Here is a 57,671-nt window from a genome sequence, read left to right as displayed (position 1 = left end):
AAGTCCCAATAAGAGCCGACCTCCTTGGGATCTAACAGCTTGGTGTTGTAAGCCATGTCGGAGCGCACCACGCCTTCGAAAACAAAAATGTATTTGCCCTCGGGATCGGCGTAGTGGTGTTGTTTTCGGAACCAGTTCGACGCGTCTTTGACCTCGGGCAAGATCATCAGCGGCGGGACCGGCTCCAAAACTTTGCCCGGATAGAGAACGTCCATCGGCGTGCCCGTTGCGCCCAAATAAACGTCGGCCACCTGCTTGCCGGCCCTCCTCTCGGTCATGATCCGTGAGATCAGCTCGCCGCCTCGTCCGGAGACCGAGACGACCTTGATCGCGGGATAACGCTTAGAGAATTCGGCGAAGACATTTTCGAAGGGACCGCGGGTGTGGTAGATCGCGATCTGCCCGTCCTTCTTGGCCGCCTCTCCGACGATCGCGTCCCATTCCGCTTGCCACGCCGCTTTGGACTCGGCGGCGTGGCCCGACGTCAGCCAAAGGCAAAAGACAAATCCCAGGGCTGCCGTGCTTGAAAGCTTCATGAAAGAATTACGTCGAGAGTCGCGGTCATAGTAAGGTCTCACGCATTCGATTTTTCCGGCGCCAGCATGTTGGCATCGCGGAATAGGATCCAACGCCCATCGACTTCCTTGCGCAGGATCGTGAGCGTGTGCCCCGACCGGCGCATGATTGACCCGCCGTGGAGCGGCGTCATCGTCACCACTAGATAATTTGCCAGATGCGCGAAGTTGCCTGCGATCTGGAGCTCTTCGATTTTTGCGGTCGATTCGATGCGGACACGCTCCACGGCGGTTCGGAACGCCGCCGCAAACGCCTCCTTGCCGCGCATGGGCGGCTGACCCACTACGTAAAAGGTGACGTCATCCGCCATTAACTCGAGAAGTCTCGATAAATTCCCGGCCGCGGCGGCCTCCTGCCATTCGGCGACTAACTCGCGAATCGATTGTTCATCGTTCTGCATGCCTTAATGAAACTGAACGTCGACCCTCGGTCAAGACCTGCTTCGCTTGCCGCACGGTCATGTTCCAGATTTTTGCGGTACATAGGGCGGAAATAATCCGTTTGACCTCAGAGACCGAAAGACGTAAGGGATGCATCATCGTGGAGGAATAGCATGGCACTACTACTCAAAGCGGAAGAGATGAAAGGGCTGATTTCGATCGAGGAGGCGATCAGCGCCGTCGAGAATGGGTTTCGCGATCAGGCACGGCATCCGCAATTCAGCCTGCCGCGCCAGCGTATGATGGCGGGCGATCGGCGCATCAACATCCACTCGGGCGGCTCAGTCGATCTGCGCGTCGCCGGGACGTTCATCCACTACGAACGTCATCGCTATACCAAAGAGGATCAGACCTACGCCGCCGTTGGTAAGCGCGTGTACATGGCTTACGACAGCGAGACCGCGGCGCTTCTCACGATCATCGTCGGTTGCATACCTCTCTACGATTTCGACGACAACGATATCGCTACCGAGACGGCCATCACCAGCGCGGTGGGAACGAAATATTTGGCGCGCGAAGATTGCCGGGTCTTGGGCCTCTATGGCACGGGTCGCCAAGCCCGGCGTCATTTAAAAGTCATGTGCACACTTCGGCCGATCCAAAAGGTCAAAGTGTTCAGCCGAAGCCGGGAGAACCGCAAGACCTTTTGCGATCTCATGCGTCCGCACGTCGATGCTGAACTCGTGCCGGTTGACGATCCACGCGATGTTGCGGTCGGTTCCGACTTGATCGTCTGCGCCACGGGGAGCAACGTACCGGTGCTGTACGGCGATTGGCTCGATGAAGGCCAGCACGTAACGTCGATCGTTGGCAGCAACAAGGAGCTTTTGCAGGAAGGACTCGTCAGTAGTCCGAGACGGGAGTTGGACGACAAAGTTCTTACTCGCGCCGACGTCATAATCGCGACCTTGCGGCAGCAAGGCATTCACGACGAGCAGGGAGATTTTGTCGAGCCGATCGGCAAAGGATTGCTTCAGTGGGAAGATATCAACGATCTAAGCTCTCTTCTGGCTCAAAAGGCCGCCGGCCGCTCAAACGCAAAGCAGATCACGCTCTTCAAACAAAACAGCGATCAGGGAGTCGGCTTCATGGCTCTGGCCCGATTGGCGCATGACAAAGCACGCGAAGCCGGGATCGGCAGCGAAATCTAGAGCGGAATTACGCTTTCCCCCTACATTAAGCCGGGCGTCGAAATTCAGTGCCCGTCGATATGGGAACCGGAAGAGGAGATCGCACGTGCAAGTCGCGCTGGGGGAACGGAATCTCCACGCTGTTCTGCTGGAACTTTCGCACAATCGCGCAATGGATATCCGATTCGACCTCTAGATGCCGCCGCGGATGACCGATCCAAACCCGAAGCCGCATGTTCCATGCCGAGTCCCCGAATCCTCTATGCAGCACATCGGGAGCGGGATGCTTCAGGACCTCCGGATGTTCTGCGGCCACCTCCTTTAGAGAGCGGATAACGGTTTCCAGGTCGGATCGGTACGAGACGCCCAGGTCGATGTCCAGCCTGATCTTCTGGTCGCCATAAGACCAGTTCTCCAGCTTCGCAGAAACAAACTCCGAATTCGGCACGATCAACGCGACGTTGTTCAAGGTGTTAATCGTCGTCGAGCGCATCTTGATTTCGACCACATCTCCTTCCTGCTCGCCGACCATGACCCTGTCCCCGACCTTGATCGGCCGCTCGAGAAGAAGAATAAGACCGGCGACGAAGTTGGAAGTGATGTTCTGCAATCCAAAGCCGATGCCGACGGATAAAAAGCCGAGAATGATCGCCAGGCCGGTGAGATCGATGCCGATGAACTGAAAGGCGACTACGGCGCCGACGATCATGATGAGATAGTGGCTGATGCGGATCAGAGTATACTGGATGCCCTCATCGATCCTCATGTGAGAAAAAAGTTGCGCCTTCAGCAGCCGTTGCAGCAAACGCGAAGTCACGCCAAACACCGCGATAACGACGACAAACATGAGGATCGAAGCGGGCGTGATCGCTGTTTTGTTGACCTCGAAAAGCCTCAAATTAATGAAGTATTCAACCCATCCAATAACGTCGGATAGCGCCATGGGCTCGTCCCCCTTTCCTAAGTCTCATTTGAATTCTACTCCGACGCGCGGAAAAACCTATGGCGGGTCAGATGGCCTGAGAAAAAGCGGCTTTGTCACGTTTGCTCAATTGCGCAAATCCGCAACTATCGCGGCGGCATGCCGGTCCCTGTGTTCCTCAAACAAAAAGCGGCGGAAAAGGAAACGTTTTGGCGGGTTATATCCAATCGGCGCCTTGACCCTTAACATTGGCGACGGCGCAAGGCACTCGGACCGTAAACGTCGATCCTTCGCCGGGCTTGCTCTCGACATCGACGGTGCCGCCGAGCATCTCGGTGAATTTTTTCACGATGTAAAGGCCGATGCCGACGCCTCCGTACGGTCTCGTCTCGGAGCTGTCCACCTGGCGGAACTTGTCGAAGATGACCTGCACATGCGACTCCGCAATGCCGATACCGGTATCGGCCACCTTGAATTCTATAAATGCCGGATACCCATTGCCCCCTGCGTGCTGTCCGTTTCCCATCATTCTCGCCGATACCGCCACCTCGCCCTCGCGGGTGAACTTGAGTGCATTATTGATGAGATTTTGCAGGACGTGTCTCAGCTTTGCCACGTCTAACTGGACCACCGGCAAATCCGCCGCGTAGATCCAATTCAGACGGATTCGCGTTTCCACCGAAACTTCATAGCTTGACTTGAGATCGTCGAGAAACGCCGCCAGGTTCAACTCCTGGGACTCCGCCTTGATCTCGCGGGTCTCGACCGAAGTAGCGAACAAAATACTGTCGATCATGGTCAATTGGTCCTTGGCCCGATCGCCGATTTTGTCCAAGGCTTTGGTTTGCTCTTCGCTGACGGCGCCCAATATTCCTTCTTTCATCAGTCCGGTATAGCCGATGACCACATTCAACGGAGTTCTCAGCTCATGCGACATGACGCTCAAAAATTCGTCCTTGACCTTGTTTGATTTCTCCATCGCGACCGCCTGGCTTCGGGTCTGCTCGAAGAGCTGCGAATTATTGATCGCGATGGCCGCCTGTCCGACGAGCGTGTTGAGAAATTCGATTTCGTCGTCGCTGAAATCGTGCTCTTTTTTCGTATAAAAGGAAATGACCCCGAAGATCTCGTCTTTCACGATCAAAGGAACTCCCAGATAGGAAACCAAACCCTGCCGGCGAAAAAAATCGGGGTCCTGGACGCGCGAGTCGGTTTGAATATTCCGCACCATCCAAGGCACCCTATTTTTGAAGATCACGTTCGGCAATCCGCGGCCGCCTTTCCATTGCTCTTCCTTCCATTCCTCTTCGTCGAGGTTCAGGCAGGCAATCGGCTCCAGGAGACCGCTCGCTTCATTGAATAAACGGACGGTGGCCGCGGCATAGGGTAGGAAGACGCCGATTTTTTCCAACAACACTCTCAAGACGTTAGGCAGATCCAGGGTCGAGGTCGCGGCCAGATTGATTTCATGTAACGCCGCCAAACGGGCCTCGGCGGCGGTGCGCTCGGCGACCCGCTGCTGCAACTCCACCGAGGTGCGGCGCATCCTGCCGATCACCATGGCTAGGCCGCCCACTCCCAAAAGTCCCATCGTGCCGAGAAGGACAAAGGTGCTTTGGAGGCCCGAGCGGGTCTCGGCGATGGCGCTGTCCAAGGGGCGAATAATCTCCTGGACTCCTCTTACGTCGCCGACCTGCCAATCGATCTTGGGGCTCTCGGGATGAGTGTTGTGGCAGGAGACGCACCCGGCGCGCAGTTGGACCGCGGTGGCATAGCGCAAGGACGCTCTGCCCTGGAAATCTTCAAAACGAAAATAAGGTTGGCCGGGATTTTTTCTCAGCTCCAGAAGAGCGTCGCGCTCGAAACCATCTCTCGGACCGCCGTCTTTCCTGAACGGAAAAGGATAATCGCTGTAGAGGCGGATCTGCATCCCGGGGCTGATCGCGCCCATGTGCTTGCCGAACTCGATCGTGAATGTCGCCGGAATCGGGATTGCGCCTTGTTTGCCGGCGTAGTCGTGGGTGGCCTCGATGCCGCGCGACCTGACCCTATCCACGACCTCGGAGCCATAGAAGGTGCGCAGCTCGGTGAGAGATCCGGAATAGAGCACGGTTCCCTGTAACGCTCCGGACTCGACTAGAGTTGCCGACAGGCGGGACAAATGCCACAGCGTCGCCGCCCCTGCGGCGCAAAACATGACGGTCAGCAGGAGAATCGTGTGCTCGTAAATCAGGTAGGCGACCGCGGCACGCGCCTGTCCGAGAGCGCGTCGCATGACTCGACTGATTCGAACGAGAGCGTTAACTTCCATCAAACTCTGAGGCCTCCCTCAAGAATCCCCCGCCGGGACCGGACGCTCGGCGCTTTCTTTTTCTCGCGCAGCCGAAGATTCATCCGCGCGAAAGTCCTGACGGTCGGGCGCCTGCCCGGCCTGGCCGCCGGTGGGCAACCTTATCGCAAACGTCGATCCTTTGCCCTCTTCGCTCGTCACGCGGATGTCTCCGCCGAGCAGCTCGGTAAACTTCTTGACGATGTGAAGGCCGAGGCCCACTCCGCCGGAAGACTTGGACCGGGCGCTGCGGACTTGAGAGAACATCTCGAAGATGCGCGGCAGCTCCTCTTTCGGAATGCCGATCCCGGTGTCCGTGACTTCGAACTCGACCCGCCCCTGTTCGACCAGATAGCGCGCCGAAACGCCGACGCTGCCCTGCTCGGTATATTTGACCGCGTTGCCGATGACGTTCAGCAGGATGTGTCTCAGCTTCTCGCGGTCGGTTTTTATAACGGGAAAGTTCTTGGGCCAATCCCAATCCAGACGTATCTGCTTCTTCAACGGAATGGAGTAGGCGGATTTTAGATCCTCGAGAAAATCGGACAAATTGACTTCCGCGATCTCCACCGCCGCGGCGCCGGCCTCGATCTTGGTCGCCTCCAAAAGCAGTTCGATCATGCTCAGCAGCTCTTTCGAATTGACGCTCATTTTTTCCAGCGCGTTGTCCTGCTCGGCGTTGATCTCGCCCAGCATCTTGCTTTGCAGGATCGCCGCATAACCCATGATGACGTTCACCGGCGTCCTCAGCTCGTGCGACACGAAGCCCAGAAACTCGTTCTTGACCTTGTTCGCCTGCCTGAGCTCGGCCGCCTGGGTCTGGGTCTGCTCCAGAAGCCGGGCGTTTTCCAACGCGATGGCGGCGCCGTTGGTCATCTGCTGCAACAGATCTATTTCCTCCTGGAGAAACTCTCTCGGCCGGTAGGTCAACGCCCGGAGAACGCCCAGGACTTCTCCGCTGCGGGAAAAAAACGGCACGGCAAGATAGCCGTGGATGCCGATGCGGCGCGTCGTCCGGCCGATCGGAGGATTTTTTACTTTCGTCAAGTCCGCTATCGCGAGCGGTCTGCGGTTTGCGACGATCCATCCCGATGCGCCTCTGCCGCTGCCGGTGCTGCCGAGCCGCATCTTCTCTTCGTCGACGCCGGAGACGCCGAGGATGCGCGGCACGCCGTTGTCGATGATGCGCACGTCGGCGATGTCCACTTTGAAGAACTCGCACACTTTGTCGGTGAGCTTTTTAAGCAAGCTTCCCACGTCCTGAGACGCGATGTCCTGGCTTAGCTCCTTGAGCAGCGCCTGGATCGCTTCCTTTCGACTTAAATCCTTGTTCGCTTTCTCGAGCTCGACCGCCTGTCTTTTGCTCTGCTCGTGAAGCTGAGAGTTATGGATCGCCACCGCCGCCTGGCCCGCCAGGGAGGACAAGAACTCTACCTCCTCGGCGGTGAATTCGTGCCGCTCGCGTGTCAGAAAGGCCAAAACCCCCAGCGCCTCGCCTTTGACGATCAGGGGGACTCCGAGATAGGAGACCACGCCGTTCCGGCGGTAGAACTCCGGATTCTCGGTCCGGGGATCGGTGGGCACGTCGAGGACGGAAACCGGACTCTGATTTTCAATCGCCGCTTTGATAATCGGCGGCGCGTCCTTGTTCTTCCGCCGCTTCCAGTCGGCTTCATCGATGTTCCAGCAAGCCGTCCGCTCCAGTTCTCCGGTCTCGCGGTTCCTGAGCCAGACGAGAAGCACGGCGTAAGGAAGCAGGATCTGGATTTTCTCCATCAAGACCCCCAATACCGCGCGTAAATCCAGACTCGAGGTGACGGCGAGGTTGATCTCGCGCAGCGCCGTGCTCTGCCGCAGCAGCCGCTTGAGCTCGCTTTGCGCCAGCTTCGTCTCGGCGTCGCGACGTTGCAGGCCTTCGGCCATTTGATTGAACCCTCGGGCAAGTTTTTGCAGCTCGCCGTCGCCGTTCGAAACGGCAACCCGCGCGTCGAGATCACCGGTGCCGAGCTTTTCAGTCGCTTCCATCAATCTCTTCAATTGCCCGACGATCAGCCAGTTACCGCCCCACCAAGCGCCGGCCAGGGTCAACAGCAAAACGATCATGAGCCAAACCAGACTGTGCGCCATGTTATGCTCGTCCGGCGCAGAGGCCGCGTAGAAGATCAGTCCCAAGGCCGGGATCACGGCCAAAAGAACCAGCAGGATCAAGCGGACGCGGAGCCCCGAGAAGGAAAATCTATTCATTCGTCCACCATCACGCGGATTTCAGCCTTTTGGATTCCTCCGGGCGTTCCGCAGCCGAAGACGAGACCGTGCAAGGAATCGTCACAGTAAAGATCGATCCCTTTCCTTCCTCGGTCTCGACCTCGACCGCGCCGCCGAGGAGTTCGGTAAAGTTCTTGACGATATAAAGTCCCAGGCCGACGCCGCCGTAGCGCCGGGTCTCGGAGCTGTCCGCCTGGCGAAATTTTTCGAAAATAATGGACAGCGCTTGCGCCGGAATCCCGCGCCCGGTGTCCGCAACCCGCAACTCCAGCCACCGCCTCCCCGTAGCCAGCAGGCGGTCGGCAGCAGGCAGAATCTCAGCTTCGTGCCCGCTGCTTACTGCTTTCCGCATACCGCCTTCTGTTATCTTCGCCGAGACGGTCACACAGCCCTGGTCGGTGAACTTGATGGCGTTGTGGATCAAGTTCTCCAGAATCTGCTTCAGCTTTTTGCCGTCGCTCTGGATCGCGGGCAAGTCCCGTGGATAGTCCCAGATCAGAGTCAGGGGCTTGGTCAAATTGGCGCTGTGGTCCGATTTGAGACCGTCGAGAAGATCTTTCAACTTGACTTCTTCGCGCTCGAGAGCGACGGTAGCCGCCTGAATCTGGGTCGCCTGCAATATGCTGTTGACCATGTCGAGCTGAGAGCGCACGCGGCTCATCAGCTTCTCCAGAATTTGACTCTGCTCCGGATTCACCGCGCCGACCATCTGGTCCTTGATCATCGCGGTATAACCCATGACGACGTTCAGCGGCGTTCGGAGCTCGTGCGACATCACGCTCAAGAATTCGTCCTTGACTTTGTTGGCGCGCTGGAGCTCTTCGGTCTTGAATTGCAGCTCGTCGACTTTCTGCGTCAACTGCTCGTAGAGCCCGGTGTTTTCTATCGCCACGGCAATCTGGTCCGCCATAGCCTCGAGCAGTTGGACCTCGCCGGAGCTCAAACGCCGGGAGTCGATGCCGGTGCAGGCGAGCGTGCCCAAGCTTCTGAGCTTGCCGCGAATCGGAAAGACGGCAAAGAAATGATAGCCCAACTGGTACGACGCTTTCGTGCGGCTGAGACTTTGATACAACGGATCGGTAAGGACGTCCTCGAAGATCAACGGCTGGCCCGATTCGGCCACTTTGCCGACGATGCCTTGTCCGACCTTAAATGCTCGGACCGAAACGAAAAGTTTCGGGTCCATCTCGTAGTAGGCGCGCATGACCAGCTCGTCCGAGCGCCCGTTGTAAACGTGGATTTGCGTCGCGTCGAAGCCTAATATTTCGGTAATTTTCTCGATCGCCGCGCGCACGACCCGGTCGAGGTCCAGCGATTGGCTCGCCGCGGCGGCCACCGCATGCAACGCCGAGAGCATGCGGTTGGTTTCTTGCATTTCCTTTTCCCGAGTACGCGCCTCCTCGTAAAGCTGGGACTTGTGGATCGCTATGGCCGCCTGCCCCGCCAGCGTCATCAGGAACTCGACCTCCTCGCCGGTGAATTCGTGCTCCTCTTTGGTGTAGAAACCGAGCACCCCCAGGACCTCGTCCTTGACCCGCAAGGGAACTCCCACGTATGAGGTCAGGCTGTGCTTGCGGTAAAACGCGGCGTCGAGCACGCGCGCGTCCGCCTGGGCGTTGCGGATAATCAGCGGCGCCCGCTTTTCGAAAACGACGTTGGCGATGCCCCGTCCGCCTTTCCACTGCGCTTTCTTCCATTCTTCTTCGTCCAGGTTTCGGCAGGCGACGGGTTCCAAGAAGCCGCTTTCCTTGTTATGCAATCGCACCGTCGCCGCGGCGTACGGGAGGACGAGATCGATTTTTTCCATCAGCACGTCCAGGATCGTGCGCAGATCCAGACTCGTGGTGATGGCCTGGTCGATTTCTCTCAGCGCCCGGATGCGCTCCAGACTCCGCTCGGTTTCGTTGAAGAGACGCGCGTTCTCCAGCGCCACGCCGATCACGTTGCCGATCGCCTTCAAAAGCTCCACTTCTCGCGGCTGGAACGGAAGCGGCCGGCTCGTCGAGACGTTCACGATGCCGACCGTTTTTCCTCCCACCTTTAACGGAACCCATACGAAGGAGCGGTTTCCTTCGCGGCGGGTCTGTTCCTTGAGCTGAAAGCCTTCGGGATCGTTGATGACCAGCGGCTCCCCCGATTTGAAAACGCGGTCGCTCTTGCCGCCCGGCGTGCGCCCATGCAGCAGCGTTTGGAGATAATTTTCCGAAACGCCGCGGTGGGCGGCGAGCGTTAGGTTGCCGGTGACGGGATCTTTTAGCCGTATATATCCTTGCTCCCTCCCGGTGACCTCGAGCACCCGGTCCAACGCGATCCGCAGAAGCTCGTCGAGCTGAAGCGACTCGCTCATCGCCATGGCAACCGCGGAGAGCACCGCTTGCTCGTGAGCGCGCTGTTTGGTTTCTTCGAAAAGCCGGGCGTTCTCCAGCGCGACCCCGAGCGTATTGCCGATCGAGGCCAACAGCGGAAGGTGGGCCAGGGGAAAGGTCGGTCTGGTTTTGGTGCTGATGGTGAGAACGCCGATGACTTTGTCCTTCGACGTGATCGGCACCCACGCCGCCGCGGTGACTCTTTCGCCCGAGAATTTTCCCACGTGATCGGCGGGAATATTTTCCAGCACCAGCGGTTGTCGCGTCGCGATGATCTGCTCGGTCTTGCCGCCCGGACGAACTCGGCCCTGGAACCTCGTGAGAAACAATTCGGACATGCCGCGATGCGCCTTGAGGAGAAGCCTGGGCGGGTGGCCATCGAGAAACTGGATGTAACCCACTTCCATTTCCGTTACTTCGAGGACCGCGTCGAGACCCTTGAGGAGAATCTGATCGAGATCGAAAGAGCCGCTGACCGCGGCCGTCACCGCATGCAGCGCGGCCAGCTCGCGCGCCCGGCGTCCGGTTTCTTCGAAGAGCCGGGCATTTTCGATCGCGACGCCGATGACGCTGCCAACCGCCTGAAGAAGATCGACCTCGCGTTGCCTAAATGGTATGGGCCGGCCCGCGGAAACCCCGAGCACGCCGACGACTTTTTGCCGCGCCTTGATCGGGATCCAGGCGACCGAGCGGCTTTGGGGCAACAGAGACTGCGTGTTACGGAGCTCCGCCCGATCGTTGACGACGAGCGGCTGGCCGGAAGCAAAAATCTGCTCGCTGATTCGATGCGGCATGTTGCGACGCAGCTCCGCTATTTCCTCTTCGGAGAAGCCGCGGTGGGCCGACAGCTTGACGTCGCCGGTGACCGAATCTTTGAGCCTGATCGTTCCCCGCTCGCGGCCGGTGACCTCCAGAACCTTGTCGAGCGCGATCTCCAGCAGCTCGTCGCGGTGCAGCGATTGACTGACGGCCTGGGCGATCATGTTGAGCGCCTGTTGTTCTCGGGCGAGAGCGGAAAGATCGGAATTCCTTTCGGCGATTCTTTCGGCGAGCGCAGCAGTTTTTTTCTTGGACTTCACAATCTTTTCCAGCGCGACGCTTTGCTAAAACGACACCGGCCCGAACTCCCGGGCGTGACCGCTCGCCGTCGATTTGTCTCCCGGAGGATATGTTTTCGACGAATGCTCCGAGCACGGGATCGTCACGGTAAAGACCGACCCCTTCCCCACCGCGGTCTCGACTTTGATCGCGCCGCCGAGAAGCTCGGCGAAGTTCTTGGCGATGTAGAGTCCCAGACCGATCCCGCCGTGGAGGCGCGTCTCCGAGCTATCCGCCTGGCGAAATTTTTCGAAAATAATGGGCAGCGCTTCGGCCGGAATCCCGCGGCCGGTGTCCTCGACCCGCAACTCCACAGCCTTGTCGCCTTCCTTTACTCTGGCAGAGACGGTGACGCGGCCTTCGTCGGTGAACTTGATGGCGTTATCCACCAGGTTCGCCAGAATCTGCTTCAACTTCTTGCCGTCGCTCTGGATCGCAGGCAAATCCGGGGAATAGTCCCAGATGAGCTTGACCGGCTTGTCCAGGGCAGCCCTGTAAGCCAATTGAAGCTCGTTTAAAAGATTGGCCACGCTCACCTCTTCTTGATCGATCGTGACATTGTGCGCCTGGATCTGGGTCGCCTGCAGGATGCCGTTGACCATATCCAGTTGGGAGCGCATCCGGCTCATCAACTTATCCAGGACATGGCTCTGCTCCGGACTCACCTCGCCGAGCAGCTTGTCTTTGATCATCGCTGCATAGCCCATCACCACGTTCAGCGGCGTTCTCAGCTCATGCGACATCACGCTCAAGAATTCGTCCTTCACCTTGTTGGAGCTCGCCAAGTCGACCGCCAATTGCGCCATCTCCTCGTAGATCTGGGAATTATGGATCGCGACGGCCGCCTGGCCGGCGAGCGTCATGAGAAACTCGACTTCCTCGCCGGTAAAATCGTGCTCCTCTTTGGTGTAGAAGCCGAGCACGCCTAGAGTGTCTTCTTTGACGGTCAATGGAACCCCGACGTATGAAATCAGGCTATGCTTGCGGTAAAATTCACCGTCCACGACTCGAGCGTCGGCCAGGGTGTCCCGGATGATGAGCGGCGCCTTGCCCTCGAACACGACGTTGCTGATGCCCCGCCCGCCTCTCCACTGAGCTTCTTTCCATTCGTTTTCGTCCAGGTTTCGGCAGGCGACGGGCTCGAGCAGGCCGCTCGCCTTATTGAAAAGCCTCACGGTAACGACGGCATAAGGCAGAACGAGATCGATCTTCTCCATCAGCACGGCGAGGACCGTCCGGAGATCCAGACTCGAAGAAATGGCATGATCGATATCCCTGAGCGCCCGCAAGCGCTCCAAATTGCGCTCCGCGTCCTCTTCCGCGCGCTTGCGCTCGGTGATGTCCTCGGCGATGCCCGCGACGCGATAGTTCCTGCCCGAGTCGTTTCTTACCGGAAAGGCACGGTCGCGAATCCAACGGATCGATCCGTCGGGCCGCACGATCCGGTACTCCTCGTCGTAGCTTCCCGTGACCTGCTTCGTTCGTACGGCGGCGAGCACCCGCTCGAGATCTTCCGGGTGGATCGCGCCAAGCCAGGACTGGGCCATCGGGCCGAGCGCTTCGGCGCTGCGCCCCCATATTTCACCGTAGGCGGGACTGACGTAGAGCCACGCGTTAGTCAGCGTATCGGTTATCCAAAAAACCTGCTTGATGTTCTCAGCCATCTGGCGAAATCGGAGCTCGCTTTCTCTCTGCGCCCTCTCCGCTTGCTGGCGCTGGCTCACGTCTCGAAAAGTCACGACGGCGCCGCGCAATTCCCCGCCTTCGATGATGGGTGTGCTCACGTAATCCACGGGGAAGCCCGTGCCGTCCTTACTCCGGAACACTTCCTCGCTTGCCTGGTGGACGGTCGCGTCCTTCAACACGGCGCATACGGGGCATTCTTCACCGGCGCATGGCGTCTCATCCGCTCGCGCATGGCGCAGAACGTCGTGCATGCTCCGGCCGTTCAGATCCGTCATCTGATAGCCGAGCATCTTCTCCGCCGCCGGATTCACGAAAATAGCTTTGCCGTCGGCGTCGACGCCGAAGATGCCTTCGCCGGCCGAGTTCAAAATGAGTTTGGTGCGGGCGATCGCCGCCTCGTTCAGACGCCAGGCGATCACGCTTCCGACGGAAGCCCAGAGCACGAAGAAAGCGTGGATGCCGGCCCACGTCCAGGGAGATTCGATCGCCGCGGGATGATTGTAGACTTCCGTGGGCCACAGGACGCCCACCACGCCGTGATGCACCGCGACGTACAAGATCGATAGTCCGAAGGGGAACCAATCCTGGTAGAGCGCGAGAAAGGTGAGCATGACAAAGAAGTGGAAATGAAGCTCGATGTAGCCGCCAAAAAGATGCACGAGAATGGCGGAGGAACTGATCAGTCCCAAGCCCACGAGCGCGGCGCGCAAGGCGCGACTGGCTTTGAGCCTGCTGCCCAAGAACGCAAACCCGCCGACCAGCAATCCTTCGGAAACCGCGTGGAGCAGGGTGTCTTCATGGTAAATCGCGCTCAGGCTCACTTCCCAGTTTTCGCTCAATATCAGCCCCAGAAGAGCGATGATGACCGCATGGAACCACGTGAGCCCGACGAGAAAGCGGTGCCGGTTGCGCCAGACCTCGTCGGGCAGGGAGCCGCCCGAGGGCAGGAGCGACCAGAGGCGACCCGCGATGTTGCCGAGCGTTAACTGTACGAGTTTTTGCCGCATAGATTTAGCGCGCCGGCGGTCGAAACGACGAAGCCGCAACCGCCTTAGTGAATCTGGGACACATGGCCGGTCAATTCGATATTTTCGCTCTTTGAACTCGCCGACGACGGCAAGATCGGGCACGGTACCTTGAGTGTAAAAATCGATCCTTTTCCTTCCTCCGTCTCGACTTCGATATGACCGCCCAGCAATTCGGTGAAGTGCTTGGCGATATAAAGTCCCAGGCCGACGCCGCCATAACGCCGGGTCTCCGAGCTGTCGGCCTGGCGGAACTTGTCGAAGATAACGGGGAGCTTGTCCTTGGCTATTCCCACCCCGGTATCGGTCACCTTCACTTCCAGCCACGGCGGCTCCAAGAACAACCAGCCGTTGGCAGGTTCGGGAAGCGGCGCCTCGCGCCGACTGTTTTCCGGATTCTGCTTCCGGCCCTCGCTCAGGCGCGCGGTGACGGTGACGCCGCCGGTCTCGGTGAATTTGGTCGCATTGTCGATGAGTTTCTGCAGTACGACCCGCGCTTTGTCGCGATCCAAAAACACCTGAGGCAAGCCGGGAGCGTAATCCCAGTCGAGCGCAATCGGCTTGAGCAGAGAGATGTCGTAGATTCTCTTGAGCTCGTCGAGCAGATCGCTCAAGCCGAACTCGCTGTTTTGCACCCGGACCTCTTTGGCCTCAATGCTGGTGGCGTAGAGAATGCTTGTGATCATGTTCAAAAGATCGCTCGAGCGGCTGATGACTTTCTCCAACGCCCGCTTCTGCTCCAGATTGACGACCCCCAGCATCTCGTCCTTGATCATCGCCGCGTAGCCCATGACCACGTTCAGCGGCGTCCTCAGCTCATGCGACATGACGCTCAAGAATTCGTCTTTGACTTTGTTCGCCTGCATCAGCTCTTCGACCTTCTGTCGGAGCTGCTCGTAAAGCTGGCCGTTTTCGATCGCCACGGCGACTTGGTCCGCGACCGCCTCGAGGAGTTGGATTTCGCCCGGAGTCAATTTTCGCGGGTCTATGCCGGTGCATGCCAGAGTGCCCAAGTTTCTCAGCTTGCCCTTGATCGGGAAGACCGCGAAAAGATGATAGCCGGCACAGCCCGAGGTCTTGCTGCGGCTGAGCTTTTGGTATGTGGGATCGGTCTGAACGTCTTCAAAGATCATAGATCGGCCCGATTCCGCCACCTCGCCGACAATGCCTTGGCCCCTCTGGAAGGACTGGACCGGGACGAAACGATTCGGATCGCTCTCGAAACTGGCTCTTAACGCCAGCTCGTCCGTGCGCTCGTTGTAGATATGAATATGGGTGGCGTCGAAGCCGAAAATGTCGGTGATCTTCCCGATGGCCGATTGAAAGACCCGATCCAGATCCAGCGATTGGCTCGCCGTCGCCGCCACCGCATGGAGCGCCGAAAGCATCCGGTTGGTTTCCTCCAGTTGCTTTTCTCTAAGGCGGGCATTCTCGTAGAGCTGCGAATTGTGAATGGCGATCGCCGCCTGACCCGCCAGGGTGGCGAGAAAATCGACTTCCTCGCCGGTGAAGTCGTGCTCCTCCTTGGTGTAAAACCCAAGCACCCCAAGCGCCTCCTCTTTCACGATCAACGGAACGCCGACATAGGAGGTGAGCCTGTGCTTGCGGTAAAACTCGGCGTCGAGCACGCGCGGGTCGGCCTGCGCGTTCGGGATGATCAAAGGGGTCTTGGTCTCGAACACGACATTGGCGATGCCGCGGCCCGGTTTCCATTGCTCGAGCTTCCATTCGTTTTCGTCCAGATTCCGGCAGGCGACCGGCTCCAACATGCCGTTCTCTTTGTTAAACAGCCTGATGGTAGCCGTCGCGTAGGGAAGGGAGAGATCGATCTTCTCGAGCAAAACATCGAGGACGTTGCGCAGGTCCAGGGTCGAGGAAATGGCTTGGTCGATCTCTCGGAGCGCGCGGATGCGCTCGAGGTTGCGCTCGGTCTCCTGAAACAGCCGGGCGTTCTCCAGCGCCACGCCGAGGGCGTTGGCGATCGAGACCAGGAGCGGGAGCTGGGCCTGGGGAAAATGGCGTTTGGTCTTGGTGCTGACGGCGAGAACCGCGATCACTTTGTCTTTCGCCACGATCGGCACCCACGCGGCGGCGGTGATGTTCTCGCCCTGAAATTTTCCGTGATCGGGAGCGATATCTTCCAGCACCAGGGGCTGTTTCGTCGCGATAATCTGCTGCGTCTTGCCGCCCGGACGAATTTCATCGCGAGTCTTCGCGATGAAGGTCTGGGACATCCCGCGATGCGCTCTAAGGACGAGCTTCGGAGGGTTTCCATCAAGAAACTGGATGTATCCCCCTTCCATGCCGGTCGCTTCGAGGACCGCATCGAGACCCTTGAGAAGAATCTGTTCGATATCGAAAGAGCCGCTGACCGCCGCGGTCACGCCATAGAGAGCCGCCTGCTCGCGCGCCCGGCGCTCGGTCTCCTCGAAGAGGCGGGCATTGGTGAGTGCGATCGCGGTGCCGTTGGCCAACTGCTGGACGAGATCGACTTCGGACTGGCTGAACTCGCGCGGTTTATAAGTGAGCGCCCTGAGAATGCCGATGACCTCGCCGCTCCGCGCGAACAGCGGCACGGCGAGATAGCCGCGGATACCGATCTCACGCGTCGTATCGCCGGCCGGAATAGTCGTGTCTTTCGAGGTATCCGAAATAACCGCGGCGCGCCGATTTTTGACGATCCATCCGGCTCGTCCCCTCAGTCCGCCCAATTTGTACAGAGGCTTGGAATCTGCACCCGACAAGCCGACCGGCGGCAGAATCCCGCCCTGCTCGATCAGCCGGATGTCCGAGATATCGACCTTGAAGTATTCGCGGACTTTGTCCGTGACCTTTTGAAAAAAAGATTTGATGTCGAGAGAGGTGATGTCCTGGCTCAATTCCTTCAGGAGTTTTTGAATCTCCTCCTGCCGCTGGGATTCCTGGTAAAGCCAGCCGTTTTCAACCGCGACTCCGATCACGTTTCCGATGGCCTGCAAGAGATCCACCTCACGCGAGGTGAAAAAACCCGATTGAGCCGTAGAGACGTTGAGGATCCCCACGACTTTCCCATGCGCCTTCAGTGGAATCCAGGCGATGGAGCTGTTGCCTTCATCACGGGTTTCCTCCCTGAGAAGCGCTTTTTCGGGAGCGTTGATGATGACCGGTTCTCCCGTTTCAAAAACCTGATCGCTTTTACCGCCCGGAGTCCGGCGTTGCAGAAGCGTGACGTATTTATCGGAGATGCCCCGGTGGGCTGCTAACTTGACGTCGCCGGTGAGTGGATCCTTCAGCCTGATGTAACCCTTTTCACGCCCTGTGACCTCCAACACCTTGTCCAACGCTAAATGGAGCATTTCGTCGATGTGAAGTGATTGGCTGGTCGCCGTCGCGATCGCGCTAAGAGCTGCCTGCTCTTGCGCCCGCTGCACGGTCTCTTCGAAGAGGCGCGCATTCTCGATCGCAATGGCCACCCCGTTGGCCAACTGCTGGAGAAAATCGACCTGTTCCGGCCTAAAGTCTCGGGGCAAATAAGTCAGCGCTCTGAGAACGCCGATGACCTCCGCGCTCCTCGACAAGAGAGGCACCGCGAGAAAACCCCTGAGGCCGAGATGCCGGATAGAATCGCCGCTGGGAAGGTTCGTCTCTACGTTGATATCCGGAATGATGAGAGGAGTTCGATGCTCTAAAATCCATTTCATCCGCCCTCTCATCTTACCGGATCCCACGAGAAGCTCGGACCATTGCCCCGACCGGCCGATGTACTTCGCGGCCCCTGCCTCGATAATCCGGAAATCGGCGATGTCGACTTTAAACATCTCCCGAACCTTATCTGCGATCTTCGTGAGCGAGCGGTCGAGACCGAGAACCGTAACGTCCTGGCTCACCTCCTTCAGAAGCTTTTGGATATCGTGATGCTGCTGCGACTCTTTATAGAGCCAGGCGTTTTCCAGGGCTACTCCAATAACATTCCCGATCGATTGGAGCAGCTCCACTTCCTGAGTCGAGAAAGGGACCAGCCGCGCCGAGGCGACGTTGAGAATCCCGATCACTTCGCCGCGCGCCTTCACAGGAATCCAAGCCACGACATTTTGCCCCTCGCGGCGCGTCTCTCCTTTGAGCGGTATCGCCGTGGGATCGTTGATGATCACGGGCTTCCCGGTTGTAAAGACCTGATCGGTCTTGCCTCCCGGAGTCCTTTGGTGAATGAGAACGTTAGCGTACTCCTCGGAGATCCCCTTGTGGGCCGCCAGCGTGACCTCGCCAGTAACCAGATCTTTAAGTCGGATGTAACCCCGCTCGCGGCCGGTAACTTCCAGCACTTTTTCGATGGCGATGTTTAGGATCTGTTGCACGTCGAGCGACTGGCTCACAGCCGTGGCGATCGTGTTCAAAGCCGCTTTTTCCTGCGCCTGGCGCTTGGTCTCTTCAAAGAGACGGGCGCTCTCGAGGGCGCCGGTGGCGATATTCGCGTAGGTTTGCAGCAATTCCACTCGCTCGGAAGTAAAAAAACCGTTTTGGCTGCTGTAGAGAATCAGGTGGCCGAACGGCGTGGCGCCGCGCATAAGAGGAAATGCGGCGACCTCGCGATAGCCATGGTCAAGAGCCGGCTTGCGCCACGGCTCAAATCCAGGATCGGTGGCAACGTCCATGACAACCGGCCGGCCGGTCCGGATGGCGCGTCCGGCGGGTCCTTGTCCAAGCGGGGAATCGTCCCAGCGGATTTCGACGTGCCTCAGATACTCCGCTACGTCTCCCGCCCAATAAAGCGGGCGTACTCGGCCGTCGGATTCGGCGCTGCCGATCCAAGCCAAACGTATGCCGAAAGAGGTCACGACGGTTGTCAAAATATCTTGAGCCAGCGTGTCGATATCGACCCGCGCAACCAGCTTCTGCGACGCGCCGATGAGCAAGCTCAGCGACTTGACCAATGCCTCCTGCTGTTCCGCGCGCCGCTTGGTTTCCTCGAGCAGCTCGCGATTCTCCATGGCCACGCCCATTTGACGGGCGATCGCCATGAGGTTGTCCATCTTATCCGCGCTGAAGTGCCCGGCCTTGCCACTGGCAAGATGGACGACTCCGCGCAGCTCGCCGGATACTTTCAGGGGCAGAAAAGCGCACGAGCGAAATCCCGCCTCTATTTGCTTCTTACCCTTCAGCCGCGAATCTTTTGAAATATCCGCCGCGATGATCGGCTCGCCCGACGTGAAGGCGGCGCGGACGGCCGAGCCTTCGTCGAGATCCTGCGTCGACTGCAAGTAAGCGGAAGAAAACCCGACGTGAGCCGGAGAACGAAGAGATTTTGTTTCTTTGTCGAGAATACGAATGAGCGCGGCGTCGGCGCCCGTTGCCTCTTTGAGCCGCTCCACGATTTGTTGAAGCAAGCGGGTGGGATCCGCAGACGCCAAAGGCGCCAGAGCCGCATAGAGGGCCGAAAGGTCCCGCGTTCTTTCGGTAATTTTTCTCTCTAAGCCTTGATAAGATTCTTGTAAGGCTTCGGCCATGCGGTCGGAGAGACCCACGTCAATTACTCCTCGGCTGTCCGTTGCGCCGCTGATCGGCTCGATGAAGCGCCATTGGACTTGCTTTTGAAACGACGATTGCTTGCTGAGTGAACCTATTTTCCCGGAGCGCTATTCGAAAGCCGCCAGTAAGCCCTCTTTTTCCTCCGCCCATTTCTTCAACTGGCTCTCTCGCAGCCGCCACTGACCGCCGACTTTCAACGCCGGGACATCTTTCTTTTGGATCATCCTGAGAATAGTCCGTTTAGACACCTGCAGGATCGTTGCAGCCTCGGCCAGGGTCAGGAATTTGAGTTCGGTCTGCTCACCGTTCATGTTTTCGCACCTCCACGAAGCTGGACATCGGAGCAAGCCATATGCCAGGACGGGTCAGCCTTCTAACCGGCTATTTTTAAAGGCGTCTACTCAGGTCAGGACAAGATGGGCGTGGAATCCGAGGACAATCCACGACAAAAGCGTTGACAAAACTTGCTATCCGAGCCCCCGATAGGACAGGAAGGGCAGAACCTTAGACACGAGTGGCGGATGAGGCCAAAAGGCCGATACCGAGGGAAAAAATGTGCCCATTTAGGCGGAAAAAACCGCCGGGATCGAGGCTTTTTCGAGGAAATTTATGTCTTTAAAGACGCTGGGGATCGATGATCACCTTGATAGAATCGCGCGCGCTCGACACCAGTTCGAAGCCAAGTCCCGCTTCCGCCAAACTTAACCGGTGCGTGATCATCTCGCTGACGCGCACGCGCCGGGTGCGGATCAACTCGATGGCCGCCGCAATATCCTGAGGACTCGCCGCGTACGACGTCGTGACCGTGATTTCATCGCGCCACAACTCGTAAAGCGGGACCGGCACGTTGACGCCCGCCGCGGTCGGCGCGAAGAAAAGAATCGTCCCGCCTCTTTCGACCGACTTGAACGCCTGCTCCACCGCCGGTGTCGCTCCCGTGCAGACGATGACCACGTCAGCCAATCGTCCATCGTTCGCTGTGCGCATTTTTTGCGGCACGTCCTCGGCGGCATGAAGGACAACGTCGGCACCCAACTCGCGCGCCGCCTTGAGGCGAAAATCGTTGACGTCGGTAGCGACGATCAATGCCGCGCCGAGCGCGCGCGCCAACTGCACGTGCAGCAGGCCGGAGATGCCGCTGCCGACGACGAGAACGCTTAGACCGGCGCCCACCCGGGCAAATCTCTGCGCCCGCACGACGCAGCCCAGGGGTTCAATGAACGAGCCGTCTTCGAAAGAGACCTCGTCGGGCAAGCGGGAGGTTCCCAGCTCGACGTTGATCTTGGGCACGCGGATGTACTCGGCAAAGCCGCCGGGGTCGAAATGGGTCCGGCGCAGGGTGTCGCACACCGAATGATGGCCGGCGCGGCAGTAGCGGCAGCTCATGCAGGGAACGTGATGCGAGACGAAAACGCGGTCGCCGGTGTGGTAGTCCTTCACTCCTTCGCCGACAGCCGCAACCTCGCCGGCGATCTCATGGCCCAGCACCAGCGGCGCTTTTTGTATGCGGTACCATTCCATGACGTCCGTGCCACAGATGCCGCTTGCCCTGACCCGCACCAAGAGCTCGCCGGGACCGATTGAGGGAACCGCCATCTCTTCGAGGCGAACGTCCCGGTTGTTGTAGTACATCGCGACGCGCATGAGATCGTGTTCGTGGTCGTGTTTCGTGCTCGTGCCCTGATGATCAGGAATCCGGGCTCGCATTTACGAACACGAGCACGGCGCACGAACACGGGCGGTCATCCTGCCGCTCTTCTGGCTTTTACACCCTTCGTGCTTTCGTAGATCTTATAGGCGTCGGCGACGGAAGCTTTGTCGTGGACGATGGCGCGCACGGCGCGGATCATTCCGACCGGGCTGTCGGACTGAAAAATATTTCGCCCCATATCCACGCCCACGGCGCCGGCCCGAACGGAGTTGTGGGCCAGCTCCAACGCTTCCCTCTCGGGAGTCTTCTTGCCTCCGGCGACGATCACCGGGACCGGGCAGCTTTCGACCAGCTTTTCGAACTCTGCGCAATAATACGTCTTGACGACGTGGGCGCCGAGCTCGGCTGCGATGCGGCAGGCGAGACCGAGATAACGAACGTCGCGCGCCATATCTTTGCCCACCGCGGTGACAGCCAAGACCGGAATCCCGTGCCTCTCACCTTCGTCGACGAGCTTCGCGAGGCTCACCAGCGTCTGCTTCTCGAATTCCGATCCGACGAAAATCGACAAAGCCATCGCCGAGACGTTCAACCGAACGGCGTCCTCGATCGAAACCGTAATGTCCTCGTTGGAAAGCTCTTTCAAGATGCTCGTCCCGCCCGAAACTCTCAGCACCACCGGGACGTTCGCGTTCGGATCGACGGAGGTCCGGAGCACGCCGCGCGTGAGCATGATCGAATCCGCGTGAGGTAAAAGCGGCTCGATCGTCTTGCGCGGCTCTTCGAGTCCGCTCGTCGGGCCCAAGAAATAGCCGTGATCCACGGCGAGCATCACCGCCCGGCCGTCCTCCGGCTTGATGATCCTTGCCAGTCTGTTTTTCATTCCCCAATCCATCTGTGCGAGCCTCCTTGTAACGTGATGATGACCGAACGAACCTATCATAAAATTCCGCAAAAAGTGAAACGGTCATCGCCCAACTATTGTAACCGTCCGCCTGGGGGTTTCTTGAAGGGCCGATGTGTGGGACGAGGAGAACCAAGCGTACCGGGGAGATACCCTCATCATTTTTGTCGGGCGTAAAACAAACGTATCGCATCGGCCCGGAGAGAGACTCCCAGGTGGACGGTTTCCAAACGCGCCTTATAGTTGACACGGCTGCCTGTAGATTGCTAGGCTCTCGCATCAAGCTTGGAGGAGCGACTATGCCGATCGAAATCATCGACACCGTAAAAATGGCGCATCATTTAAAAAAGAGAAAGGTCGTGCTCAACACGCCGAGGTTCCACGCCTGGGTCCATTATTATCCCAATCCCGGAGACAAGGACGACATGCATTGCCACAATGCCGATCAGACTTTTTACGTGATCGAGGGCGAGTGCACGATGCATTTCCCCGACGGCGGCAAGGCCGTGATGACGCCGGGGATGGCGGCGTTGATCACCGGCGGCTCATTCTACCAGTTGGAGAACAGCGGCAGCAGACCGATGGTGATGATGGGCAATCGCTCCGGCGCAAGCGAAGCGATTCAGCACATCAACTACGAGCTGCGCAAGGACATCAAGCAGCTCTCGCCCGAGGAAACGGAGCGGATCCGACACGGCGGCAGCATCCGGTAAATAATGTTGAATGTTGAATTCTTAATTTTGAATTCAATTCATCATTCAAAACTCAAAATTCAACATTTTTTTGGCGGCCAGGCGTAGCGGATTCCCAGGCTCAACAAAATAATCCCGCCGCCGATCAGAGTGGCGCTCGAAGGGATCTCGCCGAAAGCCAGCGCCACCCAGATCGGATTCAGACCGGCTCGACGAGAACGATCAGAGACGCCTCTTGCAGCGGGATTTTTTCCAGCCCCTTGGAAAAGAGAAAGTACGGAATCCCTAGTTGAATCACGCCCATCACGAATAGCGTCACCGTCTCTACCGCGGTCAGGGTAAGCCGCGAATGGATCCAGGGTAAAAGCGCGATGCAGCAGGCGAGATTGTTCACGAGCGTCAAGCACGCCGGATCGGTCTCTTTCAAAAACCTGAGATTCGTCATGTAAATCGAAAAAAAAAGCCCGCTCAAAAGCGCGACGCCGACACCGCCGATGTCGGGAAGACCGGCGCTGCCGGCAAATATCACCCCCACTCCCACCGTGCCCGCGATCAACGTCAGCAGATTGAGTTTTGATATGGGCTCGCGAAACAAGATGCGGGCGAAAATAAACACGAAGATCGGCGCCGAGTACTGCAAGACGATCGCGTTCGCCGCCGTGGTGAGCTTGTTCGCCGAGACGAAAGAGCTGATCGCGGCCGTATAACTCAGAGCGGATACCAAAACCGGCAGGTTGATCTTCCAGCTTTTTCCCTTGATCAGCGGCAGAAAAAAAATCCCGGCGAAAAGACTGCGGTAAAAAACGATCGTCAGCGGATGAAGCTCGAGAAACTTGATGAAAACCCCGGCGAGACTCCACAAAACCGCCGTGACGAGGATCAGAAGCCTGCCGCGGCCCGCATCCGCAGTCGTCAGAATCCTTTCTTCGCCGTTTGACATACAATTTGTGCCCGATTACAGCGTTTCTATCATGGCACGTCTGGAAAAAGAATTTATTCCGGTGATGATCCCTATCCCCGAAGGCGATTTTCTCATGGGGAGCGAAGACGGGATGGATAACGAAAAACCGGTGCACCGGGTGTGGGTGGACGGTTTTTCAATCGGCAAGTTCCCCGTGACCAACCGCGAATACCGAATTTTCGTCGAACAGACGAAATCCGTGCCGCCGCCTTTTTGCTTGGAACCGATGTTCTCTCATCCGGAAAAGCCGGTGGTCGGTGTCAGTTGGCACCATGCCACTGCCTACTGTAGTTGGTTGAGCGAGCGAACCGAAAAAACATTTCGTCTTCCCACGGAAGCGGAATGGGAGCGCGCCGCCCGCGGTGGCAGGGAAAGCCGGAAATATCCGTGGGGCGACGTGACGCCGGAGGAGAGAGGATATGCTGGTTATGACCTCGAGCACGGCGGCCCGGAGCGCGTCGGCGCCAACCAGCCGAACGGGTTCGGTCTTTACGACATCAGCGCGAGCGTTCACGAATGGTGCAGCGACTTTTACGATCCAAGCTATTATCAGATATCGCCGGAAAAGAATCCGTCCGGCCCGTCCTCCGGACCGAGAAAAGTCTCGCGCGGAGGATCGTGGCGGCACAAGATCAAATTCAGCCGCTGCGCTGCGCGCAGCTCGCTCAACCCGGCTTTCAAGTACGCGGATTACGGCTTTCGCGCGGCGATGAATATTTGACGATCCTCATGCAGCTACTTGACCGAGTAGAGGCGAATTAAAGTTTTTCTGTCGCGCTCCGACAGACCGCTCTTATTCCTATGGCTCATGGAGAGGAACATGATATCTACGGGATTGTCGCTATGCTCGAGAATACCGAGAACGTGCCCGATCTCGTGAAGCGCGGTGGCTCTTATCAAATCGTCGTCGATCGGGCGCATGGCGCTGACCGGAACCGTCAAGATAACCATGGCGGCTTTCTTGATAAGGCCGTCTTCCTGAAAGAATACCATCGCTTCGCCCGCCTCGACGCGATTGCTAAGTTGCGACGGATCGCCGCTCCAGAGACATGCAATATCGGCCTGCGCAAGGTCCTCGACAAACCTGAACGCCACCGCCCCACGAGAGGCTGCGGCCCAATTGTCGAAAGAGGCCCTGAGTATATCGTCGTACCGGGGGTGGAATCCCGTTATGCCTTGGGACGGATGAATATACACTCGTAACGGCATCGACTCGGCCGGCCATTTTTTCGTTCCATTCCGGGTGGCTTTAAAAAAGTAATCTTCGCCGGTTTTTGCCCGGTCTGCGCTGTTAACATATAGCCTCGACTGTTCCAACTCCCGTTCCAAAATTTTGATCTCATCGACCACCAACGGAATTTCCGGATCATTGGGAAATCGCCGAACGAATTCCTGGGAATACTTGACACTTTCCTCGAGCTGTCCAGTGGTAAGATAGAGGTTGCCGAGCAGCAACCAGGCCACCGGAAGCTCTGTCTTCATGGCTACGAGCGCCCTCAATCGCTGTAAAGCCTCCTCGGTCTTACCGAGTCGCGACAGAACCAACGCTAAATTATAGTGAGCCTCGGGAAAATCCGGGGCTAGCTTGAGGGCGTTCAGCAGTTTCTCTTTCGCTTCTTCCAGGCGGTTTGAGTTGATAAGCGGAAGGGTTTCGTTGACGAGAATTGCGGCCCGGTAAACCTGATAGGAGACAAGCTTCTCTCCGATATAATATTCGTTGCGCGCGTCCAGCGGTCTGGGAACGCACAGAAAGGCAAGCGAGGTGAAGAGGATGAGTGATCTTACCGTTAGGCGGGCCAGAGTTCGCGAAGCCATATCGGTCTCATTCGAAACCGGCGCTGCGGACACCTCTCCAAAAAAACAAGGCCCTTACTTTTTCTCCTGCTCGGCAACCACCGAAACTTGCACGTTGGCCTGCACTTCGGACGTGAAGCGGACCGGCACCTGATAGTCGCCGACCATTTTGATCGGCTCGCTCAGATGGATCTTGCGCCGCTCGATCTCGATGCCCTTGGCTTTAAGCGCCTTCTCGATGTCGATGTTGGTCACCGAGCCGAAGAGCTTGCCCTCTTCGCCCGCCTTGACCTGGATGACGAGAGAGACTTGAGACAGCTTTTCCGCCAGCGCCTGGGCTTGATTGACGACCCGCGCTTTCTGCGACTGAACCACTTGTTTCTGATGCTCGAAGCCCTTGAGGTTTTTCTTATTGGCAACGAGAACCAGCCCGCGCGGCAGAAGATAGTTGCGCGCGTAGCCGTCGCGCACCCGCACCACCTCGCCCATCTTTCCCACGTTGGGGATGTCTTCTTTCAAAATCACTTCCATGGCTTGCTCCTTCTTTTCAACTCATCGCTTCAGCCGGAGGCTGATCCGCCTTGGGCGGAGACGGCTAACCGCTGAAAGCCGCTTTTTTCAAGATACCCGGCCCGGATTGAAATCCTTTTTCTTCAAGCGGCGAAAATCGCCCCACAGATCGAACAGGCCGAGCGCGACCACAAAAACCGTGCATACCTGCTCGAACACGATCAAGATGTACGCCAGGCTGCGGAAAAAATACGGCACGCGCTTGTGATGGAAATAATACGCGATGATCGAAAGCCCCTGAAAGAAATAAAAGAGCGCGATCCCGAGGAAAAGATTCAAGGCGAGTGTCTTCACGATTTCCGCGCCCGGAACAAACAGGGCGAAGCCTGACGCAAGGAAGCACCAGACGAGAAATTCCGGCGAGCGCCATTCCCTCAAATCCTGGCTCGCGCCGAAGAAAAAAGCATAGCGATCGGGGAAACGGCGCAGGAGCAAAAAAAGATTGATCAGGACCAGCGTCACAAACCCGGCGAATGCCAGCGCCGGCAGGATTCTGAGAGTCATGTCGATCATCTGCGGCGCGTTCTCTTTTAAGAACTCCAACCCCTGAGGAGAAAAACCAACCGTGCCGTAAACCTCGATCGAGGCGTGCAAATTTTCCTGGAGCGCCGCGCGGATGCCCTGCTGAATGCCGGATACGGAACCGAACACCAGCAAGAGAGCGGCGGCCAGAGCGGCGAGCATTCCTGCCGCCGTGCTGGCCACAACCCGTTCGATCGACCAATCGCGACCGAGACAGAGAAAAAGCAAAAGCACCATCAGCGCCAGGAAAGAATAGGCGAGGCCCAGTTCCCTCCCCCCGAGTGACGCAACCAATGCCAGCGCCAGCAATAGCAGGCCGGTCGCTTGAGCTCTTCCGTGCCGCAGTCCGAAAGCGAGCGCCGGCTGGGGAATCAGCGGAATCAACAACATGCCGGCCAGCGGAATCACGGCTCCACAAAGAGCGAGCAAAACCGTGGAGGCTAAAGCCAGTAAAAAGCTCTTGGCGACTTGCCAACTCATAACGAGCCGCAGAGTAGAACCCGCTCAGTTTTTGACTGTGGTGAACGGCAGGAGGGCGACGCTGCGCGCCCTCTTGATCGCGACCGTGAGAAGTCGCTGATGACGCGCGCACGTGCCGGTGATCCGGCTGGGAGTGATCTTTCCTCTCTCGGTGACGAACTGGGTCAAAATTCTGATGTCCTTGTAATCGATCCTGGCCTCTTTATCGGCGCAAAAGCGGCAAACTTTGCGCCGCATCATGGGCCGGCGGCGGCCACCGCCCTTCTCTTCGTCGGATCGCTCACGGGGCGGCCGGGAATATGAAGATGGCTGGGCCATGGTCTGATTTTCCCTCGCTGTGTTCAGTCGGAAAACGCTCTTACTCGTCCCGCGCTTACGCTTGCGGCTCGGCCTTCGCGGCGTCCTCTTCCTTTTTGCCGGCTTCTCCGGAAATCTTCTTGGCCGTGGTTTGCGGGGCCGTCTGGGCGCTTTCGTCTACACGCACGGTAAGATACCGCAGCACGCCGTCGGTGAGCTTCATCGTGCGTTCCAACTCGTCCACCGCGCGCGCCGGGGAGTTGTATTGGAGCAACGTGTAGTAGCCCTTCATCTGCTTGCCGATGCGGTAGGCCAGATCTTTGAGCCCCCATTCTTCCAGGTGGGCGACGGTTCCGCCCTGCTCTTCGACGATTTTCTTGAATCTTTCGATGTACTCCTTTACCGTCCCTCCCCTGTCGGGATGGAGTATGAACATCGTCTCGTAAAGCGCCACTGTCGGTTTTGTCGCCATAAAAAATTGTTACTTGTGGCTTATCACAAGCGTCTGGGCTTTACAATTGAGCGTGATACAAATACGACGCGCGTGACTTGAGAGGGGATCAACCTCATTCATTGTGATGCTCGATCACTCCGCCCGGTTGAATTTTTCCATCGCCCGCCGAGCGCCTTCATCGAGCAAACATTGAACCGCCTCGACCGCCTTGGAGATAATTTCGTCCAGCCTCGCCGCTTCATCTGGAGAAAATTTCTGTAAGACGAAAACAGTAGGATCGACTCCTGGCGGCGGGCGGCCGATACCGATCCGCAGGCGTGAAAAACCCTGTTCACCCAACACTCCCGTCGCAGAAATCATGCCGCGGTGACCGCCGGGGCTGCCTTGCTGACGAATTCGCATGCGGCCGAAGGGAAGGTCGAGATCGTCGTGGATCAGGACAATATTTTCTTTTTCGACTGGAAGGCTCTCGAGCGTCTTGCCGCTTTGGTTCATGTAAGTCAGCGGCTTGACCAGCAGAACCTTTTCGCCATCCCGGTTCCACTCGCCGATGAGAGCATCGTGCCTCTCTTTTTCCGTGAAGGCGACTCGGTTTTCAGCGGCGAGGCGATCCACAACCATGAAACCCAGGTTGTGTCGCGTTCGCTCGTACTTCTTTCCCGGATTGCCCAGCCCGACAACGACCTTCACTGATCAGAGTTTCTGAGAGAAACCGCGCTCGCCGCATGCCGTATTCGTAGGCGCGTCGGTGATTTCAGCACGAACACGAAACACGATCATTTCTCCTCTTTGCCCTCTTCCTCTTTCTTCTCCTCGACGGGGGCCGCAGGCGCTTCCGCTCCCTCGACCGCAACGACAGGCGCCTCGACCGGCGTCGGCGCCTCTTCGATGCTGGGCGGCACAACCGTGACGAGCGTCAGGTCTGATTCAGAGGCGGCGGTAACGCCCTCCGGCATAGTCAGCTCGGTAACGTGCAGTGAATCGCCGATATCGAGCGCCGAAACCTCGACGTCGAAAAACTCCGGTATATCCATCGGCAGACATTCGACCTCGACTTCGCGCACGACCGGCTGGAGAATCCCGCCGCGGACGACGCCCGCCGCCTTGCCGACGAAGTGGAGCGGCACCTTGACGCGGATCTTCGCGGAGAGATCGACTTCATAGAAATCCGCATGGACGATTTCGCCCGTAACGGGATGGAACTGCATCTCTTTCACGAGCGCGACCCTGTCCGCCAGCAGCGGCGACGCGGATTTGATGCGGATGAGATGCGACCCCTCCAGATCGGCGACGCGGGTGAGAAAGTCCTTCCTATCGACCTCCAGCGGAACCGTTTGGGTCTTGGGTCCGTAAAAAACGCCCGGCAGCTTGCCGTCGCGGCGCAGACGCTTCGCTTTGCCTTTGGCCCCGGTCTCGCGCGGTTCGATCTTTATCTCGACGGTTTCCACTGATACGACCTCCTAAAATTTTTCCGCTCGCTCAGTCGAAGAGCGAGCTGATCGACCGCTCCTCGTGCGTGCGCCGGATCGCTTCGCCGATCAGGTGGGCGACGGAAAGAACTTTGATTTTGTTGCAGCTTGCCGATTGCGGGCTGAGCGGAACGGAATTTGTGGCGATCAACTCTTCCAAGGGCGACTCATTGATCTTCTGAATCGCCGGCCCGGACAATACCGCATGCGTGCAGCACGCGAGAATTCTCCTGGCCCCTTCGCGCTTGAGCGCGCCGGAGGCCATCGTCAACGTCCCGGCCGTGTCCACCATGTCGTCGAGCAGCACCGCGATCTGTCCCTTGACCTCGCCGATGATGTTCATCTCGGCAACGACGTTGGGACCCGACCGCCGCTTGTCGATGATCGCGAGCGAAGCGTCGAGCCTAGTCGCAAAATCGCGCGCCCGCTCCACGCCGCCGGCGTCCGGCGAGACGATCGTCACCTCGCTGTGATTGAGCCGTCGCTTCAAGTACTGAAGCAGCACCGGGGTCGCGTAGAGATTGTCCACGGGGATGTTAAAAAATCCCTGGATCTGTCCCGAGTGGAGGTCCATCGTGAGAATTCGCGATGCCCCCGCGGTCGTGATCAGGTCGGCCACCAGCTTCGCGCTGATGGGGACCCGCGGCGCGACCTTGCGGTCCTGCCGGGCGTAGCCATAATAGGGGATGACCGCGGTGATCCGCTTCGCCGAGGCGCGCTTGAAGGCGTCCAGCATCAGCAACAATTCCATCAGGTTGTTGTTTCCCGGCGAACAGGTGGACTGGATCACGAACACGTCGCCGCCGCGCACGTTTTCTTTGACCTCGACCCGGCTTTCCCCGTCGCTGAAGGTTTCCACCGTCGCCTGGCCGAGCGGGATCTTGAGGTGCTGGCAAATCTCCTGCGCGAGCGGCAGATTCGAATTGCCGGCGAAGATTTTCAAGTCGTCTTGATGCTGGCTCATGGCTTACGGCGAACCCGTTAAAAATAGAACAGCCGGAGTGTCAAATCAACTCCGGCATCTCCATCATCTTGGAAAAACTGGCTGGGCGGGAAGGATTCGAACCTTCGATACCGGATCCAAAGTCCGGGGCCTTACCACTTGGCGACCGCCCAACCCCGAACTCCTCAAAGAGCTCGCGCGCTCTTCGAGGAACTCTCATCATTGACCGCCTAGCGCTCGCTCTCCACCGCCCTCAGCGACCACTTTGTGATATTCGGCGATGATCTTTTCTTCGATCATCCTGCGAGTCTCGTTGTTGATGGGATGAGCGATGTCTCTATACGTGCCGTCCTTGCGCTTCTTGCTCGGCATCGAAACAAACAGGCCCGTTGCGCCCTGGATAATCTTGAGATCCCTGATGACGAAACACTGGTCAAACGTGATCGTAACGTAAGCCCTGAGCTTTTCCTCGTTGACAGGAAAGACCCTAACCTCCGTAATCTCCATAGGGACCCCCTTTGCGTCGAGCCTGCCAGGGTGCTCAGCGAGTTGTACGTTAGGCTTTCTGTCTCAGCTCAATGATCGCACAAGATACGCTTGTGTCCCATCCTCCTTGCGCAAACGGAGAAACGCTTTTCTGGCCTTGTCTCCGGTAAAAAAAATCCCAAACACCGATGAGCCGCTCCCCGACATCAGAGCCCCCGCAGCGCCTTCCTGGAGCAGCCGCTTTTTGAGAAAGGCGACTTTAGGGTAGCGGCGAAAAACAACCTTTTCCAGGTCATTGACCAACGATCGTGCAAGCTTTTTGCCACTGCGTGCCGAAAAATTAAGGCTAGTATTTTCAATACCTTTTGTCAACGTGTAAGACAGATTCCGATACACCCATGAGGTCGATATAGGGAACCCGGGATACAGGATGACTACCCAAAACCGCCGGTGGGTGCGCCGTGGATGGACTTCATCCCCAATCCCTCGCGCCCTGGCGGGGCGACCGTAGATAAAAAAGGGCACATCCGCGCCGAGCGCGGCCGCCAGCGAAAGAAGCTCGCGCCGGGTTTTTTTAAGCTGGAACAGCCGGTTGAGCCCCAGCAAAACCGCCGCGGCGTCGCTGCTGCCGCCGCCAAGCCCGGCGCCGACCGGAATGTTCTTCCGGATGTCGATATGAAGAGCCTCGCGAGCGGCTCGCTTTCCGAGCAGCACCTCGGCCGCTCGATAGGCCAGGTTCCGTTTTCCCGACGGGACCAGCGAATGGTCGCAAGTAACGGTAAGACCCTTCGCCGCATGACGGCGCTTGGGCCTCGTGATCTCGATTTCATCGTACAGGCCGATCGGGATCATGAGGGTGTCGAGGAGATGGTAACCGTCGCGCCTCTTCCCCACCACCCGCAAAGATAAATTTATCTTCGCGGGCGCTCGAATCCTCATGCTCGATTAGGTAACATAGGGTATTCACCTTTGCCAAGACGGAAAGCATGGAGCGATGATGAAAAAATTTCTCTCGGTCGCGTGGCGGGCAGCGAGACTTGCGGGCGGTTTGATCCGGGAAAACTGGCAACAGGCCAAAGAAGTGCATTACAAATCGACCATCAACCTCGTGACCGCGACCGACCGGCAGGCGGAGGAAAAGATCGTCGATTTGTTGCTCAAGAACTTTCCCGACCACTCGATTCTCGCCGAGGAAGAGACGGCGATCGTGGCGCCCGGCAGCGACTATCGCTGGCTCATCGATCCGCTCGACGGCACGACCAACTTCGCCCATTCCTATCCGCAGTTCGCCGTCTCGATCGCGCTGGAGCACGAGGGACAGGTCGTTCTCGGCGTCGTCTATGATCCGCTGCGCGAAGAAGGCTTCAGCGCGATCAAAGGGGAAGGCGCGCTGCTGAACGACAGGCCGATCAGCACCTCAAAGATTCCAGAGCTTGATAAGGCTCTGCTGGCGACCGGCTTCCCCTACGATCATCGCGAGAATATCGATTTCTATCTCAAGTTCTTTCGCGCCTTCGCCAAGCGCAGCCAGGGGATCCGACGCGCGGGAGCGGCGGCTCTCGATCTCTGTTATCTGGCCTGCGGCCGGCTGGACGGCTTTTGGGAGCTGAAGCTACATCCCTGGGACACGGCGGCGGGGACGCTGATCGTCCGCGAAGCGGGCGGCACCGTCACGGATTTTTCCGGCAAGCCGTTTTCGATCTCGGGCGAAGAGACGCTGGCGTCCAACGGCCTGATCCACGCCGAGATGCTCGAAGCGCTCAAGGAAGTAAAACAGAGTCGTTAGTGTTCCGGTAGTCCATCAGCGTCATTCCCGCGAAAGCGGGAATCCAGACCCTTTTTGAATTCCCTGGATTCCGGCTCTCGCGAGCATCGGCCCGCTCGGCCGGAATGACGGTCTGACATGGACGGCGAATTTCTGAAACACCACACTCCGGATGACCGCCCTATCGGCCGCAGTTGAGAGCGCGCCTCCCGAGAGCGAACAACAGAGCGACAACATTGACTGAGCGGAAGTCGGTTGATAGAACAATCTTCGCGCGCCCGTAGTGAAACGGATATCACGAAGGCCTCCGAAGCCTTAAGTCCGAGTTCGACTCTCGGCGGGCGCACCACATCTCGCCTGTGACTTTCCTTAAAGGGCCCGCGGGATGACGCTCATGGCGATCTTGGACCCCCTGCCGCGCTTCCGACCCACCGCGTTGAACGGCGATCTCCCGCCTAATTCCCGGTCCAAACTCCATTTGGGTCGTACTTTCTCACTGCGACAAGCTCTTCGGCGGATGGCGATTGGGTCTCGCGAACCTCATCGGCAACCCTGAGAGCCCAGCCGGTTTCCTGCCGGATTTTCTCGATGGAGAGCCCGAGATGGAACGAGCTTAAAACCATCTCGCGGCTCTCCGGGTCAAAGGAAAAAATCCCCAGGCTCGTTATCACTCGCGCCGGGCCGCCTCCCTTGAGATTTTTTCCCTCGCGCCAGCCTTTCCCTTCTCCGTGGCCGGGCGAGGTGATGAAGTGCACTTTCGACGGAAAACGTCGCCGCTCGTGGTTCATAATAATGATGCAGCGCCCGGCCAGACTGGCGATGTCCGCCGCGCCGCCGCTTCCCGGAAGCCGCACGCGCCTGCCGTTTTCCTCGACCCAGTGCGTATTGAGGTTGCCGAAGCGGTCGATCTCGGCGCCGCCGATGAAGCCGAGATCGACGCGACCGGCTTGCAGGAGCGACATCACGTCGACCAGGCCGCAACATGAAAGCGAGCGGCTTACATTGGGCGGATCGCTCATCGTGAAGATCGGCGCGAGCGCGGGCCAGTCGCGGATGACGCCGTTCTCGAAGAGGCCGACGGCGCGCGGCGCATGAAGCTCTTTGGCGACGGCGAAGCCCAGAAGCGGCAGCCGCATCCCGACGAAGACGATCTCTCCATCGCGGATCTCCCGGGCCGCCGCGATCACCATCAGTTCTTTGAGCGTATAGTCCATCTGCCGTCACCTAGCCCGGCACTCTCATGGTGCGAGAAAAAATCATGCCGTGCGGCGATCGACGGGGCGAGTCGCGACGGGCAACGGCACCGATCGCGAAGGTCGCCTAATGGCAGGATCTATTGCCGTTGCCCGAATAGGCTCGCTCCCGAGAGCGTTAGCCACCCGTGCTACACGCTGAAATTGACCGCCGGCGAGAAAACCTCTTTTCCGGGGGTGAGCCGCTCGCGCCGCTCTTTGCCGAGAAGATCGAGATAGCCGTCGTGTCCGCCCGTTCCGAAAACCCACTTGCCGAGCCATTCTTGAAAACCCTCAAGGGCGCGCGATTGCCGGTGATAGTCGAAATAAAACCCGTCGTCCCTTCTGGCATAGCCCTGAGTTGGCGACGGGTGCGAGCCGAACGGCGCCTTGACCACATGGGAAACGAGAAATCCCGGAATCAGAGTCCGGTTGGGATCGCTGAGAATCATCTCGTGATCGACTCTCTCTTCGCAAGTCAGGATCACGCGCTTCGCCGCTAACGCCGCTTCGCGCACCACGCCGAGGTTGCCCCAGAGGTGAGCGTTGCCTTCGTCATCCGCGCGCTGGACGTGGAGAATCGCCACGTCCGGCGCGACCGCGCGCACGGCGAGCAGCTTGTCGCCGGTGAACGGGCAGGTGATCGCGTTGAAATGCGGCGCGCGGCTGAAATCGCTCCCGAGCGCCGTGCGCGTCGGCAGGTAGGGCACGCCCATGCCGGCGGCCTTGAGAGCGAGAGCGATCGTGAAGTTGGAGTGCTCTTCGATTTCGAGCGGCCGCGGAACGCCCTCTTCCATCGCCCGGCGAAAATTGTGCCCCAGCCCGGCGGCGACGTTGCCCACCCAGGCGGCGATGATTTTTCTCGCCGAGCCTGCGCCGATGAGCTGATCGAACTGGATATCCGAGATCGGCGCGATCAGCGTGAGGTCGCGTTTCTTCTGACGCATGATCTCATAGCCGGCGGCAAAGGGAATCAGGGACTCAAGGCCGCAGCCCATCGCCACCGCCGCGCCGTTTGGAATGCTGGAGATCGCTTCTCCAAGAGTACAGAGCTTGCTCATGGTTGGTTGCAATCGATGGCTCCGAATCTCGCCTGTGAGCAGGCAGGCCGCCTTCGACTCTTAGCGGTCAGGCGCGTACTCCGAGGGTCAGCATCGATCATGCACGCCTGTTCACTGCGAGAGTTCTCTCCTGACCTCTTCGACGATCTTGGCGTCGACGATCTGATCCGGGTCCCTAATTTTGATCGGAACTCCGCTCTCCACTTCCATATCCAAAATGAGGCGCACGCCTTCCCGTTCCACAGTAGGATCTCCGCTCACAGCCGGAAGGTAGAGATCATAGGAACGCCGTGCGACGGGGCGATCCAGGCCTAGCCAACCGACCATGACCTCGACGGCCGTCTCCTTTTCTCTTCTGATCAACCGGCGCGCCTCGACATCGGCCTTGATCATTCTTTTCACCTGATCTCGGCCGGCCTTGAGCGTGCTTTCGGTGACCGCCAGGCCCGATAGCGGAACCCTGATCCGCTCCGCCGCATTGACCAGAATCCGATAGCCTTGTTGTTCCGCCAGAACGGGAAAGGGAAGGCTTACGAACATCGCGTCAAAACGTCCGCCCTGAAAGGACGAATAAAGAAGCGGCGGATCGCCCGCGTAGATAAGTTGAACATCCTTTTGGGGATCGAGCCCCGCCTCCTTGAGAATGAACCGCATGACTCGGTCGTTGGTGCCGCCCGGGTTGCCGGTAAGGCCGATCTCTTTGCCTTTAAGCGCTTCGATCTTCGCAAAAGCCGGTCGTGCTACTAGGCTAAAGAAAGGGGCGACGTTCGCCACGGAAACGATCTTCACGGGAGCGGCCATTCCCGCCGAACGGATAGCGGACCCCACGGAGGCGAGATAACGCACCTCGCCGCTGATGAGCGCGGCGGCGCTGATAGTCGGGCGCATCTGGATCGCTTCGACCTCCAAGTCGTATTTGCGATATAAGCCTTTCTCTTGCGCGATCCGAATATGGAGCGCGCTCAAAGAGCGGGCCGGGTAGGCAAGCCGAACCTTTTCTGCGGAGAAACACAACGAGGGAAAAAGGATGAGGCCGACATAAAGCACATACAACATAAAGACTCCCTCCTTTACGGCGAAGGGGACGCCCTGGGACGCTTTTTCGGCGCGAAGCACTGGCAACAGATAACACGACTCGAAGTCCGTTTAATAGATCCCCCTGCGGACTTCCTCTATACGTCTTTTTTGTTTGACAGCTCTTACAAAAGTGGGTTATCTCCGATTTCGAATGCGTGACAGTATGCGCAATTGGAAATCGCGGATGAAGTTGTATCGGGCTTTGCTATCTCTTCTTACCTTTACCGGTTCCGGCTATGCCGGCTCATCAGAGACGTGGACCGAAACTTTGGCAGCGGCGAAAAAAGACGGGCAGGTGACGATTTACATCTACCAGTACGAGCCAGCGGTAAAATGGTTCGAGAAGGAGTTTCCGGAAATAAAGGTGAACTCGCTGGCGGCGCCGGGTTCGCAGTTGGGAAGCCGGGTTGTCGCTGAAAGGCGGGGCGGAAAATTCATCCCGGACGTTTTCAGTAGTGGCGCCAACACCAGCTACAACGTTCTTTATAAAGGCAAGGCGCTCGATCCCATCAAGCCGAGTCTCGTGTTGCCCGAAGTTGTGGAACAGTCTCACTGGTACGGAGGAGAACACCGATACATCGACGCCGAGGGAAAATACATCTTCGCGTACGAAGTCAATCCCAGCGCGATGCGGCTCGCCTACAACGAAACGCTGGTCGAGCCGAAGGAATTCAAATCGTACTGGGATCTTTTGAATTCGAAGTGGAAAGGAAAGATCGTCTCGTTTGAGCCTACCAACACCGGCATCGGCATCCCGATGCAGTTTTTCTTTCATCATCCCGACTTGGGCCCTGAATTCATCAAGCGGTTCTTCGGTCGGATGGACGTAACATTCAGCCGGGACCAGCGGCAGATGACGGACTGGCTCGCTCAGGGCAAGTTTGCTCTTTGCCTCGGTTGCGCCGCATCCATGGCTAGAGCTCAGGGTCTTCCCATAGAGACTCTGGACACGAGCGGTTGGAAAGAAGGCAGCGCTTTTGGAGTACGGAACGGCTCTCTCAGTCTCATGAATCAGGCGCCACATCCGAACGCGGCGAAGGTTTTCATCAACTGGTTTCTCTCGCGCAAGGGACAAATCGCTTTACAGAAATACGGTTATCCGGAAAACCCGCCGAACTCCAGGCGAATCGATATTCCCAAAGGTGACGTTCCGCCGGACAATCGAATCGTCGAGGGAAGAAAATACCTCGACGTCGCGCGGCCGGAGTACGCCGACATGGCGCCGATCTTCGAGCTCGCCAAATCCATAATGAAGTCGAGAGAGCAGGGAAAGTAAATTATAAGATTGAAGCGCTGAAGAGAACTACGCCGACTTCTTCCGCACCACCAGATCGACGTCGCACTCCAGGAGTTGAAGCAGAGAGACAAGCTGGTCCACCGACTTCTGATAATTGGTTTGGTCCAGCAGCCGATAGAGCTGAGTCGCAGAAGTGCCTAACCTGCGAACGATTTCGCGCTTGGAGAGCGGGCTTTCAGCGATGCGCCTTTGAGCCTCCAATGTTAATTTATACAGCATGAGATCTCTCAGATAGTTCGGATCTCGATTGTATTCCAGCACCTGCTCTACATGTACGGTTCCCGTCTTTCCCGATTGAAGCTTGTACGTGAACCCTTCGCCGCCAAGCTCTTTGTCGACATAGACCTGGGCGACTGGATCGTCCGAAGTCGGACTCGGCCTGGCTTTGACGTAAGGAAAGGCATACGTCTTGCCGGATGCTTTGACAACGAAATCCTTCCTCTTGTTATTGAAACTTACCGACCTAACCTTCATAGCAACCCTTCCGACTCGAGTTCCTCGATGAGCTTAACGACCTTTTTCGACGCATCTCCTTTCATGGCTTTATGGTTATCGATATCCCACTTCACGACAAGCCTTTCGTCCCTGTAAACGTGCACATGCCTGGGCGGGTGATCTCCTTTCCACCAAACAAAGATGTAGCCGCCGCGCCGTAGATCACACGTTGTTTGACGCTGGCGAGATCGTATAGCTTGTTCCCGACGGAAGGTCGTCTACTTTTTCTCGTTGTTAATCTTCGCGAACTCTTCGACGAACGATTTGGCTTTAAAAGTCTCGTTGATCTTGGGCTTGTCGCCCTTGTAGATGATATTCAGCTCGCCCAGATACTCTTGCAGCGGCAGCGGCTTGATGGCGAATGCCATAGCCGGCTCGTCGCTGGTGATGTGGTGCTGGTGCCAGACTCCCTGGCCGATGTAGAGAGTATCGCCTGGCTTCCAGTCGATGCGCTCGCCGTCCAGAATACTGTAGCCTCTCCCTCTTAGAATGATAATGATCGCTTCGTTATGCTTGTGCGTGACCGAATGCGAATGCGGCGGGTAGATGTGGCAATCGACTTCGATGATCCGATTGTCGAAGCCCAGCTCTCGCGTGCAGAGACTCCCGAACCAAACGCCGTTGGTCGGCTCCCACTCCATCTTGACCTCTTCGGCCGTGAGCGCCTTGCGGCCCGCCTTGCGTCGGGCTGTATCCGCTTTGCGACGCTCGAGCCGCGCCTTGAAAAGCGAAGACTGTCCCTGTTCCCATAGTTCTTTGTTCTCGTTGTCTGCCATAATATTTCTCCTTTTTTATGAACGCCTACAGATCTATGGCGGTGAGGATTTTTCTCTCTCCTAAGATTCCGACAATACAGCGCAGCGTGCAATCACGTATCATTCAAAGATAGATGATTCCAGCATACGGCACGCGCAGTTAGGACGAGAATTCGCCGGTCCACAGCGCATCGAGGAACTGCTTGTAGGGGAGGATTGCGATTCCCTCAAGCTCGCGCGGACGCGGCTCCAAACTCACGCAAAGATACCGCTTCAGCTTTTGTTCTTCGGCTAGCGCCCGCAGCGATTTGAGATCTTGCGGGGACACGTTCTCCTTAGCCTTGATCTCGACGGCGGTGTGATCGCCGAGAATGAAGTCCACCTCGAAGCCGGAAGTGGAGCGCCAGTGGCTCAACGCTTCGCCCGACGCATAGTCCCGCCAGGCGATGAGTTCATGAAACAGCCAAGTCTCGAAGGCGCCGCCGAATTCAGGTGCGCCCTGTTTCACCAGCCGCCCTTGCAGAGCCGAAGCGACTCCCGCGTCAAAGAAGTAATACTTGGACGAGACCACCGGCTTGCGCTTCTTCGACGACCGCCACGCCGGGAGTTCATGCAGCAGCAGTGTATCCTTCAGAATTTCGAAATATTCGTAGACGGTCGTTCGCGGCACCTGGGCGTCGTTAGCCACGTTGGTAAAGTTGACGAGCGTCGCGTTGCACAGGGCGGCGACGCGCAAGAAGCGGCTGAAGGCCGGCGCGTTTCGCGTGGACCCCTCCGCAACGATTTCCTGCTGCAAGTAAGTGCCGGTGTACGCGTCGAGGTCTGCTTTCGCATCGTCAGAGAAATAAATCGACGGCAACAGCCCGCGCTCGATGGCCTGCGATAACTCAAAGTGCTCTCCCAGCTCGCGGTAGGTCAACGGGTGCAGATGACGCGTGCGGGCGCGGCCGCCAAGAAGGTTGACGCCGCCGCGGCGCAACTTGCGCGCGCTCGAGCCGGTGAGAAGAAAACAGATGCCGCGCTGCTCGATCAGGCGATGGACTTCGTTGAGAAGTTCCGGCAGGCGCTGGACCTCGTCGATGACGACCAGCTTATCCCGAGGCGTCAGTTCTTCCGCCAACCGGCTGGGCCGCTGGCTGAGAGCCAGGTAAACCGAACTGTCGAGCAGGTCGTAGACTCGCGCTTGGGGCAGGACCTGGCGAACCAGGAAAGTCTTTCCAGTCTGGCGCGGGCCAAAGAGAAAATGGGACTTCTTCTTCAGCCATTCCGGTAGGTTGACGATGCGTTGAATGACCGGCACGTCCATTTGCCACGCTTGGCGCCTTTCCGACGATAATCATGACATTTGACGACTGACTCGTCAAGTTTTGAAATGCGCCTCGGGTAAGTAAGCTGATTCTTAGTTAGTGATCTTAAGTCCGAGTTCGAATCTCGGCGGGCGCATGAGTGCAGCAAAAATTCCTGAACATCCTCGGCGTTGAGCTTGGTTGAAGATCCTTGAAACGGCGCGGTCCTGCGTGGTACGAAAGTGCGTATATGGATCTCAAGGATTTCAGTCCTTTCCCCGGCGGCGAGTTGGTCCGCAAAGGGCTTGAAGATCTGGCCGCAGGGCGGGAATCAGAGGCAGCTCTCCTTGTTCTTATCGGCGCTCCACGACTACGCCGGCTTGGATTTAAGGTGCCGGAACCCGGTTTAAAGATTCCTGAACACGAACTGTATCGGCTCCTTGCCTCCTCCAATCCCGACTCGGCGCACTCGCGTTACAACGCGCTGCTGCGCCGGTTGGTGCGCTTCGAACGAGCCCTCGAATGCGTCGCCTAGCCGGCCGCGATCACATCCAACGTTTCATCAAAGCCATCAGCGCCAAAGCCGCACGCAATGCCCGTCTTTACTTCACCGGCGGGGCAACTGCCGTGTTACTGGGCTGGCGTTCCAGCACGATCGACGTTGACATACTCCTTGTTCCGGAGGAAGACGCGGTTCTACGAGCGCTACCGGCGCTGAAGGAAGAGCTTGAAATCAACCTGGAGTTGGCCTGTCCGGCCCATTTCATTCCCGAACTGCCGCATTGGGAAGAGCGGAGCCTTTTCATCGTCCAAGAGGGGCCGTTGAGCTTCTACCACTATGATCTTTACGCGCAGGCATTGGCGAAGATCGAGCGCGGCCATGCGCTCGATGTTACGGATGTCCAGGAAATGTTCCGACGCGGCCTTATTGAGCCGGTCGAACTCCGAAAACTTTTCGAAGCGATCGAACCGCAATTGTATCGCTATCCCGCTATCGACGCGCCGGCCTTCCGACGAGCCGTGGAGAAAACCATCGACACTTTCGGATCTGCTTGAATCGCACCTCAATGAAGGCGAGTCCGAGTTCGAATCTCGGCGGGCGCACCATTCAAGCTCACTGACGGTAAAGAACTTCTCCCGCTCTACCCGTATTGTATCCGCCCAGCGCCGTGACAGCCTTTTTGAAGCCGTCGGAGCGGATCACGTCAACGAGCCTCTCCCCTTTTTCCGACTCGAAAAACGATCGCAGCACGACGAGGTCGTACTGCTCGTTGCCGACAGGGATGAAGTCGAGGCCGAGGGCGTTGGCGGCGGAGCGCACGCCCAAGCCGACGTCCGCGAGCCCGCTCGCGATCGCCACGCCGACCGACATGTGCGTGAATTCCTCGCGCTCGTAGCCGCGGATTTGCGCCGAATCGAGTTGGAGTCGCTTGAGCTCGTAGTCGAGGAGAACGCGTGTGCCTGAGCCTGGCTGGCGGTTGACGAAAGTTAGATCTGGTCTCAACAGATCTTGCAGGCCCGAAACCTTTTTCGCGTTGCCCTTCTTGACGATCAGCCCCTGCTCGCGCCGCGCCAGATGAACCAGAACCAACGGAGTGCCTGGGATGAGGCGCTTGATGTCGGGGACGTTATACGCGCCAGTGTCCGGGTCGAGGAGATGGCTGCCGGCGATGTGCGTCTCGCGGCGCTTAAGCGCCAGCAAACCACCGACGCTGCCGACGTTGGTCGCCGCGATTTTCAATTCCGGATAACTCATCTTGAGCTGGTCTTCGAGCACGCCGATCGCGAGATCGTGGCTGCCAGTGCAGAGTATCGTGTTCTCGACTTCTTCGATCGGCCGCAACAGCTCGACTTCCACCTCGTCGCCGCCGTTGATGCCCTCGACAAGACTCGGAATGCGCATCAAACCGTCGGCGTGGACCATCGTCGTGATGACGCCGGCGCCGCGGCCGAGCGGCACTGCGACAAGCTTGGATTCCACGCGGCCCAAATTAACCCGGACGAATTCCTCCAGGCCGAGGTGCGAAGGGATCTTCTTCGGCACCACGGCTTTAACCGAAGGCGCCGACTGCGGGCCGGCGCCCAACAGTTTTTCGATGACGGGCCGGAGTATCTCGCGCGCGATGACGATCGCCGAGACCGGATAGCCGGGTATGCCGATGACGGGTTTCCCGTCCACAATTCCCAGGACCGCCGGCTTTCCCGGCATCACGTCGATGCCATGGACCAGCAGCTCGCCGGCGTTGGCAATAACCTCCGCCGTAAAGTCGTGCTCGCCGGCGGACGAGCCGGCGATGATCGCGGCCACGTGATTTTTTTCCAGCGCTGCTCTCAATGCCGCGCCGAGCTCGGCCGGATCGTCCTTGACCCGCGGCGACTTGACCGGCTCGCCGCCCCATTCCTGGATGAAAGCCCCGAGCACGCTGGAGTTGAAATCGATCACCGCTCCGGGTTTCGGCTCGTCGCCAGGCTCGATCAGCTCGTCGCCGGTCGGGAGAATCGCCACTCTCGGCTTCTCTTTGACGTTTACCGTCGTATGGCCCGCGGCCAAAAGCGCCCCGAGATCGTAAGGGCGAAGCCGGTGCGCGCGCGGCAGCAGCAGCTCGGTCGCGACGACGTCTTCGCCGACGAGCCGCACGTGGTTCCAGGGGCCGACGGAGTCGAAGATTTCCACGTTGCCGTCGTCGAGCTGATGGACTTTTTCGATCATGATGACGGCGTTGGCCCAGAGCGGAATCGAGTTGCCGGTGTCGACGTAAGCGAAAGCTCCCTCCCCTCCCCCCTCGCGCGGCGTCCACCTGAGCTTTTTTGCCGCGAACTCGGTCGCGCCGAAGGTATCTTCTGCGCGCACGCAGATCCCGTCCATGGCGGCGGCGTGATAGTGGGGAGAGGAGATACGCGCGAAGACCGGGTCGGAAGTGACGCGATGGAGCGCCTGATCCATGCGCAACTCTTCGCTCGCGAGCGCGCGCGGATCGACGCGGCTCAAAAAAAGCTCGCGAGCTTCTTTGAGCGGAGTTTTCTTGAGGTATCGTTTGCGCGCCATCGTGAAAAATAACGTTCGGGAAAAGAGAGATTCTTCGCTGCGCTCAGAATGACAGCGTTGAATTTGTCATCCTGAACCCTTCGTTTGTCACTCTGAACGAAGGAAGAGTCTCAGGGTAAACTCCGTGAAGGATCTCTCCCTAAAAAAGTATTACCTCGACTTCCTCTCCCTGCTCGATCCCTTCCTGGTTTAAATCGATCCGGATCATGCCGTCCGCTTTCACCAGCGTAAAAATCGCGCCCGACTTGCTCGGCAGCGGCTGGGCGTAGAGCTTGCCGTTCGCCTGCTCAAGGCAGACGCGAATGTAATCTTCGCGCCCGGCTTGGGACGCGACGTTGGTTTTGAGAACGGCGCGCGTGGTCTTTTTGAACTCGCATGCGGCCGCCGCATCCTCGCCGCCGAGGGTGCGGATCAGCGGCGCGGCGAAAAGCTCGAAGATGACGAGCGCCGAGACCGGATAGCCCGGAAGTCCCAGCACCGGCTTGCCGCCGGCGCGCGCGAAGATCGTCGGCTTACCCGGGCTCACGGAAATACCGTGAAAAACCATTTCGGCCTGGGGGAAAGAAAGGATCACGTCGAGCGCGATATCCTTGGCGCCCATCGAGCTGCCGCCGGAGAGAAGCACGAGATCCGCCCAGCGAAGCGCTTGATCGAGCGCTTCACGAAGAGCGTCCCGGTCGTCGCGAATCACGCCGAAGTCCTTCAGCTCGCCGCCACACTCGTCGATGAGACCGGCGAGCGAGTGCTGGTTGATGTTGCGCACCTGGCCGGGGAGCGGCTCGCGCTCCGCTTCGACGATCTCGTCGCCCGTCGAGATCAGCGCGACGCGCGGCTTCTTGTAAACCGGCAGCGCGGAGAGTCCGATGCCGGTCAGCGCGCCGAGATCGTGCGCCCTCAGGCGCCGCCCGCGCGGGAAAACCGGCGCGCCTTTTTGGATGTCGTCGCCGATCTGGATCACGTTTTGCCATGGCGACACGCCGCGATGGATCTCCACCGTGTCTGCGCCCGCCTCTTCCGTATATTCGACCATCACCACGCCGTCGCTTCCCGGCGGCAGCATGCCGCCGGTTGAGATCCGCATCGCTTCACCCTTGCTGAGCGGGCGCGTCGCTTCCTTTCCCATCTCGACAGTGCCGACGAGCTTCAAATAACCAGGCTGGCTCGCGCTCGCGCCGAAAGTGTCTTTGGCGATCACGGCGTAGCCGTCCATCGCCGCGCGGCTGAAATGCGGCAGATCGACTTTTGAGTACAGGTCCTCCGCAAGAACGCGGCCGCGCGCGCGAACGGTTTCGACCGGTTCGGTCCCCACCGGAAGCGCCCTGAGCAGAATCTCGCGCGCCTCCTTCGGCGTTACGACTTTGAAAAATGCCTTCGCCATCGCTTCACTCGCAAGAAGTATATTCAAAAGCTTCGCCGGTAAGCAAATGACCAAATCCTTTGCCGCAAGCGAATTGCTCGCCTTCGGCCCAAAGTACGGTTCCTCGGAGAAAACCTTCCGGCCGCAGACGATAGTTTTCTGCCTCGAGGACCGCCCTCGCCCATCCCTTTGTCTGATTAAATCCCACCGTCCGGGCCTACCGAAACCTCCTCGTCCCTGCGTCTGCGGCCTTCAGGTTTCCTCCTTCGGAACCCAGGGACTTGAGCGCGCGAAGGGGAGCCTGCGCCGAAGACAGGGAGACGTCCGACAATAGAGGTTCACAGAGAGAACCGGCGAGCCAAACGGCACTTTGAAGCAGACAAGTAGAGGCCTATCGGCTCCCGCTGAGGCGCAGGCCCCCCTCGACAGCGCGCATTTTTTGCGATTAAGCCGAATTGCTCTTGACGCAAACTGCCTCTTCTCCTATGTTTCAGTCGAAACGGAATAAAGATGGCAGCAAACTCCGACCTTTTTCCTTCATCGCGCAAGAGCCCCCTTCCCGGCGGCTACATGGGGAAACTGCTCCGCGTCGATCTCACGTCCGGCGCTCTCAACGACGAGAACCTGCCCGAATCCCATGTGCTGGAGAAATTCATTGGCGGGCAGGCGCTGGCTTCCTACATTCTTCTTAAAGAATTACCGCTCGACGCCGAGCCCTTTGGCCCGGAAAACCGCGTCGTCATCATGACCGGCCCTCTCACGGGCAACGGCTTCACGCCCGGCGGCACCAAGATGACCGCCGTTTATCTCAGCCCGCTGACCCGCTATACGCTCGGCCGAGGCGCCACCAGCGGCTTTTGGGGGACCTATCTCAAAGCCGCGGGCTACGACGGACTTATCATCAGCGGCGCTGCCGAGAAGCCATACTACCTATATATTCACGACGGAGAAGCCGAACTACGCGATGCGAGCCGGGTCTGGGGATTGGGCACTCGCCAAACCGAAGACCGGCTGCGCGAAGAGGTCGGTATCAAAGACGCGAAGATACTGTGCATCGGACCGGCGGGCGAGAATCTCAACCGCGCGGCGATGCTGGCGAACGATTATAATCATTTCGCCGCCCACAGCGGCGGCGCCGTCTTCGGCTCCAAGAAATTGAAGGCCGTTATCGTCAGCGGCACGGCCCGGCCTTCGGCTCGCGACAAGGCGAAGCTGATCGAAGCGGGCATGCGCTGGCGGGCTATTTTGCAAGTCCACGACGTGCAGAAGAAAAAAACCAAGTATGGCCACGGCGAATCGTGGGGCGCGCTGAATAACTTGAACTGGCGCAGCACCGACTTGAATCCCGAGCACATCCGCGGCTTCGACAAGAACGACGTGGTTTTGCGCCCCTGCTTTCAGTGCCAGCGACTCTGCCCCTGGGACGCGACGCTCGGCGAGGGGCCTTACAAGGGAACCACCGTGCGCTTCAATGCCGGCGGCGAGTGGCTCGATACTTTTTTTAACCTCGGCGTCAAAGGAAACGCCGCCCTCTATCTGGCGGAGCGAATCAACGACCTCGGCATCGAGTGCAGCCATTTCTCCTGCGGCGCGGGCGTGGCGTTCGAGGCGTGGGAGAAAGGCCTTCTCGGTCCGGAGCGGACCAACGGACTCCGGCTCGAATGGGGCAACGTCGAGGCGGTGGAGAAACTTTTGGAGATGGCGGCCCGGCGCGAGGGCTGGCTCGGGAATCTTTTAGCGGACGGTCCCAAGCAGGTGGCGGAGGCGATCGGCGGCGACGCGCCCAAGTGGGCGGTGCACACCAAAGGCGGGACGCCGGCGATGCACGAGTGGCGCCCGAAGCTCGGCGAGATGCTCCGCGAGCTGGTCGCGAGCGGCGGCATGAAACCGCAGGGCGGCGGGTCGGCCAAGCCGCCGCCGGACTTGCGCTACCGGGAAAAGTGGGGCCCGCTGGCCGACGACAGCCCCGACGGCTGGGCGTGGTCGCACATTCTCTCCGAGCAGCACCGGCAGTTCACCGGAATCTTCGGCGGCTGCTGGTTCGCGCAGATGCAACACAAGCCGGACGGCCTCAACAGCATCGTCGATGCGTTCAACGCGATCACCGGCTGGAATTTTACTCTCGATCAGGCGCTGGAGGCGGGCCATCGCAGCATGCTGCTGCAAAGCATTTTCGCCACGCAGCGCGGCTGGATCGCCGACCACGACTGGAAGGACGTCGGCGCGCGCTTTCTCGAGCCGATTCCCGACGGGAAATATCAGGGCTTTACCATCGCCAAATGGCTGCCGGACATGATTTTCGAATATTACCGTTTATCGGGGAGACACGAGAGAAGCGGCCGGCCGTTCAAGGATACGCTCGCGCGGCTCAGGCTGGAAGAATTCTCCGAATGGAGCCACCTAGGCGAGTGAGATTCAGGGAGGCGAAATGAGTGATCGGACAATGAGCGGCGCGATTGTCTTTTTTCTACTTTGCCTGACGCAGCCGCTCTTGGCCCAGGACGCCAAGCTCATCGCCGAAGGCAAAAAAGAGGGTAAGGTCGTGGTCTATGGATCGATGGAGCAGGACATCTTCGAGGACATCAAGAAATCCTTCGAAAAGAAAACCGGCATAACCGTAGACTACTGGCGGGCGTCGGCCGCCTCGGTCACGGACCGCGTCGTCACCGAGCACCGGGCCGGCAAGGTGATCTCCGACGTGGTAGCGACCAATTCCGGCCCGATGCTGATCCTTCTTAAAGAAAATATTTTCGCAAAATACGGCTCGCCGGCCGGCAAAGATTTTCCGCAAAACCTGATCCACCCCGAGCTTGGGCCGAGATATCGCACGGGCGTCGTGGGGATCGTCTACAACAAGAGCATCATGAAGCCGGAGGCGGCGCCGAAATCCCTCGAAGACCTGCTGAGGCCGGAATACAAAGGCAAGTTGGCGATGCCCGATCCCACTCGCGGCGTGATCGCGGCCAGTTGGCCGGCGAGCCTCTACAAGCTCATGGGCAAAGATAAGGCGGAAAAATATATTCGCGATCTCGCGGCCACCAAACCGGTGATCGTGGAGGGTGTGCTGAACGCCGCCGAGCGCATCACGACCGGCGAGACGCCGCTGGGTATCACCTACCTGAAATATGTCGTGGCCTTCGGCCAGAAGGGCGCGCCGATGGATTACGTGCGGCAGGATAAGATGCTCGGCCACGGCCATTACATCGCTCTCGACAACAAGGCCGCTCATCCGAATGCGGCCAAAGTCTTTATCGATTTTTTTCTCAACGAAGAAAGCATGAAGGCCATCGCCAGGATGGGCGAATTTGTGACCCGCAAAGGAATCTATCCGCCGCTCGCCGATGCTGATAAGATTCAAGTCATCGAGATGGACGAGCTGGACACGGCGGCTTTTGCGGAGAAGAGAAAGGAATACGCGAAGTTATTTCTACAGTAAGCAAGAAAGTGAATAGTTGGAAGGAGGAAAACGATGAAAGTCACGAAACTCTACCACGTCGGAATTCCGGTCGATGATATCGACCGGGCGCAGGAATTTTATACCAAGGTCCTGGGCATGGAGTTCATGGGGCGCGTCGGCGGCAATCCGAAAAATCCCGACGCCCTGGAAATTCACGGCAAAGTACAGCGGCTGGACCGTTTGCGCTGTGGCGACGACGACGTCGTCCTGTTCGAGCGGCCGAAGCCGATTCAGAGAGACGCGCTCGACCAGGACGGCATCGCGCACCAGGCGTTCGAGATGGACTGGAATGAGTACGAAGAAGCTCTAAAGAAGGCTAAAGAGCTAAAGAAGTTTCATCGCATCGTCGAGCGCAACAGCGGCAAGACAATCTACATGTTCGACAGCGAGGGAAATTATCTGGAGCTTCATTTCGCGCCGCCGCAGAAAACAGCTTAGGGACAAAGAATGTCATTCTGAGGCGAAGCCGAAGAATCTCTCCGAAGAAAAAGAGAGATCCTTCGCGGAGTTTACCCTGAGCGAAGCCGAAGGGCTCCAGGATGACAGAAGGACTCCAAGGCATGAACAAAGTCTCCTGCAGGATCTTTTCAGCGTTGGCGTTTTTCATATTGGCCTCGTCTTCAAACTTACCGCGTGAGTCCGCAGCCGCGCCGGCGCTGGAAAGAGTCCGCGTCGCCATGTCCACCAAAGACTACGGCTACCTGCCGCTCTTCGTCGGCATGCGCGCCGGCCTGTTCAAAGAAGAAGGGCTGGAAGTGCAGTGGCTGGTTGTCAATACGAGCATCGTTATTACGGCACTTATGGGCGGCGAGCTCGACGTCGCAGGCGCCGCCGGCTCGGCGATGAGAGCCGCGGCCCGAGGCGCGCCGCTTAAAGGAATCTTCTTCACGCACCAGCGATCGACGTTCGTTCTGATCGGCGCTCCGGAGATCAAAAAGGTTCAAGACCTGAAAGGCAAAGTCATCGGCATCACCTCTCCGGGAAGCAGCACCGAGCTGGCGGCCAGCATGGTGCTCGAACATCATGGACTCAACCCCAAAAAGGACGTGACGTTCTTTTCCACCGGCGGCTCCGAGACCTCCGTGCTGGCGATGCAGCAGAAGATCATCCACGCGCGCGCGTTCAATCCCGACGCAGCCTTTCTGCTGAAGAAAAAGGGCTTCAACGAGCTGGCTTCGCTGGCGGAGATGGGCGCGTGGCCGTGGGCCGGCTACGCCACGACCGACGCCAAGCTCGCGCAGGAGCGCGACAAGATCAAGCGCTGGACGCGGGCGATGGTGAAAGCGCTTCTCTTTATGCTGAACAAGAGGGAGGAGACGATCAAGATCGCGATGCAGGAGTTCAATCATCCGCGAGACGTGGCCGAGGGTGCGTCGGCCGTCTGCATCCGCGCCATCGACCCGCGCGATCCCGGCGGCGCCAGCGACGAATCGCTGCGCAAAAATATCAACGACACGATCGTTACCCCGCTCAACCTCAAAGAAGCCCCGCCGATCGCCAAGCTGGTAGATTTCTCGCTGCTCAGAGAAGCGCAGAAGGAAGTGGGAGTGGGGAGATAGATAGCCTGCCGGCAGAGATCGGCTACAGGTGGAAGAGAAGCCTCGGATCATGTAGGATTCACCCCAAGGATTACACGATATGAAAGCTAAAGAAACCGTGCGAGCTCTCCTGGATCGTCTCCCCAACGATTGCAGCGTGGACGAAGTCCTGTACCATCTCTACGTGCTGCAGGAAATCGACAAAGGCCGCGCCGATGCTAAAGCAGGCCGGACGATGACGCACGCGGAAGTGGCGGCAGAGCTTCGCAAAAAATGGCGACGCGCCGCCGAGAAGTAATCTGGACGAAGCGGGCCGGGCACATCCGAAACGCAAGTTGGCTTAAAAGGCGTCGGCGGCGACAAATCCCCGTACAAAAATATCGACGACGATCGTCACCCCGCTCCAGCTCAAGGAACTCCGCCGATTCCCAAGAAGGTCCGAGATGGACTCAAACGACGAAAAGGTCCTAGCGGACATCGCGCAGCACGGATGCCATATTATACATGTACTCGAAGAAGGGGATCTTCCTCCCTTCTCGTATTCAGTTGGAATCCAAAAGTCTTCAGGCGCACCTGAAGTAATTGTCATCGGCCTAAAGAAAGACATCGCTCATTTCACCATCAACGAATATAACAGCCGCATACGTTCAGGTGAGTCATTTGAGACGGATCGCCTTTACCCCGGTTTCCTCGAAGGTTTCGAGGTGCTCTTTGTGCCGGTAGGGTCAGAGCACTACCCAGAGTATCTCGGTTGGAATCGATGGCTTTATGGCGGCGATCAATTTAAGACGCTCCAGGTGGTATATCCCACGACAGACGGCATCTGGCCTTGGAACGAGCGGGCCTCCAAGTGGTTTAGGAACCGTCAGCGACTTCTCGCAGCAGGCGGCATTGGACCGTCGCGAAGCTAAGGCAATGGTTGTGCGCCTCTTGATAACTCTTTCCATCACCGTGCTGGCAATACCTGTCTACGCCGAGAAAGTTCGGACGATCACACCGCGGGCGACGCTCAATTATCTCTCGGTGCCGGTGGCGGAAGTGAAGGGGTTCTTTCGCGACGAGAACCTGGAAAATGAAACGATCGTGATTCCAGGAACGACGGCGATCGCCGCGCTTGTGAGCGGCGAAGTGGATTACAGCGGCGCGGGCGGAAGCGGGATGCGCGCGGCGCTACGGGGCGCGCCGATCAAAGCGATCATGTTCCAGACGGAAAAAGTCACCTGGTACCTGCTGACCGCCCCCGAAATTCGAAAAATTTCCGATCTCAAGGGAAAAAGGATCGCGGTCGGAACGATCGGCGACACGCAGGACACGCTGCTCACGATGCTGGTCGAGCGCAACGGTTTGTCGGCGCGCGACGTTACGCGCGTCGCGATGCCGTCGCGAAATACCGTCACGACGTTCCTCTCGCTCAAAACCGGCGCAGTTCAGGCCGCTGTCGTCAATGGAGACGAGGCGCTGCTCGGCGAAAAAGAAGGGTTGAATACCCTCGCCTTCATCGGCGATCTTTTCCCTTACCCTTTTCAGGGATTTCTGACGACGGACAAGAAGATCGCGGAGAAGCCCGGCGAGATCAAAAGGTGGCTCAGGGCGATGATGCGCGCGCTGGTCTTCATCCGGCAAAAGCCGGAAGAAGCGGCTGACATCGCGCAAAAGAAGCTGCCGTTAGGAAATCTCACCCGGCCGATGCTGGTCGAAGGCGTGCGCCTTTTTGCGAAAGCTCTGCCGGACGGCGTTCCCGGACTGCCGTCGCCGCAGGGAATAAAAAACGTTATCGAGTTTGACGTGAAGGCGCCGCTTAAAATAAAGGAAGATGTGGCGCCGGAGAAGTTTTTGAGCCTGCGGCTCGCCGCCGAGGTCAAAAAGGAATTGGAAATCAAACGCTGAACGGACATGGAGGTTTGTTATGGGCTGGGAATCGACAAAGACTAACGATGGAACGATGAATCTTTACGTAAGCCGCCCCGATGGATCGGGTCCGTTTCCGGGCATCGTCGTGATTCAGGGCCAGAAGGGAGTCGATCGCTTCATCGAGGAGTTCACCCAACGGCTTGCCGCCGAAGGCTACGTTGCCGCTGCGCCCGATCTTTATTATCGGGAGAGCCCCGACTGCAAAGACGACGCTCCGACGAAGAGAGAAAGACTCCGCGACCGAACGGTCATCAGCGACGTCAACGCGACGGCAGAGTTTCTCCAGCGGCAGCCGTCGGTGGACGGCGATCGACTCGGAATTGTCGGCTTTTGCATGGGCGGCCGCGTTTCGTATTTGATGGCCTCCGCCGGCCCTGCAATCAAAGCCGCGGTTGATCACTACGGCGGCAACGCCTTCTCGCCTTGGGGCGACGGACCGTCGCCGTTTGAGCGCACGCCCGAGATCCATTGCCCGATCATGGGCCATTTCGGCGTGGAAGATGAAAACCCGTCGCCGGAAGACGTGCGCAAGCTCGACGCGGAGCTGACGAAGCACGGCAAGGTCCATGAATTTTATTCTTACGCCGCCACCGGCCACGCGTTCATGGATCCCTACGGCAGTAAATACCGGCCGCAATCAGCCGCCGCCGCATGGCCGCGGACGCTGGATTTCTTCGCCAGGCACCTCGCGCCATCGAAAGCCCGGCGAGCCGCGTCGTGAGTCGCGAAACAAGTATTTCCATCGCGACGACCTCCAGGCGAGCGGAAATCGCGCGCGACGTCGCTTATTCGTTTTACCGTTGCGCGACGCTATCGCCCACCTCGCAGGTCAACCTCGGGATGGGATATCGGGACTCGGAGCTCGGCGGTACGGCGATTCCCCTTCTTGTGAATCAAAAGAAATACGACTTCGGCTTCGCCAATCCGGCGGGCCTCGCGCGCATGGCGCTGCTCGGCGTCGGACCGTACAAGAAAAAACTGAATCTGCGGGCCATCGGCGTCTTTCCTTCCTGGGATCGGCTCGCTTTCGCCGTACGGAAAGATTCCGGAATTCACTCTCTCGACGATATCAAAGAAAAAAGATATCCGCTGGTCGTCTCCACGCGCGCCGGCGGCAAATATCACACGACGCTCTACGTCATCAACGAGATCCTGAAGGCCCACGGCTTCAGCTTCGAGGACATCGCGAAATGGGGCGGCCAGGTTCTCCGCGCCCAGAGCCCGAGCGACCCGGCGCGCGCGGAGCAAATCCGCTCGGGAAAGGTTCATGCGGTCTTCGACGAGGGGATCAAGAGCTGGGGCGCGCTTGCGCTGGGATCGGGAATGAAGTTCCTGCCGGTGCGCGACGACGTGCTGAGAAAAATGCAGCGGCTGGGTTTCGGCGGCGCCCCGCTCACGAATGCCGCGTTTCCCGGCTTGGAGCGGGAAATCGCCACGGTCGATTTCAGCGGCTGGGTTTTCTTCTGCCGGCAAAAACTCGCCGCAGCGATCGCCTACACGATGGCCAAGGCGATCGACCGCTGCCGCGACAAGATCGAGGCCGATCACCTCGACCGCACGACGATGACGATGGAAGAGTTCTGCCGCGGCAGCGAGAGCGGGCCGCTCACGATCCCGCTGCATCCCGGGGCGAAGAAATACTATCGGGAGCAGGGATACTTATAACGGAGGAAAGTATGGCGAAGCGAAGCGCGTGGTTTAGTTTTCTACTTTGCCTTCTTCCCGGCGTGCCTCATCTTTACGGCCAGACGACGGAATCCAGGCTCGCCTGGCTTGATTCCGTTCCGCGGCAGGAGCGGCAAGCCCGGCTGGTCGAGGCGGCGCGCAAAGAAGGCGAAGTCATCGCTTATGGCAACCTGGACTCGGCCGCGGCGCAGGCCGTCGCGGACAACTTTATGAAAAAATATCCTTTCATCAAAGCGAGTCCGGTTCGCATCTCGGGCGCGGGCATCATTACGCGCGTGGAAGCGGAAGCTCGCGCGGGGAAGGTGGTGTCGGACGTGATCGACAGCGGCCAGCTCGGCATGCTGGCGCTGATGGACAAGAAAATGATGGCGCGTTATCGCTCGCCGCAGAGGGAATTTTTCCGCGAGGGATTCAAAGACAAGGAGGGTTACTGGACCGCTTACCTGACGAACGTCATGGTGAGCGCCTACAACACGCGACTGGTAAAGAAGGAGGAAGCGCCGACGAAGCTCGACGATCTCTTGAAGCCGCGCTGGAAAGGCAAGCTCGCGATGGACAGCCAGTCCTACGTGTGGTTCGGGACGATGATGCAGTTTCTCGGCGAAGAAGCGGGGCTCCGCTTCATGAAGAAACTGAACGAGCAGGATCTAAGACACGTCCGCGGCCGGCGCCTCGCGAGCCAGCTCGTCGCCGCCGGCGAGTTCGACATGACCGTCGAGACTAATTTGAATTCGGTGCTGACGTTCGCCGGCCAGGGGGCTCCGGTTTGGTTCGCTCCCATCCAGCCGCTCTTCTACAGCCCCAGTCTCGTCTTTCTCGCGCAAGGAGCGCCGCACCCGCACGCCGGCGCGCTCTTCATCGATTATCTGCTCTCGGAAGACGGCCAGCGCGTCATCGTCTCGACCAACCGCATGGCGGCGCACAGCCAAGTCAGGGGAAAAGAAGCGCAGATGGTCGAGGGACTGGACATCCGCATGCCCAACATCCTCGACATCGGCCGGCGCTATAACGCGATCGGGAATCAGTACCGGGAAATCTTTCCGGGGGCGCGATGAATGGACGGGAATCGGGAGTTAGGAATTGGGAATGGGCAACTGCGAACCCCAACTCCTAACCCGTAATTCCTAATTCCTATTGATACAGCTTGTCGATATATCCGCTGTCGTCCAGCTCGCGGACATAGTGCGTGTCCCACATCGCCACGGGATTGTAGCTGGCAACCTCGGGATTGCGGCGCACTGCCAGTTGAAACACGTTGGCCATCGCCTCCATCGACGGATATGGCTTACGCTCCAGCGATTGCTCCCACTCGCCGTACAAAGCGTGGACTTCTTCGTCCGTTTTGATGCCGAGAGCGGCGGGCAAGTGGTTCTTTAAGATCTTGATCGTCTCTTCCTTGCGGGTGAGAAAGAAGTGGATTGTATCCACGAAGCCGCGAATCAGGCGCCGGATTTCCTCTTCGTGGCTCTTCACAAAAGTCATGGTCGTCGTGAGCGTGACGCCGCGGATCATCGGCATGGCGCGCACGGGAATGACGCGGCCGCCGGCCTTGGCCACGCGCGCGTCATGGGGAATGCAAACGAACGTAGCGCCGAATTCCCCCTGAAGGACACGATTGTATCTTTCCTCTGCGGGCCCGGGACAGCTTACGATTTCGACGTCGCCACGATCGACGTCGAGTCCCTCCTGGCGCAAAAAGAGCCAGACGTTGAGTCCCGAATGGGAGCTCGGTTTATCGACGACGATGGTTTTCCCGCGCAGGTCCTGAACGCTCTTGATGCCGTTCTTCACGACCAGGAAATTGTCCGTCCAGGTGTTGGCCGCCTGGGCCAAGTGCACGAAGTCTTCCCCGCGGGCGTTTCTTTCGTAAAGATTATGGTGATTTCCGGAGATCAGGTCCGTGCTTCCGCTCTTAAGCGTCTCGACGGCTTTTTCACGGACCAACTGAGGACTGGTGTCCACTTCCAAACCGTTCTCTCCCCATATCCCGCTCTTCTCGGCGACGACCCAAAGAGGCGCGTGGGCGTTGGATCGGTAAATGATTCTCAATTTTTTCTTGTCGCTCATCGAAAATATCCTCCCGCTGTTGTTGTTACTTAATCTTTCTCTCGCAGATGAGGGCGGTTGTCAAACGGACATCGCCAAAAGCCTTGACAGCATCGGAACGGGGACACTAATATCATTCCGCTTACAACGGAGATCACCCTATGAGTGAAAAATACGGCACGTTGATACCGACCGCGAAACTGCTCGACGGCAAGCCGAGAACGATTCTTTTCGACGCCTCCAAGTGCATCGGCTGCCGCCAGTGCGTTCACGCGTGCAAGGACTGGCACGATCACCCGCGAACGTCGGTCTACGAATTTTCCAGCACCAACTGGATCAAGATGGAGCCGCCCGTGCTCGAAGGACTTTCTCCTATCTGGGCGCGGAACAGTTGCATGCACTGCGAGTATCCGATGTGCGCCGCCGTCTGTCCCGTGGAAGCGATCACAAAATATGAAGAAGGCCCGGTCGTCATCAACCAGGACGTCTGCATCGGCTGCGAGTACTGCGTCTACGCCTGCCCGTGGGGCGTGATTTCCAAGAACGACGTTACGCAGAAAGCGACCAAATGCACGATGTGCAGCGATCGAGTTAGCGAGAACAAACAGCCGTTTTGCGTGCAGGCCTGCCCGGCCGACGCGCTCGACTTCGGTCTTCAGGAAGACATGACGGCAAAGGCCAAGAAGCGCGCCGAAGAGATCGGCGGCACGCTCTATGGCGACAAAGAAGCGGGCGGCACGCAGGTGATCTATGTACTCAAGGAAAAGAAGGAAGCCTACGGTTTGCGTCTGGTCGGAAGCGAAAAATATCCGCGGCACAAGATCCCCTTGCCGCTCATGCTCAAAGATCTCTTCACCCCACGCTGCGGCGTGGCGGGAAAACTCCGCGCGCTCTATCTCGCTATCGCCCACCCGAAGCGATTGATCTACCGCTACTGGCCGTGGCGGAGCGCGGCTTAGAAAGGATTTTCCATGGCGGACGCAGCGGAGCTTTTTCCTCGGCGACGGACAACGCGGCTCCCAGGCGGCTACATGGGCCGCCTGCTGCGCGTCGATCTCAGCACAGGATCGATGCGAGATGAAAACCTGCCCGAAGAGCCGGTGCTGAAAAAATTCATCGGCGGGCAGGCGCTGGCGCTTTACATTCTGCTGAAAGAATTGCCGCTCGACGCGAGGCCCTTGGGCCCGGAAAATAAAGTCGTCATGATGACCGGTCCCATCACCGGCACCGGGCTCACTCCCGGCGGCACCAAAGTCACGGCGGTCTATCTCAGCCCTTTGACGGACAACACGCTTGGACGCGGCGCGGCGAGTGGCTTCTGGGCGGTCTATCTGAAGGCCGCGGGCTACGACGGACTCATCATCGAGGGAGCTGCCGCACGGCCGTCCTACCTGTTCATCAACGAAGGCAAGGCGGAGCTGCGCGACGCGAGCGAAGTGTGGGGTAAAGGGGCGAGAGAGACGGAGGATTTGCTAAGGCAGGAGGTCGGAATTAAGGACGCGAAGGTGATGTGCATCGGACCGGCGGGCGAAAACCTCGTGCGCGCGGCGATGCTGGTGAACGACTACAACCATAACGCGGCGCACAGCGGCGGCGCGATCTTCGGCGTGAAGAAACTCAAAGCGATCGTGGTTTACGGCACGGCGCGTCCGAAGGTGCATGATAAAGCCGAGTTGATCGAAGCGGGCCTCAGATGGCGGAGGACGCTCGTGCAGTATAATATCGAGAAGAAAAAAGGCGCCGGCCACGCCGAGGACCTGCACGCCCTGCCGAATCTTAACTACCGCAGCTCGCTGATCGAGGACCACGCCCGCGGCTTCGACCAGAACCGCATAACGCTGAGACCCTGCTTCCAGTGTCAGCGGCTCTGCCCGTGGGACGTGGAGATCAAAGAGGGCCCTTCGACAGGCTCAGGGCAGGTCCCGCTAAACGGAGTCGTCGGCCATTACAACGCCGGCAGCGAGTGGCTCGACACCTTTTTCAATCTGGGAGTCAAAGGCAACGAAGCGCTTTATCTAGCGGAGCGAATCAACGACCTCGGCATCGAGTGCAGCCATTTTTCCTGCGGCGCGGCCGTGGCGTTCGAAGCTTGGGAAAAGGGTTTAATCGGTCCCGAGCAAACCGACGGGCTGCGCTTCGAGTGGGGCAATGTCGAGACCATTGACCGTCTGCTGGACATGGCGGCGCGGCGCAAAGGACGCTGGGGAAATCTGCTGGCTGAAGGTCCGACACAGGTCGCCGAGGCGATCGGGGGCGACGCTCCCAAGTGGGTCGTGCACACGAAGAAAGGAACGCCGGCGCTGCACGATTGGCGGCCGCACTTCGGCCAGATGCTGCGCGAGATCGTCGGCAGCGGGGGCATGAAGCCGCAGGGCGGCGGCTCGGCCAAGCCGCCGCCGGATCTGGCGTACCGCGAGAAGTGGGGACCGCTCGATCGCGACGATCCGACCGGCTGGCCGTGGTCGCAGGTGCTCTCGGAGCAGTACCGCCAGTTTTGCGGCCTCACCGGCGGCTGCTGGTTCGCGCAGATGCACCTGAAGCCCGACGGTCTTCAGAGTATTGCCGATGCTTTGAGCGCAACGACCGGGTGGAATTTCGACCTGGACGAAGGCCTGAGGGCCGGCCATCGCAGCATGATTCTTCAGAGCCTGTTTGGCACACAGCGCGGCTGGGTCGCGGACCACGACTGGCAGCAAGTCGGGCCGAGATTTCTCGAGCCGATCCCGGACGGAAAATTCAAGGGGTTCACGATCGGCAAATGGATTCCCGACATGGTCTACGAATATTACCGCCTCTCGGGAAGGCATGAAAAAACCGGGCGGCCTTTCATGGACACGCTCGCGCGCTTGGGCCTGGAAGAATTCAAAGAATGGGCGCAATTGGATTGATTTTGCTTTCCCTGTTTCTTTCCCTCGCGGTTTTCGTCGCCGACGGCCGAGCGGAAAAAATCAGGACTGCCATCCCGCAGGGAACTTTGAACTACCTTTCCGTTTACGTTGCCGACGCGAAAGGATTTTTCCGTGAGGAGGGGCTCGACAACGAAACCATCATCATTTCCGGCCCCAGGGCCACGGCCGCGCTGCTCAGCGGCGACGTC

At 58.5% G+C, this 57,671-nt stretch carries 51 protein-coding genes and 2 tRNA genes (1 of these 53 running past the window's edge); 21 read left to right on the top strand and 32 right to left on the bottom strand.

Features of this window, described 5'->3' with window-relative positions; translation table 11 throughout:
• Both VGL70_21445 and VGL70_21440 read right to left on the bottom strand, forming a co-directional pair.
• Positions 1–536, bottom strand: the beginning of a protein-coding gene (locus VGL70_21445) for an extracellular solute-binding protein (protein ID HEY3306093.1). The gene continues 592 nt to the left of window position 1, outside the view; only the first 536 of its 1,128 coding nucleotides appear in the window; its start codon is at positions 534–536; its stop codon lies beyond the left edge, outside the window.
• Between the two features lie 38 nt (positions 537–574).
• Positions 575–976 (bottom strand): SgcJ/EcaC family oxidoreductase, encoded by a 402-nt coding sequence (locus VGL70_21440; GenBank protein ID HEY3306092.1) that lies wholly within the window; start codon positions 974–976, stop codon positions 575–577.
• Positions 977–1,129: 153 nt separating this feature from the next.
• Between VGL70_21440 and VGL70_21435 the strand changes: the two genes are divergently transcribed.
• Positions 1,130–2,167 carry an ornithine cyclodeaminase family protein gene (locus VGL70_21435; GenBank protein HEY3306091.1) on the top strand — a complete coding sequence of 346 codons (1,038 nt, stop codon included), beginning with the start codon at positions 1,130–1,132 and terminating at the stop codon, positions 2,165–2,167.
• A 25-nt stretch (positions 2,168–2,192) separates the two neighbouring features.
• Here VGL70_21435 and VGL70_21430 read toward each other — a convergent pair whose 3' ends face one another.
• The 9 genes from VGL70_21430 to lsrF form a co-directional block, all read right to left on the bottom strand.
• Positions 2,193–3,089: a mechanosensitive ion channel domain-containing protein gene (locus VGL70_21430; protein HEY3306090.1), complete on the bottom strand. Its 897-nt coding sequence runs from the start codon at positions 3,087–3,089 to the stop codon at positions 2,193–2,195.
• A 196-nt stretch (positions 3,090–3,285) separates the two neighbouring features.
• Positions 3,286–5,379, bottom strand: a complete 2,094-nt coding sequence (locus tag VGL70_21425) for an ATP-binding protein (protein HEY3306089.1) — start codon at positions 5,377–5,379, stop codon at positions 3,286–3,288.
• An 18-nt stretch (positions 5,380–5,397) separates the two neighbouring features.
• Complete coding sequence (locus VGL70_21420) at positions 5,398–7,641, bottom strand: GAF domain-containing protein (protein ID HEY3306088.1); 2,244 nt, start codon at positions 7,639–7,641, stop codon at positions 5,398–5,400.
• A 10-nt stretch (positions 7,642–7,651) separates the two neighbouring features.
• Positions 7,652–11,107, bottom strand: a complete 3,456-nt coding sequence (locus tag VGL70_21415) for a GAF domain-containing protein (protein HEY3306087.1) — start codon at positions 11,105–11,107, stop codon at positions 7,652–7,654.
• A 24-nt stretch (positions 11,108–11,131) separates the two neighbouring features.
• Positions 11,132–13,819, bottom strand: a complete 2,688-nt coding sequence (locus tag VGL70_21410; GenBank protein HEY3306086.1) for a PAS domain S-box protein — start codon at positions 13,817–13,819, stop codon at positions 11,132–11,134.
• 44 nt (positions 13,820–13,863) lie between these two features.
• A complete protein-coding gene (locus VGL70_21405; protein ID HEY3306085.1) occupies positions 13,864–19,338 on the bottom strand; it encodes a GAF domain-containing protein in 5,475 nt (1,824 codons plus the stop codon).
• A 111-nt stretch (positions 19,339–19,449) separates the two neighbouring features.
• Complete coding sequence (locus VGL70_21400; GenBank protein HEY3306084.1) at positions 19,450–19,653, bottom strand: helix-turn-helix domain-containing protein; 204 nt, start codon at positions 19,651–19,653, stop codon at positions 19,450–19,452.
• 304 nt (positions 19,654–19,957) lie between these two features.
• On the bottom strand, positions 19,958–21,049 hold the full coding sequence (locus VGL70_21395) for a zinc-dependent dehydrogenase (protein HEY3306083.1): 1,092 nt from the start codon (positions 21,047–21,049) through the stop codon (positions 19,958–19,960).
• A gap of 35 nt (positions 21,050–21,084) precedes the next feature.
• Positions 21,085–21,876: a 3-hydroxy-5-phosphonooxypentane-2,4-dione thiolase gene (gene lsrF, locus VGL70_21390; protein ID HEY3306082.1), complete on the bottom strand. Its 792-nt coding sequence runs from the start codon at positions 21,874–21,876 to the stop codon at positions 21,085–21,087.
• A 320-nt stretch (positions 21,877–22,196) separates the two neighbouring features.
• Between lsrF and VGL70_21385 the strand changes: the two genes are divergently transcribed.
• Positions 22,197–22,610 (top strand): cupin domain-containing protein, encoded by a 414-nt coding sequence (locus VGL70_21385; protein HEY3306081.1) that lies wholly within the window; start codon positions 22,197–22,199, stop codon positions 22,608–22,610.
• A gap of 178 nt (positions 22,611–22,788) precedes the next feature.
• Here the strand turns inward: VGL70_21385 and VGL70_21380 are convergent, their stop codons facing one another.
• Positions 22,789–23,529: an EamA family transporter gene (locus VGL70_21380; protein ID HEY3306080.1), complete on the bottom strand. Its 741-nt coding sequence runs from the start codon at positions 23,527–23,529 to the stop codon at positions 22,789–22,791.
• 31 nt (positions 23,530–23,560) lie between these two features.
• Between VGL70_21380 and VGL70_21375 the strand changes: the two genes are divergently transcribed.
• On the top strand, positions 23,561–24,271 hold the full coding sequence (locus VGL70_21375; GenBank protein ID HEY3306079.1) for a formylglycine-generating enzyme family protein: 711 nt from the start codon (positions 23,561–23,563) through the stop codon (positions 24,269–24,271).
• 14 nt (positions 24,272–24,285) lie between these two features.
• Here VGL70_21375 and VGL70_21370 read toward each other — a convergent pair whose 3' ends face one another.
• The 11 genes from VGL70_21370 to ispE form a co-directional block, all read right to left on the bottom strand.
• Positions 24,286–25,365: a tetratricopeptide repeat protein gene (locus tag VGL70_21370; protein ID HEY3306078.1), complete on the bottom strand. Its 1,080-nt coding sequence runs from the start codon at positions 25,363–25,365 to the stop codon at positions 24,286–24,288.
• A 54-nt stretch (positions 25,366–25,419) separates the two neighbouring features.
• On the bottom strand, positions 25,420–25,875 hold the full coding sequence (gene rplI, locus VGL70_21365) for a 50S ribosomal protein L9 (GenBank protein HEY3306077.1): 456 nt from the start codon (positions 25,873–25,875) through the stop codon (positions 25,420–25,422).
• 87 nt (positions 25,876–25,962) lie between these two features.
• Entirely contained in the window at positions 25,963–26,916 is a 954-nt protein-coding gene (locus VGL70_21360) for a DUF2232 domain-containing protein (GenBank protein ID HEY3306076.1), read from the bottom strand.
• A gap of 24 nt (positions 26,917–26,940) precedes the next feature.
• The gene (rpsR, locus tag VGL70_21355; protein ID HEY3306075.1) at positions 26,941–27,234 is read right to left on the bottom strand and encodes a 30S ribosomal protein S18; all 294 of its coding nucleotides are present in this window, start codon (positions 27,232–27,234) and stop codon (positions 26,941–26,943) included.
• A gap of 55 nt (positions 27,235–27,289) precedes the next feature.
• Positions 27,290–27,685: a 30S ribosomal protein S6 gene (gene rpsF / locus VGL70_21350; protein HEY3306074.1), complete on the bottom strand. Its 396-nt coding sequence runs from the start codon at positions 27,683–27,685 to the stop codon at positions 27,290–27,292.
• Positions 27,686–27,799: 114 nt separating this feature from the next.
• Positions 27,800–28,357 (bottom strand): aminoacyl-tRNA hydrolase, encoded by a 558-nt coding sequence (pth, locus tag VGL70_21345; GenBank protein ID HEY3306073.1) that lies wholly within the window; start codon positions 28,355–28,357, stop codon positions 27,800–27,802.
• A gap of 86 nt (positions 28,358–28,443) precedes the next feature.
• Positions 28,444–29,115, bottom strand: a complete 672-nt coding sequence (locus VGL70_21340; protein HEY3306072.1) for a 50S ribosomal protein L25 — start codon at positions 29,113–29,115, stop codon at positions 28,444–28,446.
• Between the two features lie 31 nt (positions 29,116–29,146).
• Positions 29,147–30,100: a ribose-phosphate pyrophosphokinase gene (locus VGL70_21335; GenBank protein ID HEY3306071.1), complete on the bottom strand. Its 954-nt coding sequence runs from the start codon at positions 30,098–30,100 to the stop codon at positions 29,147–29,149.
• Between the two features lie 78 nt (positions 30,101–30,178).
• Positions 30,179–30,252 (bottom strand) — tRNA-Gln (locus VGL70_21330).
• 46 nt (positions 30,253–30,298) lie between these two features.
• Complete coding sequence (spoVG, locus tag VGL70_21325) at positions 30,299–30,586, bottom strand: septation regulator SpoVG (protein HEY3306070.1); 288 nt, start codon at positions 30,584–30,586, stop codon at positions 30,299–30,301.
• A gap of 63 nt (positions 30,587–30,649) precedes the next feature.
• Positions 30,650–31,504, bottom strand: a complete 855-nt coding sequence (gene ispE, locus VGL70_21320) for a 4-(cytidine 5'-diphospho)-2-C-methyl-D-erythritol kinase (protein HEY3306069.1) — start codon at positions 31,502–31,504, stop codon at positions 30,650–30,652.
• Between the two features lie 55 nt (positions 31,505–31,559).
• Here ispE and VGL70_21315 point away from each other — a divergent pair, with 55 nt between their 5' ends.
• A complete protein-coding gene (locus VGL70_21315) occupies positions 31,560–32,351 on the top strand; it encodes an inositol monophosphatase family protein (protein HEY3306068.1) in 792 nt (263 codons plus the stop codon).
• 253 nt (positions 32,352–32,604) lie between these two features.
• Positions 32,605–32,679: transfer RNA gene (locus tag VGL70_21310), tRNA-Arg, on the top strand.
• A gap of 106 nt (positions 32,680–32,785) precedes the next feature.
• Here the strand turns inward: VGL70_21310 and VGL70_21305 are convergent.
• The 3 genes from VGL70_21305 to VGL70_21295 form a co-directional block, all read right to left on the bottom strand.
• Complete coding sequence (locus VGL70_21305; protein HEY3306067.1) at positions 32,786–33,544, bottom strand: CoA-transferase; 759 nt, start codon at positions 33,542–33,544, stop codon at positions 32,786–32,788.
• A gap of 170 nt (positions 33,545–33,714) precedes the next feature.
• Positions 33,715–34,623: a CoA-transferase gene (locus VGL70_21300; protein ID HEY3306066.1), complete on the bottom strand. Its 909-nt coding sequence runs from the start codon at positions 34,621–34,623 to the stop codon at positions 33,715–33,717.
• A gap of 111 nt (positions 34,624–34,734) precedes the next feature.
• Entirely contained in the window at positions 34,735–35,679 is a 945-nt protein-coding gene (locus VGL70_21295; protein ID HEY3306065.1) for an ABC transporter substrate-binding protein, read from the bottom strand.
• A gap of 205 nt (positions 35,680–35,884) precedes the next feature.
• On the opposite strand from VGL70_21295, the gene VGL70_21290 reads away from it, so the two are divergent.
• Positions 35,885–36,976, top strand: coding sequence for an extracellular solute-binding protein (locus VGL70_21290; GenBank protein ID HEY3306064.1), 1,092 nt, complete (start codon positions 35,885–35,887; stop codon positions 36,974–36,976).
• A 27-nt stretch (positions 36,977–37,003) separates the two neighbouring features.
• On the opposite strand, the gene VGL70_21285 is transcribed toward VGL70_21290, so the two are convergent.
• From VGL70_21285 to VGL70_21275, 3 genes are all read right to left on the bottom strand, one after another.
• Positions 37,004–37,471: a hypothetical protein gene (locus tag VGL70_21285; protein ID HEY3306063.1), complete on the bottom strand. Its 468-nt coding sequence runs from the start codon at positions 37,469–37,471 to the stop codon at positions 37,004–37,006.
• Positions 37,472–37,710: 239 nt separating this feature from the next.
• Complete coding sequence (locus tag VGL70_21280; protein ID HEY3306062.1) at positions 37,711–38,268, bottom strand: cupin domain-containing protein; 558 nt, start codon at positions 38,266–38,268, stop codon at positions 37,711–37,713.
• A gap of 139 nt (positions 38,269–38,407) precedes the next feature.
• Positions 38,408–39,553: an AAA family ATPase gene (locus tag VGL70_21275; GenBank protein ID HEY3306061.1), complete on the bottom strand. Its 1,146-nt coding sequence runs from the start codon at positions 39,551–39,553 to the stop codon at positions 38,408–38,410.
• A 230-nt stretch (positions 39,554–39,783) separates the two neighbouring features.
• On the opposite strand from VGL70_21275, the gene VGL70_21270 reads away from it, so the two are divergent.
• The gene (locus VGL70_21270) at positions 39,784–40,068 is read left to right on the top strand and encodes a hypothetical protein (GenBank protein HEY3306060.1); all 285 of its coding nucleotides are present in this window, start codon (positions 39,784–39,786) and stop codon (positions 40,066–40,068) included.
• Positions 40,056–40,589 (top strand): DUF6036 family nucleotidyltransferase, encoded by a 534-nt coding sequence (locus tag VGL70_21265; protein ID HEY3306059.1) that lies wholly within the window; start codon positions 40,056–40,058, stop codon positions 40,587–40,589. The genes VGL70_21270 and VGL70_21265 overlap by 13 nt, the downstream gene beginning before the upstream one ends.
• A gap of 58 nt (positions 40,590–40,647) precedes the next feature.
• Here the strand turns inward: VGL70_21265 and VGL70_21260 are convergent, their stop codons facing one another.
• Together VGL70_21260 and glp are read right to left on the bottom strand one after the other, a co-directional pair.
• Positions 40,648–42,579, bottom strand: coding sequence for a molybdopterin biosynthesis protein (locus tag VGL70_21260; GenBank protein ID HEY3306058.1), 1,932 nt, complete (start codon positions 42,577–42,579; stop codon positions 40,648–40,650).
• 139 nt (positions 42,580–42,718) lie between these two features.
• Positions 42,719–43,957: a gephyrin-like molybdotransferase Glp gene (gene glp, locus VGL70_21255; protein ID HEY3306057.1), complete on the bottom strand. Its 1,239-nt coding sequence runs from the start codon at positions 43,955–43,957 to the stop codon at positions 42,719–42,721.
• Between the two features lie 489 nt (positions 43,958–44,446).
• Between glp and VGL70_21250 the strand changes: the two genes are divergently transcribed.
• The 10 genes from VGL70_21250 (at position 44,447) to VGL70_21205 (ending at position 53,583) form a co-directional block, all read left to right on the top strand.
• The gene (locus VGL70_21250) at positions 44,447–46,348 is read left to right on the top strand and encodes an aldehyde ferredoxin oxidoreductase N-terminal domain-containing protein (protein ID HEY3306056.1); all 1,902 of its coding nucleotides are present in this window, start codon (positions 44,447–44,449) and stop codon (positions 46,346–46,348) included.
• Positions 46,349–46,364: 16 nt separating this feature from the next.
• A complete protein-coding gene (locus VGL70_21245) occupies positions 46,365–47,372 on the top strand; it encodes an extracellular solute-binding protein (GenBank protein HEY3306055.1) in 1,008 nt (335 codons plus the stop codon).
• Between the two features lie 33 nt (positions 47,373–47,405).
• Entirely contained in the window at positions 47,406–47,831 is a 426-nt protein-coding gene (locus VGL70_21240; protein HEY3306054.1) for a VOC family protein, read from the top strand.
• A gap of 239 nt (positions 47,832–48,070) precedes the next feature.
• Positions 48,071–48,952: an ABC transporter substrate-binding protein gene (locus VGL70_21235; GenBank protein HEY3306053.1), complete on the top strand. Its 882-nt coding sequence runs from the start codon at positions 48,071–48,073 to the stop codon at positions 48,950–48,952.
• 79 nt (positions 48,953–49,031) lie between these two features.
• Positions 49,032–49,229 (top strand): hypothetical protein, encoded by a 198-nt coding sequence (locus VGL70_21230; GenBank protein HEY3306052.1) that lies wholly within the window; start codon positions 49,032–49,034, stop codon positions 49,227–49,229.
• A gap of 145 nt (positions 49,230–49,374) precedes the next feature.
• Positions 49,375–49,842: a DUF4262 domain-containing protein gene (locus VGL70_21225; GenBank protein ID HEY3306051.1), complete on the top strand. Its 468-nt coding sequence runs from the start codon at positions 49,375–49,377 to the stop codon at positions 49,840–49,842.
• 10 nt (positions 49,843–49,852) lie between these two features.
• Entirely contained in the window at positions 49,853–50,818 is a 966-nt protein-coding gene (locus tag VGL70_21220) for an ABC transporter substrate-binding protein (GenBank protein HEY3306050.1), read from the top strand.
• Positions 50,819–50,873: 55 nt separating this feature from the next.
• On the top strand, positions 50,874–51,563 hold the full coding sequence (locus tag VGL70_21215; GenBank protein ID HEY3306049.1) for a dienelactone hydrolase family protein: 690 nt from the start codon (positions 50,874–50,876) through the stop codon (positions 51,561–51,563).
• Positions 51,560–52,507: a TAXI family TRAP transporter solute-binding subunit gene (locus VGL70_21210; GenBank protein ID HEY3306048.1), complete on the top strand. Its 948-nt coding sequence runs from the start codon at positions 51,560–51,562 to the stop codon at positions 52,505–52,507. The genes VGL70_21215 and VGL70_21210 overlap by 4 nt, the downstream gene beginning before the upstream one ends.
• An 11-nt stretch (positions 52,508–52,518) precedes the next feature.
• A complete protein-coding gene (locus VGL70_21205) occupies positions 52,519–53,583 on the top strand; it encodes an extracellular solute-binding protein (protein ID HEY3306047.1) in 1,065 nt (354 codons plus the stop codon).
• A gap of 76 nt (positions 53,584–53,659) precedes the next feature.
• Here VGL70_21205 and VGL70_21200 read toward each other — a convergent pair whose 3' ends face one another.
• The gene (locus VGL70_21200; GenBank protein ID HEY3306046.1) at positions 53,660–54,595 is read right to left on the bottom strand and encodes an ABC transporter substrate-binding protein; all 936 of its coding nucleotides are present in this window, start codon (positions 54,593–54,595) and stop codon (positions 53,660–53,662) included.
• Positions 54,596–54,735: 140 nt separating this feature from the next.
• Here VGL70_21200 and VGL70_21195 point away from each other — a divergent pair, with 140 nt between their 5' ends.
• The 3 genes from VGL70_21195 to VGL70_21185 form a co-directional block, all read left to right on the top strand.
• Positions 54,736–55,533 carry a 4Fe-4S dicluster domain-containing protein gene (locus tag VGL70_21195; GenBank protein ID HEY3306045.1) on the top strand — a complete coding sequence of 266 codons (798 nt, stop codon included), beginning with the start codon at positions 54,736–54,738 and terminating at the stop codon, positions 55,531–55,533.
• 12 nt (positions 55,534–55,545) lie between these two features.
• The gene (locus VGL70_21190; protein HEY3306044.1) at positions 55,546–57,462 is read left to right on the top strand and encodes an aldehyde ferredoxin oxidoreductase N-terminal domain-containing protein; all 1,917 of its coding nucleotides are present in this window, start codon (positions 55,546–55,548) and stop codon (positions 57,460–57,462) included.
• Positions 57,444–57,671 (top strand): ABC transporter substrate-binding protein (locus VGL70_21185; GenBank protein HEY3306043.1); only part of this gene is annotated, 228 nt, incomplete at its 3' end. The genes VGL70_21190 and VGL70_21185, both read left to right, overlap by 19 nt.

The organism is Candidatus Binatia bacterium (assembly GCA_036504975.1).
In the GTDB taxonomy this organism is placed as follows: domain Bacteria; phylum Desulfobacterota; class Binatia; order UBA9968; family UBA9968; genus JAJPJQ01.
This window is presented reverse-complemented; position numbering and strand designations above follow the sequence as displayed.

Excerpts from the sequence above, each read along its gene's own strand:
- VGL70_21440 (HEY3306092.1), bottom strand. The coding sequence starts at position 976 with ATGCAGAACGATGAACAATCGATTCGCGAGTTAGTCGCCGAATGGCAG.
- VGL70_21435 (HEY3306091.1), top strand. The coding sequence starts at position 1,130 with ATGGCACTACTACTCAAAGCGGAAGAGATGAAAGGGCTGATTTCGATC.
- VGL70_21430 (HEY3306090.1), bottom strand. The coding sequence starts at position 3,089 with ATGGCGCTATCCGACGTTATTGGATGGGTTGAATACTTCATTAATTTG.
- VGL70_21425 (HEY3306089.1), bottom strand. The coding sequence starts at position 5,379 with ATGGAAGTTAACGCTCTCGTTCGAATCAGTCGAGTCATGCGACGCGCT.
- VGL70_21420 (HEY3306088.1), bottom strand. The coding sequence starts at position 7,641 with ATGAATAGATTTTCCTTCTCGGGGCTCCGCGTCCGCTTGATCCTGCTG.
- VGL70_21410 (HEY3306086.1), bottom strand. The coding sequence starts at position 13,819 with ATGCGGCAAAAACTCGTACAGTTAACGCTCGGCAACATCGCGGGTCGC.
- VGL70_21400 (HEY3306084.1), bottom strand. The coding sequence starts at position 19,653 with ATGAACGGTGAGCAGACCGAACTCAAATTCCTGACCCTGGCCGAGGCT.
- VGL70_21395 (HEY3306083.1), bottom strand. The coding sequence starts at position 21,049 with ATGCGAGCCCGGATTCCTGATCATCAGGGCACGAGCACGAAACACGAC.
- lsrF (HEY3306082.1), bottom strand. The coding sequence starts at position 21,876 with ATGAAAAACAGACTGGCAAGGATCATCAAGCCGGAGGACGGCCGGGCG.
- VGL70_21385 (HEY3306081.1), top strand. The coding sequence starts at position 22,197 with ATGCCGATCGAAATCATCGACACCGTAAAAATGGCGCATCATTTAAAA.
- VGL70_21380 (HEY3306080.1), bottom strand. The coding sequence starts at position 23,529 with ATGTCAAACGGCGAAGAAAGGATTCTGACGACTGCGGATGCGGGCCGC.
- VGL70_21375 (HEY3306079.1), top strand. The coding sequence starts at position 23,561 with ATGGCACGTCTGGAAAAAGAATTTATTCCGGTGATGATCCCTATCCCC.
- VGL70_21370 (HEY3306078.1), bottom strand. The coding sequence starts at position 25,365 with ATGGCTTCGCGAACTCTGGCCCGCCTAACGGTAAGATCACTCATCCTC.
- rplI (HEY3306077.1), bottom strand. The coding sequence starts at position 25,875 with ATGGAAGTGATTTTGAAAGAAGACATCCCCAACGTGGGAAAGATGGGC.
- VGL70_21360 (HEY3306076.1), bottom strand. The coding sequence starts at position 26,916 with ATGAGTTGGCAAGTCGCCAAGAGCTTTTTACTGGCTTTAGCCTCCACG.
- rpsR (HEY3306075.1), bottom strand. The coding sequence starts at position 27,234 with ATGGCCCAGCCATCTTCATATTCCCGGCCGCCCCGTGAGCGATCCGAC.
- rpsF (HEY3306074.1), bottom strand. The coding sequence starts at position 27,685 with ATGGCGACAAAACCGACAGTGGCGCTTTACGAGACGATGTTCATACTC.
- VGL70_21335 (HEY3306071.1), bottom strand. The coding sequence starts at position 30,100 with ATGAGCCAGCATCAAGACGACTTGAAAATCTTCGCCGGCAATTCGAAT.
- spoVG (HEY3306070.1), bottom strand. The coding sequence starts at position 30,586 with ATGGAGATTACGGAGGTTAGGGTCTTTCCTGTCAACGAGGAAAAGCTC.
- ispE (HEY3306069.1), bottom strand. The coding sequence starts at position 31,504 with ATGAGGATTCGAGCGCCCGCGAAGATAAATTTATCTTTGCGGGTGGTG.
- VGL70_21315 (HEY3306068.1), top strand. The coding sequence starts at position 31,560 with ATGATGAAAAAATTTCTCTCGGTCGCGTGGCGGGCAGCGAGACTTGCG.
- VGL70_21305 (HEY3306067.1), bottom strand. The coding sequence starts at position 33,544 with ATGGACTATACGCTCAAAGAACTGATGGTGATCGCGGCGGCCCGGGAG.
- VGL70_21300 (HEY3306066.1), bottom strand. The coding sequence starts at position 34,623 with ATGAGCAAGCTCTGTACTCTTGGAGAAGCGATCTCCAGCATTCCAAAC.
- VGL70_21295 (HEY3306065.1), bottom strand. The coding sequence starts at position 35,679 with ATGTTGTATGTGCTTTATGTCGGCCTCATCCTTTTTCCCTCGTTGTGT.
- VGL70_21290 (HEY3306064.1), top strand. The coding sequence starts at position 35,885 with ATGAAGTTGTATCGGGCTTTGCTATCTCTTCTTACCTTTACCGGTTCC.
- VGL70_21285 (HEY3306063.1), bottom strand. The coding sequence starts at position 37,471 with ATGAAGGTTAGGTCGGTAAGTTTCAATAACAAGAGGAAGGATTTCGTT.
- VGL70_21280 (HEY3306062.1), bottom strand. The coding sequence starts at position 38,268 with ATGGCAGACAACGAGAACAAAGAACTATGGGAACAGGGACAGTCTTCG.
- VGL70_21275 (HEY3306061.1), bottom strand. The coding sequence starts at position 39,553 with ATGGACGTGCCGGTCATTCAACGCATCGTCAACCTACCGGAATGGCTG.
- VGL70_21270 (HEY3306060.1), top strand. The coding sequence starts at position 39,784 with ATGGATCTCAAGGATTTCAGTCCTTTCCCCGGCGGCGAGTTGGTCCGC.
- VGL70_21265 (HEY3306059.1), top strand. The coding sequence starts at position 40,056 with ATGCGTCGCCTAGCCGGCCGCGATCACATCCAACGTTTCATCAAAGCC.
- VGL70_21260 (HEY3306058.1), bottom strand. The coding sequence starts at position 42,579 with ATGGCGCGCAAACGATACCTCAAGAAAACTCCGCTCAAAGAAGCTCGC.
- glp (HEY3306057.1), bottom strand. The coding sequence starts at position 43,957 with ATGGCGAAGGCATTTTTCAAAGTCGTAACGCCGAAGGAGGCGCGCGAG.
- VGL70_21250 (HEY3306056.1), top strand. The coding sequence starts at position 44,447 with ATGGCAGCAAACTCCGACCTTTTTCCTTCATCGCGCAAGAGCCCCCTT.
- VGL70_21245 (HEY3306055.1), top strand. The coding sequence starts at position 46,365 with ATGAGTGATCGGACAATGAGCGGCGCGATTGTCTTTTTTCTACTTTGC.
- VGL70_21240 (HEY3306054.1), top strand. The coding sequence starts at position 47,406 with ATGAAAGTCACGAAACTCTACCACGTCGGAATTCCGGTCGATGATATC.
- VGL70_21235 (HEY3306053.1), top strand. The coding sequence starts at position 48,071 with ATGTCCACCAAAGACTACGGCTACCTGCCGCTCTTCGTCGGCATGCGC.
- VGL70_21230 (HEY3306052.1), top strand. The coding sequence starts at position 49,032 with ATGAAAGCTAAAGAAACCGTGCGAGCTCTCCTGGATCGTCTCCCCAAC.
- VGL70_21225 (HEY3306051.1), top strand. The coding sequence starts at position 49,375 with ATGGACTCAAACGACGAAAAGGTCCTAGCGGACATCGCGCAGCACGGA.
- VGL70_21215 (HEY3306049.1), top strand. The coding sequence starts at position 50,874 with ATGAATCTTTACGTAAGCCGCCCCGATGGATCGGGTCCGTTTCCGGGC.
- VGL70_21205 (HEY3306047.1), top strand. The coding sequence starts at position 52,519 with ATGGCGAAGCGAAGCGCGTGGTTTAGTTTTCTACTTTGCCTTCTTCCC.
- VGL70_21200 (HEY3306046.1), bottom strand. The coding sequence starts at position 54,595 with ATGAGCGACAAGAAAAAATTGAGAATCATTTACCGATCCAACGCCCAC.
- VGL70_21195 (HEY3306045.1), top strand. The coding sequence starts at position 54,736 with ATGAGTGAAAAATACGGCACGTTGATACCGACCGCGAAACTGCTCGAC.
- VGL70_21190 (HEY3306044.1), top strand. The coding sequence starts at position 55,546 with ATGGCGGACGCAGCGGAGCTTTTTCCTCGGCGACGGACAACGCGGCTC.